The following is a 54,135-nucleotide window of genomic DNA, read 5'->3' on the forward strand; positions in this document are numbered from 1 at the left end:
ATCCAGCAACGATGTCGACTGACACTCCGTCTTCGCGAGCAGGCTCGCTCCCACAGTAAAAACACGCCACACAGTTCCTCTTAACCAGACAACAAAAACAATCGGACACCCCAAGGGAAGTCCGCCTGGAGAAACGCAATGAGCCTGAATGCATTGGAGGCCGGGGCGAGCCCGGCCGTTAGCCACGACGAAGAAAAAGCCCTGGTCAGCAAGGTCGCCTGGCGATTGATGCCGCTGATCATGGTCTGCTACCTGTTCGCGTTCTTCGACCGCATCAACATCAGCTTCGCCAAGTTCCAGTTGCAGGCCGACCTGAGCCTGAGCGACACGGCCTACGGCCTCGGTGCCGGGTTGTTCGTGGTCGGTTACGTGATTTTCGAAGTGCCCAGCAACATGATGCTTTACAAGGTCGGCGCCCGTCGCTGGATCGCCCGGATCATGATGTCCTGGGGCCTGGCCACCGCGCTGATGGTGTTCGTCAACAGCGAATGGCAGTTCTATGTGCTGCGATTCGTGATCGGCGCGATGGAGGCCGGTTTTGCACCGGGCGTGCTGTACTACCTGACGCTGTGGTTTCCGCAGCACTATCGCGGGCGCATCACCTCGATGCTGTTCCTGTCATCGGCCTTTGCCGGTCTGGTCGGTGCACCGTTTTCCGGGCTGGTACTGCAGCACCTTGACGGATTTCTGGACATGCGTGGCTGGCACTGGTTGTTCCTGCTCGGTGGCGTGCCCTGCATCGGCCTCGGTTTGCTGGTACTCACCCTGCTCAAGGACCGCATCGAAGATGCCCATTGGCTGACGCCTTCGGAGAAAACGCTGCTGGCCAGTCGCATCGCTCACCATGAACCGCACAAGAGTGGCGGTTCGTTACTGGCGGCGCTGAAAATCCCCGGTTTCCTGACCTTGGGCCTGATCTACTTCCTGATTCAAGTGGCGTCCTACGGTTTGAATTTCTGGGCACCGCAACTGATCCGCAGCGCCGGTACCGAAAGCCCGGTGATGATCGGTATGCTGACGGCCATCCCTTATATCTGCGGCGCCATCAGCATGGTGGTGATCGGGCGTTTGTCCGATGCCTCGGGCGAACGACGCAAGTTTGTCGCAGGGCTGGTTGCGGTGGGTGCCATCGGCTTCTTCAGTGCGGGGATCTTCGCCAATCACACGACCTTCCTGATCGTTGCCCTTGGCTTGCTCGGCGCCGGAATCATCGCCTCCATCCCTAGCTTCTGGACCCTGCCGCCAAAACTGCTGGCTGGCGCCGGTGCCGGGGCGGCGGGCGGGATTGCGGTGATCAACACGCTCGGCCAGTTCGGCGGCATCGTCAGCCCGGTCATGGTCGGACGGATCAAGGACCTGACCGGTAGCACCACCCCGGCGTTGTATGTCATCGGCGTCTGCGCACTGATCGCCGTGGCGCTGTTGATGTGGGGCCTGCCGCAGAAACTGCGCACGCTGGACAAGTTTTAAGGATTCGCAGGCTACGGCAGCTCCCACAAGGACCACGCACCCTTGTAGGAGCTGCCGAAGGCTGCGATCTTTTGCTCTTCAAGAGGCCGCAGTCACCGTTTTCCCCACTGCATCACCAAACTGAATCACCAACACTCCTGCAATCAGCAACACCGCGCCAAATACCTTGGGCAATGTCACCTGCCGATCCAGCAACCCAAACCAGCCAAAGTGATCCAGCACCAGCGACGCCACCACTTGCCCCGCCAGCGACAGGGCCAGGAACCCTGAAGCCCCCAGCTTCGGCAGCAGCACCACAGCCAGGGAAATAAAACACACCCCGAAAGCACCCCCGGCCCACATCCACAGTGGAGCCCTGGTGATGAACGTCACTGAAGGCAGCGGCAAACGCATCGCCAGGATGATCGGCAACAACACCAGAATGCTCACCAGCAACGAGGCCAACGTCGCCAACAATGGATGACCCAAGCCACGTCCAAGGTTGAAGTTGATCGCACTCTGGAAAGGCACCACCGCCCCGGCAATCACGGCGAGTAATAAAAGACCGACTCCATGCAACGTACTCATGTTCATGCTCCAAGAGGTTTTGCTGGACTCTAGGGTATTCATCACGCAGATTTAAATTCCGTTTTGTTATCCAGAACATGCACCAAATGAATGATCTGCGCCGCATCGACCTTAACCTGCTGGTGATCCTCGACGCCTTGCTCAGCGAACAGCACGTGACCCGTGCGGCTGAGCGTTTGCACCTAAGTCAGCCTGCGGTTAGCCATGCCCTGGCACGTTTGCGTGATCTGCTGGGTGATCCGCTGCTGGTGCGGGCCGGTGCTGGTCTGATGCCGACACCGAGAGCGCTGGAATTGACGGCGCCGCTGGCCGAAGCCCTGGCCCAGGTGCAAGCGCTACTGGCGCCAAGCGCCTTTGACCCGGCCACCGCCAAGCGCACGTTTCGCCTGGCGATGTCCGACTATGGCGCCGCCATCGTACTGCCAGGCTTGATCCGCACACTGCGCCGCGAAGCACCGGGCATCGATCTGCAAATCAGCCACGCCAGCCGCGAAGGCATGCTTGACGGTGTGCTCAATGGCGACATCGATATCGCCGCTGGCGTGTTTCCGGAAATGCCCAATGAGTTGCGCAGCACGCCGCTGTTCGAGGAGCACTACGCGTGTCTGCTGGACCGTAACACGCTACCCGCCGATGGTGCCCTGGATCTGTCCACTTACCTGAGCCGACCCCATGTCCTGCTGGAAATGCGCGGCAGCGGCACCCCGGAAATCGAGCGTGCATTGACCGCTGTGCGTGAGCGCCGTCGAGTGGCCGTCAGCCTGCCGCATTGGAATGTCGCCCCGGCACTCATCGGCGGTACCGATTTGATTCTCACCGTCGCGTCCCGGGCCTTGCGCGATATCGATCAATCGTCACTGATCGTTGTTCCACCACCGTTCCACATTCCGTCTTTTACCTTTGTTCTGGTGTGGCACAAGCGGCGAGGTGGGGATCAGGCGTTGAGTTGGTTGAATGCGCGGATTGAGGAGGGGGTAAGGTCCTGATGAAGTTCTTCGACGATCAGTCAGTCGATACCCAATAACCTGATATAGACTGGCCACCATTCACCAAACAGTTCAAAAGGACTTCCCATGACCCCATCGCTGCTAATGGCCGTGCTTGCCTCGGGCTTCATCTATGGCATTACGCCGGGGCCGGGTGTTTTGGCGGTGTTCGGGATTGGCGCGGCCCATGGGCGGCGGGCGGGGGCGGGGTTTCTCTGCGGGCATTTGCTGGGCGATGTGATCTGGTGCAGCACGGCACTGGTGGCAATTGTCGGTGCGCGGGAAATCGGCAGCACGGCGTTCGATGTTTTGGGCGTGCTCAGCGGTCTGTATCTGTTCTGGCTCGGCTGGCGTGCGGTACGGGCGCGTCGCAGTGGTGCCGAAGCTCCTCAGGGGCCGGCGCGTCAGCCGTTCTGGCATGGCATCCTGTTTGGCCTGACCAACCCGAAGGCCTATCCGGTGGCCGTGGCCACGTTCACCGCATTACTGTCGAGCCGTGCCGAGTTGCTGACGTGGTCGATGCTGCCGTGGCTGATCTTCCTGAGCTTCGTCGGTGGCCTTTTCGCCTACGCTATCCTCATCGGCATTGTCGGGGCGCGCCGGGTGCGCACCTTGTATCAACGCCATGAGCTGGCTATCACCCGGCTGTGCGGGGTGATGTTCATCGGTTTTGCCATCAATGCCCTGGCGCATGCCTTGCCGGGGCTGGTAACGAACAAAGCTTGACGCTGATCGCGGGACTGCATCAGTGGCACATGTTTCGGTCAGGGATGGTTTCTTATTGCTGCATCGTTCGGACACGCTCTCGGCACCATGACCATCAGTAATTCCGCTCCGTTGGCGAGCTACATTGACCTTTTGCTGGACGCCGTTTGCGCGGTCGATAAACAAGGCCGCTTCGTTTTTGTCAGTGCCGCCTGCGAACGCGTTTTTGGTTACACCCCTGACGAGATGATCGGCCGGCAAATGATCGATCTGGTACACCCGGCCGATCGGCAGCGTACCCTGGATGCCGCGCGGGAGATCATGGGAGGCGAGCCCAAGCTCAATTTCGAAAACCGCTATCTGCGCAAGGATGGCCGGGTAGTGAACATCCTCTGGTCGGCACGCTGGTCGGAGGTCGATCAATTGCGCATCGCCGTGGCTCGCGACATCACCGAGCGCAAGCAGGCCGAGTCCCGGCAGGCGGCGCTGTATGCGATCTCCGAAGCGGCGCATGCGGCGGAAGACTTGCTGGCGTTGTTCAAACGCATCCACATGATCATCGGCGAGTGGCTGCCGGCGCTGAATTTTTCCGTGGCGCTGTATGACGAACACTGTGCGCAGCTGAATTTCCCCTATCACGTCGACGACCACGAACCGCAGCCCGAACAGCCCGGCACCATCACCGGGCGCCTGTGTGCCGAGGTTATCCGCAGCGGCCAACCCATCCTGCTGACTCCGGACCAGGATCAGCCTCCCCCCGGGTTCGAGACGCTGGTGATCGAGCCGCATTCACCCTGCTGGCTGGGCGTGCCGTTGAACTCGCAGAACGGCACCATTGGCGCGTTGATCGTCAAAAGCATCCCCGGCGGCGAGCGCTACACCGAACAGGATAAAGAGCTGTTGCAGTACGTCTGCGCCCAAGTGGCGACGGCGATCGAGCGCAAGCAGTTGCACGCGCGATTGCAACGCATGGCCCAGTACGACCAATTGACGCAACTGCCTAACCGCGAACTGCTGCGCGACCGGCTCAAGGCTGCACTGGACGCGGCACGGCAGGACTGTGGGCGCATGGCGCTGCTGTATGTCGACCTCGACCGCTTCAAGCAAGTCAATGACACCCACGGCCATGCGGTGGGCGACATGCTGCTGCAAACCGTCGCCAATCGGCTCAAGGGGTGCGTGCGCGAAACCGACACGGTGGCGCGCATTGGCGGTGATGAGTTCGTGGTGCTATTGCACAGTATCCACGCCTCGGGCGATGCCGATTGCGTGGCCGGGAAAATCCACCAGGTCCTGGCCCAGCCACTACGCCTGGATGGGCACAGCCTGCACATCCATCCCAGTATTGGCGTGGCGCAATACCCTGAAAACGGCACGGAGGAAAAGCAGTTGTTCAGGCATGCCGACGAAGCGATGTACACCGCCAAGCGCGCGCAACATCTGCGTCTCGTCTGAATGGCGATTGCCGTTCGTCGCGGTATGAGCGTATTTCTCTAAACCTTTTGGCGCGCGCAAATTCTGAATCTATGCGGGCCCCAGCTCGCCGCGAACATCACCAAGAGGTAGAGAATCATGCCTAACTCAAGAAACTCGAACTCGGGAAACTTCGCCAACGATCGAACCAAGACGTCTGAAGCCGGTCGCAAAGGTGGGAAAACCACCACCACGACAGTCGACAAAGAGCCTTCGAAGCCCGACATGGGCCGAAAAGGCGGACAAGGCGGGCAAAAATCCCGCTAGTGGCTGAAGGTGGTTTTGATTGAGAAGCGGGGGCGAAAGCTCCCGTTTGAATGTTTAGAGGAGGGCGCGACCATGAGCCTGATGGCCACCCGTTTACGCAATTGCAGTATTGCCGTGTTACTGGGCTTGTTTGTCAGCAGTGCCTTCGCCCAGACACCTGCCGAATTCATCAACGATGCTTCGGCCAAAGGCATGGCCGACATCGAAGCCAGTCGCCTGGCACACCAGAAAACCGAATCCAAGGAGGTCAAGGATTACACCATTGTGGTGATCAACGACCGCACCACCGCCAACCAGCACTTGGCGAAAATCGCCAAGCAACTGGATCTGCCGGTCGCCCCGCGTGAAGAAGTGGTGGACAAGGCCAAGACCTTGATGCCCGAAGCCATGGACGGTACGAACTTTGATGAGGCCTATGCGGCCAGTCAGGTCAAAACTACGCAGGAAGCCATCGAGCAACTTGAGCAAACGGCGCAGACCACCGATGTGCCGGAAATCAAAGCGTTTGCCGAGGAAACCTTGCCCAAGCTGCAAAATCATCTGCAAATGGCCAAGGCCCTGCAGGCCAGCCGCTAACCGTTTGCATGAGCGGGTGACCTTGGGGCACCCGCTCAAGCCCCACAAAAAAATCAGAACGATCGCCCCCGGAAACGTCTTGGGACTACCGGCTCATAGGGCGTTTGTTGTGCGACTGTTGCGAACTTCATGGCCGCGGCCATGGGGTAAGATGCGTCAGCATCCACGACAGGAGAACGCAATGAGCTGGTCCGCCAAGCAATACGTCGCTTTTGAAGATGAACGCACCCGTCCCGCCCGTGACTTGCTGGCGGCGATCCCCGCCGGGGAAGTGCGCTCGGCCGTCGATATCGGATGTGGTCCGGGCAACTCGACCGAATTGCTGGTGGAGCGCTTTGCCGGTGCGACAGTTCGGGGGCTGGACAGTTCGGACAACATGATCGAGGCCGCTCGAAAGCGCTTGCCACAGGTACAGTTCGATATCGCGGACATCGACACCTGGAACGACAAGGGGCCGTTCGACGTGATTTTCGCCAACGCCGTGTTGCAGTGGGTGCCCGATCACGCCACCTTGCTGCCCTCACTAGTGAGCAAGCTTGCGCCCGGTGGCAGCCTGGCGATCCAGATGCCCGACAATCTCAATGAGCCTTCGCATCGGTTGATGCGGGAAGTGGCTGCCGATGGCCCGTGGGCAAGCAAACTGGCAGGTGCCGCCGGTCAGCGAACAGAGATGGAAAGTGCCAGCGGTTACTACTCGATCCTCAAGGCCTGTTGTACTCGCGTCGATGTGTGGCGCACCACTTACCATCATCCGTTGGCGGGCGGTGCGTCGGGTGTGGTCGAGTGGTTCAAGGGCAGCGGTTTGCGGCCGTTTCTCGATCCGCTGGATGAAGCGGAGCGGGTGCGGTACTTGAAACAGTATCTGGCAGCCATCGAACAGGCCTATCCGGCTTTGCCCGATGGTTCGGTGTTGCTACCGTTTCCGCGGCTGTTTCTGGTGGCGACTCGCTGATGCGCAAAAGGGGTGTCAACCGCCCCTTTTCCTTGCGCGCCTGGCGCTCAGGTACTCAAAGATAAATGAAGCAAAGCCGAACAACCCGATCATTGAAATGATCATGATCCCCAACTCCGAACTGTCCATGCTGACCTCGAAACGAAAGGTGAGCCGAGAGAGTAGGGCATCTGTCGTCAGGCTAAATGCAGCGCTACGACATCTTTACGGACGTGCTCCGATCCATACGCAATTCATACGAATGCAGGTTCAGCGCTGAACGCCGACCAGCAGCATCATGGGGCGCTCCCGCTCTTCGGCCAGCGCTGGTTGCGCCGCGACCTCGGTATCGTTCGGCCCCCATTCGTTGACTTGCTGGATGCTGAAACCGGTGGCAATCAGCAGGTTGAGCAAAGTACCGATAGTGCGGTGCTGCTTGATCACGCCGTCCGCCAGCCAGTTGGTCACGCGTTCGCCTTGCAGTTGATAGCTATCCACTGGCCAGCTCTTGCGGCCCTCGGCATCGGTGATCCAGCCGGGGTTGCGCGGAGCCATGAAGATCGGGTGTTCGATGGAAAACACAAAGCACGTGCCAGGCTTGAGGGCGGCGTGGAGGTTGCTAAACAGTCCTGGCAAATCCTTGATGTAGTGCAGGGCCAGGGAGCTGTAGGCCAGATCGAAACTGGCGACGGGCAGATCGAGGTGTTCCAGGTCGGCGCGTTCGTAGCGGATGTTGTTGGCTGACGTTGTGCTGCGCGCCTTCTCAAGCATTTTTTTCGACACGTCCAGTCCGAGCACATGATCAGCGCCTTGCTCACTGGCCCATCGACAAAACCAGCCGTAGCCGCAACCGAGATCCACTACCTTCAAGCCTTGCATGGGCGGCAGCATGGCCTTCAGCGCAGGCCATTCCGGTGCAGCGTCGAGGCCGTTAAGGGATCGGGCCATCTGGCTGTAGCGCTGGAAGAATTGGGGGGCGTCGTAGATGTTTTGGGTCATGCCCGAGATGCTCCGTAGAAATTGCTCGATGCACGTCTGAATACCGTAAACGTTGTGGGAGCGAGCTTGCTCGCGATAGCGGTTATACATGCACATCCAGGTTGCCTGCCAATCCGCCATCGTGAGCAAGCTCCACTACCAGAGGGGTGCCGTCAGGACGGTTCTGCATCCATTCGTCGCGCGATAACGTCCAGCACATCGCAGCCGTCGCGCAAAGGCACACAGCAGAGCAATGCAAAGTCGCTGAGAATTACCGAGTCGGTTGTGATGTCACCGCGCATTGCGAGGTTTTCAAGGATCTGCGTCACAGCCCGAATTCTGTAACTGGCCGTGCTGAGCAGTGAGTGTAGGGGTTGTGTGGTGTTGACGTAGAGAGAGGGAAGATCGTCGGCATTGCTGGTTAAAGCCATGTATTCGTTCATGAGTGATTCCTTGAATTGAGGTGATCTACCACTCATCGTCGCCAAACAAAGGGTGGTAGCTGTACGCGGGTTGGCGAACCGGGACAAGGCAAACCGGCAGACCCGAAGGTCTCCCACGCACAGCCACCAAAAAAGGCAGCCAAATGCGTTCAGAAACACTCCGAGATCACTCGGAGGTTTCTGTGCTTTGTCATCGAGTCGCCAAACCCGATACGCCATTTGGGCGCGCTCGGACTATAGGTCTCATGACAAAGGCACAGCAATGCGCGAGTTTACGGACAATTCCCAGACTATTGTAGGACGTTGCTTTATTTCGAAATCTCATCGCCGCGAATCAGTGATTCATTGAATGGCGTCCACAAAAAACCGGCCACCAAGACCGGTTTTTTTGTCGCATCAACTGATTCACAGGTAAGTCTGAAGCCTCAGGCAACCCCTGCAAGCAAACTCTCATAAGGAATTGGCAAGCCGTCGTGCAATCGCTTGATCATCGACAAGCTCAATTTGCGCTTGCGGTTCAGTACTTCTGATACGCGTCCACTCCTGCCAATGAAGGGCTCCAGATCACGATGGGGAGGAAAAATGATATCGCTTCAACAAAATCGTTAATAAAACGCTGTCTTTATGGAAAAACGCTAACAAATCAGCAATTTCATGCGAAAACGCTAACTTCACAGTCGAAATACAAATCCCAGACACAAAAAAACCGGCCATCAAGGCCGGTTTTTTCTTTACCTGCATCCCCCGTCAAAAACCGACGTGGGATTGAAATTCGATTGGAGCGGGTGAAGGGAATCGAACCCTCGTTATCAGCTTGGGAATCTATTCCGCCTGCTGTATCAGGTCATCGCAGGGGATATCAATTAAGGTCTATAGCCCAGTAGAATCGCGGCTTTCGGAAGGGTGAAGCAGATCCTCTTGTCTCACGCTGTCTCACCTTAGTTCAGGCCAACTGTCACCAGGAACTGTCACCAGTGCTCACGGAAAAGCAGATTCAGGCACTCAAGCCCAAGGAAAAGGACTACGTGATGTCGGACGGACGCACCGCTCGGGGCGAAGGTGTCCTGGTGCTCAAGGTCCGGCCCAACGGGGCAAAAGAGTTTTACTTCCAGCGGCATGTTGGCGGTAGAAAAGTGATGGCCAAGCTCGGCAGCTGGCCAGACATGAAGCTCGCGACGGCGCGAGAAAAATCTCGGGGCGAAAAAGAGATCAAGCTTTCCCCGGGGACACTCCAGGATCTGATTGACTCCTACGTCAACAAGCTCGAAACCGAGCAGGCCGCGTCAGCCGGCGATGTGAAGTGGTCGCTGAATCACTACGTCAGTAAATCTTTCCCGGACTTGGTGAAGCGTCCAGCCTCATTAGTTGGTCCTGCCGAAGTCCGCAACATCATTGCCAAGATGATCAACGATGGCATCACGACCTATTGCAACCGTGTCCGATCACAGCTGCACGCGGCCTTTCAGATGGGGTTAGAGCAGGAATTTAACCCGCGCAGTTATCTGGATGTGAAGGTGAAGTTCGGCTTGATCAGCAACCCGGTTGCCAGCGTGCCCGTCCAGGGCGACTGGGAGCAGCCGGGAGATCGAGCTCTTTCCCCCGACGAATTGGCAACACTCTGGCAGATGTTGCCTGAGCATTTGAGTCTGGTGACGTCCGAGCTCCTGAAGTTCCTAATCGCATCCGGTGGCCAGCGTCCAGAACAGGTGCTGGCGACAGAGCGTGGGCAATACTTCGATGATCACCTGATCATCCGCAACAAGAAGGGGCGGGGCATTGATGGTGAGAGGTCGCTCCACGTAGTGCCCTACAACAAGTTGATGCGCCAGTGCCTGAAAGCGATGAATGAGGTCAACGAAAACAGTGCATTCCCGTTCGAGGGCAAGGCCGAGGGCAAGGGGTTGCACACCCAGTCACTGTCGCGGGCGGTCACCAAGCTCTACAGCCGGCACACGAAAGAGTTCAATGGGCCATTTACGTTGCGGGACATTCGGCGTACCTGTAAGACCCTGATGGGCGTGGCCGGAATGAGCAAAGAGCTACGGGACAGGATTCAGGGGCACGCCTTCAACGACGTCTCGTCGAAGCACTACGACCGTTACGACTACTTCAAAGAGAAAAAAGCCGGCTTGCTGCGTTGGTCAACGTGGCTGCAGAAGAACGTGCTCGACACACCAATCAAGAGAAAGTGAGGCCGCTTACGCGGCCTCGGTAGATTTCCATTGGTTGGGGTTGGTTTGCCATTCGGTGATGGCTGACTCCCGCCAGCCGACCCGACCAGCAGAGATGTTTACTGGTTTGGGGAAGCGGCCTCGCTTGATTTCCCGCCACAACGTCGCATGGGAAAAGGACGTTGTTTCCAGAACGTCCCTTTCTCGTAGGAAGCGATCGAGCTTTTTGGTCATAGGATCGCTCCGAACAGCGAAAGACGATGTAGGTGTTCAGTGCATCGCGAATTGAGCCAGACACACTCGGTTCGGTTTGCACTGCCACGGCCAGCAGAGATCCGAGCAGATGTGCTGTAACACACCCAACCCGGCAGCCGCTCCGTGTACAGATCACTTGGGTACCCGGACAATACAACCATTCCGTCTAAATCGAGCAAAACATCGAGCAGTTCCCGATGTGCCGCGTCGTCCATCTCGTGTTTGTAGTACCGCCCACTGGATGCACCTTTGTACCTGGTGTCATGTACATAGGGCGGGTCAACATAGTGCAGCGTCTGCGGTCCGTCGTGGGCTTTGATGACCTCAGTAGCCGGCCTGTTCTCGATCAGCACCCCGCTCAAACGCTTGCCAACTTCGGCCAGTTGGTCTGGGTATGCCGCCCAAAGTGACTGGGCCGTTCCGTACTGACGTTTCGTATCAATGCGAAAACCGGTAACGCCCTTTGTGGCGCCTGCTGAACCGAAGCCCATTTGAGCCCTGATGATAGTCCGGCGAGCCCGTTCGATCGGTTCGGCGCTTGGTTCCCAAGAGAGTTCGAACTCCTCCCGGGAATAGGGCGTGAAGACCAAGCGCTCTGTAAGTCCCGATCGCGTAACCGGATCTTGCAGGACGCGAAACAAGTTAACGATGTCCCCATCAAGATCGTTGTACACCTCAGCATACGAACGGGGCTTCTGCATTAGCACCCCAGCGGCGCCACCGAACGATTCGACATAGCAGGTATGAGATGGAAAATGCTGTAGAACCCACGGAGCAAGCCGGAACTTTGCGCCGTGGTAGCGGATGACTGGTGCAGTGATACCCATATCCTTTCTTCCCTTGAGGGCGATGGGGAGTTGCAGCTCCCCGTTGATTCGCCCTGTGATTCAGTTCACCGCGCGTACCGTTGCGGTTTGTTTTTTCTTGCCTCAGCTCGCGCCGCCATCAGATCGGCCCACTCCGCAGACTTTCGCTGCTGCCGGATGCGGCTACAGGCCTGGTGTTTGCGAGTGGAGCGCGCTTTACCGCAGATGTCGCAGCAGCTCGGCAGGTCAAGTCGATGGCTCGCCATTGTTGGCCGTAGGCGTGGAGCATCAGCCATGGGTAACCCCCGATTTTGGTTCTAACTTTTCGATTCGCGCCGCTTCATATTCACGGGGAAAGATCTCAATGGCACCGTCGATCCAGCCATTGGTTCCTTGGCCGCTCGCCTCATGATTGCGGTGCCGTTCCTCGTTGATTTCGAACCCTAAGGCGAAGTAGCCAACACCATTCAGTTCGAAGGTGATCCCGCCACAAAGCCAGATGCTCCCGCCGTTGATGCCGATCGCGCTCCATAACTCATCCGCGTGGATTCGCGCGGGGCAATGTTCATCCCAGAGGGCACGCAAACGCTCATGCTCTGCGCGAATGGCCGCGCGCTCTTCCTTTGTGATGCCTTTGGGTGGCTTGGCTGCGGTCCGAAGGCTGCGATAACCAAACTCGTCTTGCCGGCACCAGTAGGGATCGTGCTTGCTGTCAGTGCTCAGTTTTACGCCGCCGACATAATGGGTGGTACCGGATTTCATTGGTGATCCAGGTGCACCGAACACGTCTGCGAGTCGTTCACGCGCAGCGTCGAAAGCTGCCTTCTTTGCATCCCATGCCTTCAGTTCACCGACCACTGCCGGCGAGCTGGACTTATAGAAGTAGTGAGTCATTACGCATCCCCCAGCAATGCACGAGTGAGGGCATTCCGTTGACCTGCCGGTGTCAGCTTATGCAGTGGCTGAACACTGGTCCGGCCGTTTTTACTGCGCACCGTTGCCGCATTGCCGGTAATTTCCTGGACGGTCGCTTCTTTCACAGAAAAGCGATATCCGCGGCCCGATGCTGTTATCTGGGTATAGGTGACCGGGTCACCAACAGAAATCGTGTTCGTGGTAGCCTCGATCGCGCCGCCGTTGTGGGTTTGAGCTTGCATGGTTCTCTCCTTTCAGTGGTGGTCGGCGTCGAGGGGTTGCAGCCCCTCGGCGCCATCTCGTTGTTTACTTAGCGAGCCAGATCAGTACGTCAGGTACTTGCATGGCCGTGAGCGCGATCAGTACGACGGTTGCTATCGTGCTGAGCAGATTGCTCAGCAATTCCCTGCCACCCTGTTGGGCTGTTTCGTTGGTGCGCTGCATGGTTCTCTCCTTTCAGTGGTTGCCGGTTGCAGCCGGCGTTACATGTCGCTGTCTGGTTTTCGCACCAGGTGCAGCTCCAAGCCTTCAAATTCGTTGTTGTCCTCGGTGCTCGATTGCCAATCCAGTACCGCCTGGATCTGTAGCCGGGAACAATTCAGCACCACGATCTCGCGCTGTCCGTCTGCGGCTCGAACCTCCAGGATGTCGACGAGGCCGTCAGCACCGTAGGCGTCGGCCTGCACGGTTTTCCGATGGTCATTGCCAAGTTGGTTCAGCAGCTCGGTGACGCGGTCCTGCAGGCTGACGGGGGTGTTGAGCGCGCCCTCGGCGAGTACTTGAATTTGCATTCCTATGTCCTGTCGGTGATTGGCGTTCAGGCCTGAAAAATCCAGCACTTCACGATGGGTTGCTTGGTGACGACGGCGTTGGAATGCTTCGCCTGATGTGCACGTACTGCGCTGTCGGTGGCCTTGTTCGTGTCGATCAGCTTCCGCGAGCGGGAGTCCTTCAGCCGGTCCCGCAGTTCACTGATGTCGGCGACCTTCTGGCGGTGCTCGGCCGCGCACTTAACGAAGTCGTTGAGGTTGATGGCGATGGTGTTTTCTTTCTTGCTGTGGTTGACCACGGGGCCGTCAGCGTCCAGGCCTTCGAGGTATTCGTAGACTTCCCAAAACTCAGCCACTACCGGGTGATCCGAACTGATCGAGGCCTGGCGCTCGATCGCCATGCGGATGATTTGAGTCCGGGTGTGGCTGATTTGCGGCTCACTGAGGGGGACGACCAGGCGCAGGCAATCGAGCAGGGCGAGCAGTTGGGCGTGGTTCTTGTTGATCCGCTCGACGCGGATGTAGCCGCGCAACTTGTTGCCGCAGTGGCCACAGTGGTCGTGCTCATTTTTGAATGGCGTCTCGCAGGCAAAGCAGTGGCTGTGAAGGGTGCGCAGCTTTGCTTCGTAGCCGGGCATGCGTTGAGCAAACAGCTCCATCACTTCTGATTCTTTGCGAACCGCCTGCAGCAAGAAGTTGCTGAGCTTTACGCCTTCCAGGGAATTGAGCAGGTCCGCCGCCGCGCGGCTTTCAGCCGTGACGTTTGGCCGCACAAAGTGCAGCTTTACGATCCGGGTCATGATCGCTTCGGACGCTACGACCGGCGCGTTTTGGCTAATGGCGATGGTGGCGCGGAAGGGCGGCTCGTAGGTTTCGTTGCCGGCTGTTTTGACACCTTTGGTCGCCAGCGTGCCGCCGCCGTAATAGTCCTTCAGCTCGTCCCATTCGAACGTTTTGGCGTGGGCCTTATCGTCGCCGCTGCGATCCGACTCCAGCAGCACGACCGGCATGCCGGAGATTTGCCCCATCAACCGGCTTCGGCCGGCCTTGGTGGATTTGGATGGGTCGAAGCCTTCGTACCCCTCGCGACCGAGCAGTTTCCACAGCAGGGTGAGCAGGGTGGTTTTGCCCGCACCGGCTTCGCCTGTGGCTTCCAGGAAGGGGAAGGACTGGTACCGTGCGCGGATCTGCTCGGCGAACAGCGAACCGAACCAGAAGGTCAGTGCCACGGTGCCTTGGGCGCCGAAGCATTGCCAGAGCAAGTCCAGCCAGCGAGTGTCGTAGTCTTTGGCGTCCTTCTGCAGCGCGATCTTCACGCCTTTTTGCAGGCTCTTGAGTTTCAGCTTGCCCATCTCGAAGAACTCTTCTTCGTTGATGGTGATGAGCTGGCCTTCCCGGATGGCGATGTCGTTGAACACGTAGCAGCCGTACTCGCGGCTGTAGCCCACATAGTCGATGGTTTGCACGGTTTTGATACCGAAAAGCTGGTCTTTCATGATCTTGTCCAACTGTTGTCCACTACCGGTGAACACGGCTCCGGCGCCCATGCCGAGAAGTCTTTTCTTGAATTCGCTGGCTGCTGCGACCTGGCCACCGGTGAAGGTGTTTTTCACCGAACCACCGTCATGCGGAAAGTCGACGCGGAAGAAGTACCAGGACTCGTCAGTAATCTCGTTGCGCTGGAAATACAGGGCCTTGGGGTAGCAGTTGGCGATCTCGACCACGCAGCCGGACATCCGCAGCGCCTTGGCGCGACGTGCTTTGTCGTTGAGCTGTTGGTCTTCATGGTTGTCGCTGGCGTCCAGTGCCTGCATCGCGCTGTTGAACTTCGAAATGTCCAACTTCCACCAGTACAGGCGGGAGTCGAAGCCGAAGTGAAACTCCTCGCGCTCGCGCCACTGATACATGAGCAGGGCTTTCTCCACAGCGCTCTCTGCGATCAGCAGGGCACCGTGGTGCTTGGCGTCCTCCAGCTCCTTGTCGATCCGCTGGGTGCGAGCATCGACGTCATCCATGAACGCCCAACGCTGGTGCAGATCGTTCCAATCGACCTTGCGCGAATCAGGCTGTGGGATCTGTGCCGCGTCGCAAGTGAAGCCAAGGTCACGCGCTTGGCGCACCCACATCCGGGTGTATTTGTGCGCACCTGGTTCGTTGTCCAGTGCCCAGATCAGTTTTGGCGTCTTGCCGCTGCGCGCGGTGATCAGGGCTTTCAGCGATTCTTCTGGATAGGCATTCGAGGAAAGCGCGGCAACGGCGGGGATACCGTTCTGCACCAGGGCGATGGCATCGAAAATGCCCTCGACGATCCACAGTTCGTCGACCTGCAGCAGGTCGACACAGGGGGGCACCCACCAATAACCCTTGTAGCTTTCGCCAGGCTTGAATCGCGCCTTCTTCTTGCCGAAACGGTTCGGCTTGTCGATGAGGCGTTCCCAGTAGCCGCCCTTGTCGAGTGGAAAGCGAACGGTGGCCGAGCCGATGTTCAGCTCCCGGTCAAAGTAATGCTCTTGGGTGTACCAGCCTTCAATCTGGCCAACGTCGAAGCCGCGGGCGAAGGTTAAGTAGGCCTTGGCACTGGCAGCAGGTTGGTCGTCGGTGGCGGGGGCACGTTTGCTCCAGTCATCGAACAGGTCGCTGTACAGCTCCTTGACCGGCTCCATGTAGCGGCATTTCTGCTCGCGACCGCAGCGGATGAACCAAGGCTCGTCATACCGGGAAAATAGCCGCCGCTGGTTGCACTGGGGGCAAGTACCCTTGCGCATGTATTGGGTGCCGGCCATGTGCTGCAGGCCAAAGTCGGCCTCGAGCCGCTGCAGTACATCAGCGCGAAGTTGGTGATCCATGGTCTTCACTGCGCACGCTCCACAGCATTGGTGTCGAGCTGCTTTTTCAACTCGCAGCGCGTGCGGCAGATGCCCACAAGGTAAGGCAGGTCCTGGAGAGCTTTGTGGCCGCGTTGGCCGGCTGGCACGTTCCGGTAGCGATCGGAGTACCAAAGATCAGCCATGGTGACTTCGTACTGACTGGTGAGCCATTGCAGGTATTTCTTTGCCTGCTGCTCGTCCAGTTCCAGTTGGATGGTGATTTTGCTCATGTCAGCCGCCAATAAGTTGCAGTTTCCCCTTACCCACGCGAAGCGGGCATACGGAGGGGAGGGTTGGGTTAGTTCGAGGTGTCGCGGGAGGACAGCAAGCGCGCGGGTAAGAAGCGCGCCGGCACGGGATAGCGCTTCTGTGTTTGGGTATCCAACAACCAGACCAGGTACCGATAAGCACTGCTTGCCGGATAGATGCCCAGCAAGGCCACACGTTTTGTGGTCATGCTTTCGAATTCGGCAACTGCCAGTTCAGCGATTCGCTGCACCAGGTGCTCGGGTACTTCGAGCGACTGGGCGAGATAGCGTTTGCAGTTTTCGAGCAGCAAGTGGTCGCCGGACAGGTGCTGCCCATGTTGGCGGTACAGATAGGCCACGGCCGCTTGTTGCATGGCGGCGCGGTAGTCAGTGGTGGGATTGATAGTCAAGGTGATGGCGTTCATGCGTATTCAACCTCCATATCGAGTGAGTCCAGCAAATCAGGCTGATCGTCCTGGGACTTCATCGCCAGGCGCCGCAATGCAACAGGGGCTACGGGTAACTTGACGGTTGGGTTGGGCATGCCGCTCGGGCTCATTTCATGAGTCATTTCGAACTCGGCACGCACGGACCAGCCGCAAGCTTCGTTTGCGCATTGCAGGTAGGCCACGCGCAGGAAAATGTGGGTGCCTTCGCTGGTACGGATACGCATGCGGCCCATGCAGTGGGGGCAAACCATTTTGTAGACGCTCACTGGTCGGCCTCCTTGCTGTGCAGTTGGATCGTGGCCAGCACCTCGCCATGGCGAGCGCTCAGGTATTTGCTGTGGGCAGCAAGGATTGCAGCCGCCTCACCTTTCTCGATGACACCATCAGCCAACGCTTTATCGATGATCTGATCGACCACGCCACGCTTGGCTGCCGTGCTGACCGAACGGCTATACAACTCGATGTTGTCCAAAGTTTCGGGATCGGCGATAGGCACGAACATGCCGCTGTAAAGCGAGGCCACGTACTCAGGCAAAAAGCTGGTGCCAGCCTCTCGCTCGAGCATATGAATCTGGTCATCGCTCAGTGGCCGGCTGCCGGCGTTTTCGTAGACGTGGTTGTCGAATTTCTTGAGTTCGTAGCCGAGGCGCGCTGCTGCACATTCGCGGCCACCTGGGTAAGCGCAAACAACTGCACTTACGACTTGGCGTCTGGTTTCTAGCACTAAGCGCTTCATGTTCTCGTTTCCCTCCTTGGCTAGCCGCACTACTGTGCAACCTCACCGTCTTTGATCCCGAGCAAAACTGCTGCCCGGTGTGCCTCGCCTCGACGACCTTTCTTGCGTCCATTGAGTAGATCACTGACCAAATTTTTGTTCAGACCATGTTCGCGGCTGAACTCCGCAATGCTTTTTCCCCGGCGGTCTAGATCTGCACGGGCTTGCTCGGGGGTTAGAAGGACATGCATAGTGTTCAACCGTGTTTAATCGTGTTCGACGGTGAGGATTCTTGGGCAGAATTCTGTTCAAGTCAACTGGTATTGATCAAAAAAGTGCTCATTTTATCTGGAGTAGGTGAACGCCTACGTGAAGAAAGGGATCGGCTGGGTTTGAATCAGACCGATTTTGGTATTGCTGCGGGCGTTAGCCGAGGAACTCAGAAGGCGTATGAACTTGAGTCAAGCTCGCCTGATGTACGCTACTTAGCGGCTTTGCAGGGGATGGCTGTGGATGTTCATTTCGTCCTTACTGGCAGTCGGCACTCGATTGATGCCGCGAGCCTCAGCGAGGAGGAATCATTGGTCCTCGAACAATTTCGCTCTCTTCCCGAGCATGACCGTGCTTCCGTCAAACGCCTCACTAGCGCACTCGCTGCCACTGTGCAGGTGAAGTTGTAATCTGAGGAATTGATATGGCGCAGAGCGCATTCAGGGAATGCAACGCCTGGCTTTGAATCGCCACGGACGTCCTCCGAACGTTCATAAGAAATAAATTTAAGCCCGGCCAAGTGCCGGGTTTTTGATTTGCTGCGCCAAGGAGCCGTGACTTTGTTGGCAAAGTTGCTATCCGCGTGTACTGTATGCGCATACAGTGCTTGCGTATGGAGTTTGCGCATGTTGTCGATACTGAGAGCGGAAAACAGCCGCGCCCAAGAACAGCCACAATCACGCCGATTCATTTCTCGGAGGGAGCGTGTGTTGCTGCAGTGGTACCGCCGTCTAGGGAAGGAGGATCGTGCTCATGTTCTGCGTTTTGTGTCGGCAATGGCCATAACAACGCTGCCACCTAAGTGATTTATCAAACAAGAAAGAAGGCGCTCGAGGGCGTCTTTTTCATGCCTGCGAGTTTTGCATTAACCCCCCAAAGGCTCTAGGTCAGGTCGGGGTAAGCTCTGGGCGGTCTCTGGTGAGGGTATAATCTTGGACCTCATCAACAAGGAACTCAGAAATGGATTTTTTGAAACGGAAGATTCACCAGGTACGCACTTCACTGATTTTTCCAAAGCCCCCTCTCGGTAGCTTACTTCTCGCAACGTTGATGTTTAGCAGTACCCAGTCCATCGCCCAGGATGGTCCTGCTCATCCATTGCAATTCAAATCTGTCGCCGAAATGATCGAGGATCGCGGTGACTACGCTGAGGAAAACGGCAGCTTTAAGTTGGTAAGTGCCAAGCCTTTGAAAATCCAGCTTGCGCCCACTGTTGTTCCAGGAGATCTCCCTGAAAACGTGCAGAGCGAGTTGCGCCGCGCAGCGCTTTACGGTGTGTATCGAACATTTACACACACCAACGCTGAAGCTGTTTCGGTGACCGCCGTGCCTCGGGAAGTGACTTTCAATCCTGTCACTTCCAAGGTTTTGAAAGCACCTAGTGTTCAGATCAGTGTTACTCGAGATCAAGCGATGATGGCAGCGGGGAAGATTGTGAAGGCGAGCTCTGCCTCTGACCTGGTCGTCCCCGAAGCAGCGGGTGATTCCCAGTTGGATGAATGGACTCCCGCATTTCAAAATCTCTACTTCAAAGATGCGGGGCAGCTCCAGTTACTCAATGCAATCAAATCCGCCGGCGGTGATGTCGTAAACAACGGTTGAGGTTTGATGGTCTGTAAAGGTCGGGGGGAGCTTAATTCACAGCCGAATCCGACTAAGTCGCAAAAATCCCGGCCAAGTGCCGGGTTTTTTATGCCAGTTTGTTAGCCTGCATCTTCTTCCACTCACGGTCCACCGCCCGTTTCGCGGTCTTCTCACTTGCGTACAGCCAGCGCAGCCGTTTGGGTTTTGACTGATCACCCGCAGTCACAGTCTTCTCCTTTACGGCCTTTTCGTCTCGGTAATTGGCAATGATCCCGGTGTACTCCCCTTTGTTTTCTTCGGCCAGGTCTTCCACCGTGTCCTCTGGCAGTTTGCTTTCCAGATCCAGACTCATGGTGTAGCCGTTGTCAGCGCTAAGGCTGTGCTGAACGTTGCCGCCATACCAGATGATTTCATCAATCTCGGCCTTCACGCCCTGGAGCGTGTAGGTCAGTTCCGGGATCAGATCCGGTCGGCCCCGGGCCAGGGTGTAGCTCAGAGTGGCGCTGCCGCGTTGCAGGCGATTGAACTCAGCCCGGGCAGCCCGTAGGGCGGATTGCTGGTCGCTGTAGGTATGGCGCAGGTCCTTGAGGTTTTCACCGCCGCCGGCAATGGCTTCCTGCTTCTTGGCACTGTTTACGTCGTAGTAATAGGCGCGGACACCGTCGTAGCTGTCGCGATCGGCTTGCAGGTACCGGTGCTGGTCGCCATCGACGCGGGTCAGGGTGATATGGGGCAGAGCCTTGCCGCTGGCCGTCTTGCCACCGCCGGCCGGCATGCACAGCAGGCAGCCAGCTTTGACCGTGGCCACGGCATCGAACTCTTCGCCCAGTCGACTGATCAGGTTGGCGTCCGACTCATTGGCCTGGTCGAGCTGCAGGATGGGCAGACTGCCCAGGGCTTCGGCAATCGTTGCCTTGAGGCCATTGCCACTGGCGATGGCTCTAAGTACTTCACCCAGAGTGGTGTTGCTCCAGCTGCGCTCGCGTTTGGACTTGAGTCCTTTGCGCAGGTCCGCCGATCGTGCGCGAATGCTGAGCACATCGGGGGCGCCGCTGTGCTCGGTTTCGTCAACGGTGTAGGTGCCTTTGTCGACCAGGCCGGTATCACTCCAGCCAAGCCACAGCCGCAAGATCGCGCCCTTGGGTGGAATGGCCAGCAGGCCATCGTGGTCGCTGAGCGTAATGCTGAGCTGGTCGGCCTCGATGCCGCGATTGTCGGTCAGCTCCAGGCTCATCAGCCGCGGACTGATCAATTGCGCGAGGTCGTTGCCGTCGACGGTCAGGCGGAACGCCGGCACCGGATAGGTGGCATCCCGGCGGCTCTGTTCCAGGGTGCTACTCACATAACCCGTCACCCGGGCAATCGCGGTATCGATCACAGCAGCCCCCTCAGAATGTTCAAGCCGGTGCCGGTGCTCGCACCGAGCAGATCCACACGACCATCATCGACGCGCTTCAGGCTCAGGTTGAATTCGATCCGTCGCGCGGCGCCGTTGGAAAAGAAGATGGTCCTGGTTTCCGTCAGGTTGTCGATCACCCAGAGTCCGCACAACCGGCCGGTACCTTCGACCATGGGCCAAGCCTTGCCGGTGTCAGCCATCTGGCGCAGCGCATCCAGGCTCAAGACGGTACCGGCCAACTCCGGAAGGATGATGCCAGGGAGGGTGACGGCATCCTCCCCCCGACCCAGAAACTGACGGGCTGGATTGGTGCCGATGCGGTTACTGCTGGGGTGGCGCCATTCCGTCTGGCGCTGCATCTCCTGGTAGGCAGCCGTGTGCAGGCTGAAAACGAACATGCCGAGGGCGAGCATCATGCGGGTTACTCCTGGTCGGTCAATTGGCTGCGCTTGCGGGCGGACTTTTCCCGATCGATGCGGGTCAGCTCAGCACGCACGGCACGGGCAATGGCCTGGTCATCCATGCCCGGGGTGGTGTGAATGTTGATTTCGTAATGGTCGTGACTGTCGTAGGTCACTGCAGCCTGTGGGGCGACGGGGGCTCGGCTGTCGATCTCAATCGCTGGAGTTGCAGCCGTGCCCATGGCCATGACGGGCGCCGCGATGCTGCCCAATGCCATGGCACCGGCGGCTGTGAGCTGTTTGCCGAAGGTGGCCAACGTCGCCAGAACGCCTGTATCAGCCCCGGAGGGGCCAGGCGTCGGAACGGTCGATTGCGCCACCTTGAGCGGTTGAGCCACACCGGCAGCCTCGGCCGGGGTGCGTGGCTCCCCCATCGAGGAAGGACCGGCGATCGCATTCATCACGAAAGCCCCCGCGTTGGTGAGCTGCTTGCTGATTTGCGCGACGGCATCGAGCGGCCCTTGTTCACCGGATTGCAGCCCCTGCGTCAGGCCCGCCATGGTGAAACCGCCCAGTTCGGCAAAAACTCGCGATGGGCTGTGGATGCCGAGCTTTTCTTTGAACCAGTCGATGGTCGAGCCGCCGAGCGATGTGATGGCCTCCTTGATCTGTCCGGCGCCGGCCATTAACCCGTTGACCAGACCGTTGACGATCATGCTGCCGAACTCGGTGAAGCGCGTCGGTAGATCCACGCCCAGGTAGCTCAGCACTCCAGCAAAGGCCTGGTAGATCAACCCAATCGGACTGAAGTTGGCCAGGGTGGTGAGAATGCCGCCGATACCGCCGCTAAAGCCGGCCTTAATCTCGTTCCAGGCATTGGTGAAGTACAGTTTCACCTGGTCCCAGTTCTGATAGATGAGGTAGCCGGCACCGGCAAGTACCGCCACGACGGCGGCGATGGCCAGCGCTACAGGGTTGGCTGCCAGCGCCCACAGGGCGATGCTGACGGCACGGATAGCTGTTACCAGTCCACCGCTGAAGGCTACAGCCAGCACTCTCAGCAAGCCCAGCAGCGTGGGGATTTTCAGCCCCATCATGGACAGTGCGAAACGCACGGCAAGGAAAGGGCCAAGCACGCCGGAAATGCCGAGTGCGACGACACCGAAGCCAGCAGACAGGGCTGCGATCCCTGCCGCGACTTTCAACAGGCTCGCGACGAGTGTGGGGTTTTGAGTTGCCCAGGTGTTCACCCGCTCAATGATGCGGTTAAAGCCGTCGACCAGCTCGATGAGGGTTGGTCGTAGCGTTTCGCCCAGGGCGCTGCTGAGGTTGAACATTCGGTTTTGTGTCATCTGCCAGCGGGCTGACAGGGCTTCACTGCGGATGTCGCCCTCGCGTTGCATTGATCCGCTGCTCTTGGTGCTGTTCACCAGCTCGAGCTGGCGGCGGTATTCGCCGATGTTGGCGGCAAGCTTTGCGGCGTCGTCGCCGTACTCCTTGCCGAACAGCTCAGTCATAACGCCAAGTTGGTTGGCCTTGGGCAACTTGCTCACCGCATCCAGCACTTTCTGGATGGTGCCGGTGGCGTCCTTGGCCATGCCCTCCTGCACGGCTTTCGCTTCCAGCCCAACCGCCGCCAGTCCTTTTTGAAACCGCTTCGGCTGCTGCGTCGCAATCGCCAGTTCACGGATCATGGCGTTGGTGGCCGTGCCCGCGACTTCCGCCGAAGCACCCAGGGTCAGGAAGGTGGAGCCCAACGCTGCCGCGTCCTTGAACGACATGCCCACCGAGGCAGTGATGCCGGCAGTGCGCTGCATCACTTCAATGATGTCGGAGCCTTTGGACATGGCGTTGTCGTCAAGGTAGTTGATGGCGTCACCGAGCTGGCTGACGTTCTTGATTGGCAGTTTGTAGAGCTGGGCGATACGAGCCAGGCTCTCACCGACCTGGTCGGCGGGTAATTCGAAAGCCGTGGCGGCTGTGGCCGCAACGCGAGCGAACTCGAGCAAGTTGTCCTTGCCCTGAATACCCATCCGTGCGCCGCCCTCGACGAGCGCAGCGATGTCTGTGGTGGCCATGGGGATGCTTTCTCCCATCATCTTGATGGCTGCCCCCATGTCGTAATAGGTCTGGGTGAGTTTGCCGTTGTCGTCTCGGGCACCCTCGACCTGTTTGGCGACACCGGCCATGGCGTCCTCGAAGCTCGAATAATTCTTCACCATTGCCAGAATCGGCAGCCCAGCAGCCGCACCGGTGGCGACAGAACTGGCGCCTGCAGTTGCCGCAACCCCCACCATTTCTCGACTCTTGCCGAAGTTGGCGCGCAGTTTTGCTGCCCGGGCCTGCTGCGCACTCATGGCCGCCATGCGTTTGCTTTGGGTGTCGATGCTGATGTTGGCGGCGTCGATTTGGCTCTTGAGTTTGAGCTCGTGCGCGCCCAGGGCGTTGGTGTTGATTCCCGCTTCTTTGAGCTGTGCGGCGAGGCTGGCCAGTTTGGCTTTCTGCTGTCCGTACTGTTCGCCCAACCGTTTGGATTCGCCGGTCTGCTGACGCAACAGGGCAAGTTGGGCCTTGTGCGGTTGCTCCAGCCGGCGCAGCTCTTCGCGCAGGCTGGCATGCCCTGCACGGGAGGAACGTAGCTGCGTATTGCCGGCGGTGTAGCGTTCGGAAAGGGTTTTTTCTTTGGCTGCCAGTTGGTCGAGCTCGACCTTGCGGGCACGTTGAGCCGTGGTCAGTTGTTCGTATTCGACGCGCTGCTTGTCGGTCAGGGTGTTGCCCTGACTGGTCACCGCATTGAAGGCTGCAATCTGGGAGCGTGCCTTGTTGTATTCGTCACGGACCAGCCCAAGGGCATCGCGTGAGCTGGTGAGCTCGCGCTTTAGATCGCCCTGGGTGTCCTTGAGCGCATCGAACTTTTGCCGTGACTGTTCAACCAGCGCCTGGGTGGGGGCCAACTGTTGGCGCACTTTGGCCGTGGCGCGGCTGAGTTCCCCCAACTTGGCGTTGCTGGCCTCCAGCGTCGCCGCTGTCTCGCGGTTGGTGGCTTGCAGCTCGCGCCAGGCGCTGACGTCCTTCTGTTGGGTGTTGAGTTCCTTGAGGCGGTCGCGGGCGTCCTTCAGCGCCCGGGCCGTTTCGAGGCTGCCCTGGCTGATTTGCCGTAGCGGCGCGGAGGCCTTGTCGATGGCATTGAGCAATACCTGAAGTCGTAGATCATTGGCCATCGGCGCTACTCCTAACCCGCGCCCTCTCGCGCCAGTCCATCAGTTCCTGCAGGCCCAGCCGATCCATGTCGGCTGGTGCCCAGTGAAAGACCACGGCCAGATCGGCCATGGCGTCCTCTACGCAACGAGGGATGCATCCGTCTTCGCCTGCTTCTGCAGCAAAAAACCGACGACCTTGCCGCCGATGGCCAGCAGGTCGGCAGGGTCCATGCCGGCAGCTTCAGGGGCGGTGATGCCAGGCGAGCTGATGCGCGGGATGACCTTGATCAGGCTGGCCACGTCGAGGTTCAGCAGCTCGGCCAGGTGAATGCCACGCAGCTCACCCGCGCAAGGTTTGCGCAGCGTGACGGTGCTGATGAGTTGATCGCCGCGCCGGATAGGGGTATCGAGCTCAACGGTGTTCTCGTCGCGCTTGCTCTCTTCAGAGGCGGTAACGGCGGGTTTTGCGGTTTCAGGTGTAGGCATGGGGTTCTCCAGGAGGTGAGGTGCGCCCTCGATCGAGGGCCATTCGAATTAGATGCCCAGGGCTTTGCGCTGGGCTTCGAGCATGTCGACGCCGTCGACCATCTCAATGAAGTTGAGCAGGTCGATTTCGATGATGACCTCACCGTCGACGATCAGTTTGTAGTAGCTGCAGGTGGTGGTCATGCCGTGCTCGGTGTCTTCACCGGGCTGGGCATCGCCCATTTCGATGGTCTCGTGACGGCCACGCACAACGATTTCCACGCTGCTCATTTCTTCGGTGTCGTCCTGCTGGAAAGCACCGGTAAAGCGCAGGAGCACGCCGGACGCCTTGACCATGCCGAACTGGCGCAGCGAGATCAGATCAAGGCCGCCGGTTTTCCATTCCAGCTGAATGCCGTCGTCGGAGAAGCCCAGGTCTGCCTTGACCGGGCCGTTCATACCGCCACCGCGATAGGCCTCCATCTTGCGACCGAGGGAGGGCAAGGTGACGGACTTGGCGACGGCCAGGTAGCTGCTACCGTCGTTGAAAAGGTTCATGTTCTTGAGTTTGCGGGGCAGGGCCATGGCGGTGTTCTCCGGTCGGCTGGCGCAGGGTTACCTCCCCGTGAGGGGAGGCCCGGGTTAGCTGTTGAGGCGGCTGGCAAAGTCGACCAGGTAACGGTCGGTGATGCGCTGACGCAGGGTGAGGTCTTCCAGCGGCGGCACGGGGGTGTAGTCGTAGTCGATGTACAACTTGCCGGCCTTGAGCGTGGTTTCGTTGTTGATGTCGTCGGGGAACCAGGCGCTGCCGCCGATCAGGTAACCGCCGGCAATCAACTCGCGGAACTTGTCGTTGATGCTTTCGAGCATGTCGCGCACCAGCGAGGGGTGCATGGGTTTGTCCATGGCCCACATTTGCGCGTTGGCCATGGTATCGGCCAGCACCTGGGCGGTGCGGGTGTAGTTCTCGAAGGCAAACAACGGATCGTCGCTGCAGGTGCGACTGCCCCAGAAGCGATAGCCGCCCTCGTTAATCAGGGTGGTGACCTCGTTGCCGTTGAGGTAGTTGGCATCGGTGGCCGGGTTCTGCAGATCCCAGAACACGTCGGCGCTGATGCCTGTGACGCCATTGACGGCGACGTTGGACAGGGTTTTGTGCCAGCCCACTTCCTGGTCGATCTTGGCGCGCAATCCCAGCGCACGGGCCACGGCCGGAGCGGTGACGGTGGTGCTGGTGACGGTGCTCCAGTTCTGGAAGTCCGGCCAGATGACCATGACTTCGCGGGCGCCGAAGTTCTCGCGATAGGCCGTCGCTTCTTCCTTGGTCTGGCAATCCGACGCGCTGACATAAGCGAAGGCGCGCAGCTGCTGGGCGATCGCCACCAGGGCGGTGGCCACGGGAAGGGCGTCGAGACCTGGCACACCGAGAATGCGTGGGGTGACCTGCAGGCGCGATTTGGCCGCGAGCAGGGCTTTCATGCCGGTGTACTTGCCGGCGGCGGTGGTGGTGCCGATCAGGTTGCTGGTGGTCGCGGCGTCATCGACACCAGTGGCGACGCGCACCACGACGATGACCGGTTTGGTCTGGTCGGCAATCGCCTGCAGGCTGGCAGCCAGCGTGCCTTGGGTACCAGCTTTACCAATGGCGGCTTGTACGTTGGTGATCAGGACAGGGGTGTCCAGGGGGAACATCGCGACATCGGCGTCTTCGGCAGTACAGACCAGGCCGATGACAGCGGTGGAAACGGTGCGAATGGGGCGCGTGCCCTCGTTGATTTCGAGGACTCGCACGCCGTGATGGTATTCGTCGGCCATGGGGTTTGCCTGCGCAGTGGTGGAAAGACACTGCACAGGCTGCCGCGCGCGCGCCGGATGAGCGAGCGCGGGGAGTTGTAGCAACTGGCGCTACAGGTTGTGACGTGGTCCTTACTCAAACAACCAGGAGGGTGCTACCGGGCGGTGATCGATAAGAGGGAACTCGCCATTTTCCGGCCAGTCGCGCAACTGTCGGCGATACACCTGCAACGCGCTGTATTGCTCGACCGTGAGTGTCATAGCTGCACCTTCCTCCAACTCGTCACGGTGCCGGGTTACATCTCCGTCCGTGGCGGCAAGTTTGGCGTCACGCCAGGTGCGCTCGATCGCGGCGGCTTCCTCCGGAGTCAGCGGCGGCGGATCAATCAGCACCGGTGCGCCATTCGCATCCACCCCAATACGCTTGCCAGCAGTTTGCCCATCTAGCAGTGCCGCATGTTCTTCGACGGTAATTTCTATGCCGCCGTTGTCACGCCCCATGAACAGGAATCGCTGGTCCTGATCTACCCATTTAGCCCAGATCGTCATGCGGCGACTCCTTTTGCAATGTAGTGGCAGAGAGTAGATGCGAGGTTGCAGCGGGCATTGAATCCCGAAACAGAGGCCGAGTCATGCCATGCCGAAACTACAGCGGTTGAGGTGCTAGCCGGGGTTATCACCACCTGATGTATCGCGCCAAACCCTTGAGGAAAAGTGATGCTCACTGGCGCTCCAGGAGTAGGGCTGGACGTAAATGTCCCGCGGCATTCTTGATGACCACCCGGCAGCTTCTGATAGCCATTTGTGCTTTGCAATGAGGCGAAAACCCCGGAGCTCCCCTGATAGGCGAACATTGCGGAGCCTCCCGTGCAAACCCATCCGAACGAAGTGGCCAGCAACGTCAACGTGTCGCCCAAATTAACGTAGATGGAGGTCATTGCAGAGTTTGGACTGGTCGCCCAAATCGTATCGGTGCCTTGCCGTGACAAGGTAATGGGCGACGACATGGCGGAGAACGTAAGGGTTGATCCAAAGGGAACGCTCGACAAAAGTGGCAATGTTGCGCTGGTCGTCCCTGCGCCTGCATAAAGCAAAGAATTAACCATGGCCGGAGTAATAACTTGTCCGGGGGTCAGACTGTAGACCGTGCGACGTAGCGCACCCGCTGCCTCGTTCACAAACTTGCAGGTGGCGAACGAATCGTTGTCAGTGAATTTCGGCTGAGTGAGCCAGTTTGCACCGGCCATTACCGCCGCATACTTGAGGGCCATGGACCCGCCCCGCAAGCGCCAGGCGCCCGCGACCTTAACGAACTCGACGTTATCCCCCATACCCAATACGACAGGAATCACTGCCCCCATCGGAGACGCCAACACATCTAATCCAGCTGCCAGAACAGTGACGGCGCCGGACCCAGCGTTCACCACCTCAACCGTCGCCCCATCAGGCACCCCGGCGGTAGGTGGCAACGTGATGTTGATCGGTGTAGCGGATGCACCAGCGACAACGCCGCCAATGCTTGATGCGCCCAACACGGTGCTGGCCGTCAGTGGTGCGAAACCCGAATACTCGACGCCCATCCGCTTTGCAAAGGCGGTGTTCACCAGCCTGAGCGAGTTGTCGAACTGGGGCGGGGTCAGTGCCGTTGGGGCGCCCAAAAAGGCCGGGGAGCTGATCGGCGCATAGCCCTGAGTGACGTCCTGAAACGTCAGGGCCGTTGCGCCCAGGACAATCACCCCATCCGTGACCAGTTGCCAACGAGAGTCGGCCAGCGTAGTGCCCTGCTCAACCGATACCACCAGCGCCGAGGTGACCTCGGCATTGGTGTCGGCATCCGGTGCCCGCGTCCAGACTGCCGCTGCCGCGAGGTAAATGCCATTGTCCTTGGCCACGGCCTGGTTTTTTACCAGCACGCGGTCACCGGCAGCGAGGGCCACACCGTCCACCGTCTGAAGTCCGGCCAACGCGATGTTGGCCGTGGTCGCGACCCTTACCGATTGCTTGTTGTCGAGCTTGTTCAGCTCTTCCAGAACTTTCGTGTCGACGTAGGCGCGGGTGGCGAGCACCACACTGGGATCGATCTTCAGTTCAACGTTGCTGGAGTTGCTGACGATCAAGTTCATCCGCACGACCTGCGTGCGGCCAGAGCCTTGTGCCAGCAGTGGCTTGAATGACGGCGCGCAGTTGGCGATGGCGACCAGGTCGCCGTCAGCGTCATACAGGCCGATTTCACGAATCCACCAGCCGCCCACGTCTTCAGGGATGACCTGTTCGGCAACGATGATTGCGCTGTTGGTGGGGTCAACCTTGAGCTGATTGAGCGGGGCACGACGACGCTCATTGATCAGTGCGGTCTGCGCGGCTGACGGAATAGGGTCCGTTTCATTGGCATCGCCGACGCCCATCTGGGTGATCTTCCAGGCGATGCCCAGGGCATTGGCGTTGGCCTGCTTGGCGGTTCCGATGGTGGTCAGGATGGCTAAAAACTGAGAGTTCTGGTCGATCATGGGTATACATCCAGAGTGTCGATGGTGTGGTCGCGGCCGCCCCGGCCAATGACACCGGTGACTTCGATGTCGCGCTGAGTGGGCGGGTACACGGTGATTTCGTCGCCCTCGTAGATCGCGGCACCCACGTAGAGTCGACCGGTGGTTTCGAGGCTGATGGCCAGGCCTGTCAGGTGTCGGCTGCGGGGTTTGGCGTCATCAATGAGGAACGTCAGTTCCTGGTACATCTCATCGGTGATGCCGGTTTCCAGCACCCCGACCTTCAGGGCGAAGGTCCCGGGTACCCCTTCGGGGACGGCCTGCCACCACTCCATCACCTCGATCAGGTAACCCAATGGCTCGACGACTCGGCGCAGGGCGCCGATGGTGCCCTTGTGCGAGTGGATGTAAAACGACGCACGAATGGCGGCCCGCTTGGTGGCTTCCGTCCACTTGCTGTCCCAGCGATCCACGGAAAAGGCCCAGGCCAGATATGGCAGAAACTCCACCGGACACAGCATGGGGTTCCACAGCAGGCGCAGCGGAATGGGCGTGCGCTGAATTTGCGCCAATGCTTCGGCAGCCAGGCGTTCCAGCTGGCTGGCATTGCGCGGCAACAGCGATACGGCGCCCATTAATCAATCCCCTGCGTTAGGGTGATCCCGGTGCAGTACGGTGCCTGGTAGGGCGTGGCGGTGATATCGATCCAGCCGTCCAGCTCGACCTTGCGCACGCCTTCGACGTGCAGCGCGGCGTGAATGGCTGACTCGGAAACTTCCATGGCCAGTCGGCGGCGCTGATTCACATAGGCCAGCAAGCGCTGGTTGGCCGTGGCCAGGATGGGCTCGGACTCGGGACCGTTGGTTTTCAGGTACAGGCGGGCATTGACCTGGTACTGCAGGACGACCGCGCTCTGCACGGTCAGGCGATCCGCCACGGGGCGGCGATCGTCGTCGCTGAGGTAGGCTTCGACGATGTTGAGCAAGGTCGCATCCGCGCTGCCATTGCCCAACAGGGATTGCACGGTGACCACTACCACGGCAGGGCTTGGGCTTTCCGCCGTGGCATCGGCCACCCGCCCGTCAGCTGCGCGGGCGTGGAAGATGTAGCTGTTGCGTGGGCCGGCGGTGCTGAGGCCTTCGAACGCCATCTGCGCACGTTCGCGCAAGCTGTCGTAGCTCTCCAGAATTTCGGGGATCGGCGGCACGGCCAAAGGATTGCCGGCCTGGACCAGCAGGCGCTCGACGTTGTAGTTGGCGGCCAGGTTCTCCAGATCGGCGCCCTGGGCGAGCGCGAGCATGTTGGCCACAGAGCCTTCGTTGACACGCTGACGCCAGATGGTTTCGCGGTAGGCATTTTCCTCGAGCAGCTTGGTCAGCGGCTCCGACTCCAGCTCGAGGCGGGCGGCGATTTCCGCTTGTTGCTCCACGGGCCAAAGGCTGATGGCATAGGCCTTGCGCTCGGCCAGGATCAACTCAAAGTCAATTTGCTCAACGATCTGTGGTGGCGGGAGCTGACTGAGATCGATTGGGACAAAAGTGTTCATACGCTAGCCCCCAGTTGCAGCGGAATACTCAGGTTGTGTTGCTGGTTGCTGTCGACTTCGGTGCCTTCCAGTTCCAGTACGACCCGTCCTTGCAGGCTGACGCCGCTGAACTGCACACGGCTGAGGCTGATCCGCGGTTCCCAGCGCAGCAAGGCCATGGCGGTGGCGGCATAAACGCGCAGTCGCGTGGCATCGTTGAAGGGGTGGTCCACCAGCTCGGGCAACAAACTGCCGTACTCACGGCGCATCACGCGGGTGCCGATGCGCGTGGTCAGGATGTCGCCAATGGACTGGATGATGCTGTCCTGGTCATTGATGGCGCCGCCGGTGTCTCTGTTCATTCCGGTTTCCCCGTTTTGCCGCCGCCAGTCATTACTCCGCCATGCGGGTGATTGACCAGGCTGATGCCGGCCGCGACGACATCTACCGAGACGGTGACCTTTCCGGTGACGTGCTGATTGCCGGTCTGGGTGTAGTCGCCCTCATGGGTGATCGGGCCGACAATGTGAATGCCACCCTGACTGATCAGCTCAGTGGTACCGGCTTCGGGCAGGACTGCACGCAGGTGATGGGCGATGCTGTCGTATTCGATGACGGCGCCGTCGCGGTAGGTGCGGCGGTGCAGGCCTTCACGGTCGCCGTTGGCGGCGTGCTCTTCACTGAAAAGTCCACCGAGGGCCACGCCATTGGCAAGCTGCCCGGACGGACTGAACAGAATGACCTGCTCGTTTACGGTGGGTGGGTCCCAGTCCTTGTCCAGACCGGCACGCAGGGCGATCCATGGCAGCCAGGCGGTGAGCAGATCGCCGGTTTTTACGCGCACGCGCGGCGGCGCCATCTGAACTTCGGCTACGGTGCCGAAGCGGATGAGGTTTTCCAGCAGGCGGGAGAGGGCGGCGATATTGGTCATGCCGCCGATGGTGGCGCCACGCGCACGCGAGCGCAGCCGGGGGAACTTGTAGCGCGGGTGGTTACAGGGTCAGGTGGGCCAGCAGGGTGTCGCGGATCAATTCGAGATCGGCATCGGTGAAGCCCAGCACTTCCCGCTGGTCGTAGCGCACATCCGGGGCACCCCGTTCGGCGCGGTCCTTCAGACCGTACTGGTGCACGCGGGCGATGCGGGCAATCCGCCCGGTGAAACCGACGCTGACCAGGTTGCTGTCGCCCCGGGCTTTGAGGTAACTCGCGGTGCGCAGCTTGCGGAACATCTTCAGTTTGCGCTGGATGCGGCCTTGTTTGCCGCGCAGGTCGCGCTGCTTTCGCGGGGCGTACTGGCTGCCGTCCGGGTTGCGTTGGGCGGTGACCCGCTGTTGCTGGCTGCGGCGCAGCTGCTGCGCAATGGTTCGGGCCAGGGACGTGCGGGCTGCCGGCTCGATACGGTGCAGCAGCAGGCCGGCCCAGTCCTCCAAGGCTTGCAGGTCACTCATTGGCGGGGCGCTGCGGATGCGGGCTGGCCAACGCCACGGCATCGGTCGGTTGTGGCGCCGGCCATTCGGCGAGCAGAACGCCGTCGGCAAATACCTGGATCGGGCCTTCGATCTGCTCGTAGGGCGTGTACTGCGGCTCGGCCGCATGTTTGACGGTGAAGGTGCCATCGTCCTGTTTCTTTACGATGACGCGCTCGGTCAACGGCAGGCTGAGGCTCATGTCGACCTTGCTGTGGTCGATGACATCGGCTTCGAACTTGATGCCCTCGGCGGACTTGTCCAGGTTGACCAGCAGCTCCGACTGATTCACGCGCAGCCAGCCCAGCAGCGGCAGCATCACGCTGTCGGGATGGCCGGCGAAGTCGGTCAGGATGATCTGCAGGTCGTAGGCATATTCGAAGGACAGGCCGGCAGCCCCGGTGCAGCGGATCTTGCCGTTGTCGATGAAGATCAACAGGCGGTCGGGGTTGTGCTTGAGTTCGGGTATGGCAGCCAGCAGATGGGCTCGGAGACTATCGGGTTTGTTCATGGGGTCACCGGCGGTGGTTTCAGCTGTGGTTCTTGATTCTGCGCACACTGCAGCAGTTCAAGCAGATCAAACAAGGTGGCATCACGCCAGCGTGTGGCGTATTCCACTGGGCCGCCAGGCGGTGGCGGTATGCGCGGGTAGCATCTGCGGGGGGCGCGGACCTCGACGGTGATGATAAGTCTGCCGAACAATCCCTTACGCCACCCGGTTCGCCCTGTGAGGCGTAGCGATTCAAGATTATTGAATTTCATTGGAGGCCTTCTGCTGGTGTTGGTAAACCATATCGACCTGGGCGGCGCAGTCCGCCCAAGCGGCCTCAGCGCGGTCCTGATCGGTGAGCAGTGCGCCGTTACTGTCCGGTCCCGTCGCCGGCAGGCGGCACGGCACCACGGCCGGACAGCCACTGACGATAAGCGTCGGCGCCGGTGAGGGCGGGGCGCTCGCGCAGCCGGCGAGCAGCATCAGGCAGAGGCTGGTCAGCCCAAATCCGAAGTTCTGAGTTTTCACGTTTCAATGCCTCGATCGTTCGTTCACGGTTGGCCAGACCCTGGCGCAGTTGATCCTGCTGAGCACGCAGACTGGCCTGCGTCTCGCGCTCCCGTTGTAGCGTGTCGCGCAGAGTGTTCGCGGTAGCCAGATTGCGATCAGCCTCGCCCCGGGCAGCCTTGAGGTCTTTTTCTGCCAGCTCGGTGTTCTTATCGGCGATCGCTATGCGCTGTTCCTGGCCCCAAATCAGCAAAGCCAGGGCGCCGAGCAAGGCGAGGCCATACAGCGCCTGACGCAGCGTGCTCATGCGCGGTACCAGCCGAGCTTGTTCATGTCGCCGACATCCAGCTGCTGCACCGGGCCGCGAATGATGATGACTTTGCGGCCCGGCATTAGGACGAATAGCGCGTTGATCAGCAGTTCCATGTCGTGCTGATCGCTGTCCTCTGGCACCACCAGCAGATCGCCGTCCTGTACGTTCAAGCGTTTCACTGCGTCGATGTCGATCATGGTGACTCCTTGACGGACCAAAGGTCAGAAAACGTCCAGCAGGCTGATAACCCAAGTGAGCATCCCGATCCGAATCACCAGTCCGATCAAGTCTTCGGAGCGATGAACCGGTTGGGTGCGCGGGTAGGCGCCGGCAAGGTAACGACTGTTTACGACAATGCCGATGACATGCATCACGAGCATCACGATCAGAAAGGTTTTCATGCGGCCTCCTTATCGCATCCACAGGCGGTATGCCGCTGGTAGGCGCGCTCCAACTTGATGTCGTACAGATTGCGTTGGTAATCGGGGCCGTTGTAACCCTTGGCAAACACAGCCCATTTCTTGGCCTTGAGCGCCTTCAGCAGTGCCGGATCGGCCTCAAGGAAGCGCACGAAGGCTTCGAACTGCTCGTTTTCGTCCTTGGCCATGCGGGCGGCAAAGTCCTGCACGCTGGAGTAGCCCAGGCGTACAGCGTGATAGCCCATGATCTGGAAGGCACCCCAGCTGGCCGACTCCAGCGCGCAGGTATCATCGATGAGCCGGGCTTGGGCCAGTCGTTGGTGTTCGGCAGTACCGCCGGCATATCCCCCTTCACGCGGGTTGACCAGGTTGGGTTGAGTGGTGGCCAAGTCATCGGCGTGGGCCTGCAGCGCAACCACGTCGTCTTCCGGGGTGCGCGGGTGGGCGAGCTGGCGGTACATGATGTGCCGCTCGTAGAGAATCTTGGGCTTGCCGTTGTCCAGGAAGCCTTTGCCGAGGCTTTCCACCTCGTTGACGGCCATCACGGCAGCCAGTTCGACGCCCAAGCGCTTGGCAGCGGCGACTAGGGAGGTCCTGCACAGCAACTGGCTGCAGTCGGCGCCGGCTAGAGCCGCTTGGGTCTTGGCGCCGGCAACGCCATCGTCGACCAAGCCGACCTTGCGCTGGTAGGCGCGGACGGCCTTCTCGGTTTCGTCGCCGTAGGCGCCGTCCAGGAACAAGCCGGCACCGTGCTGGTTGAGTTGCTGCTGCAGACGGCGAACATCCTGGTTGCGATCGCCATGGCGAAGGGTCGTCATACTTGGTCCACCTTGCGCTTGAAGAATTGATTGGCCAGCGCCCGGGTGCCTTCAACACCGAGCAGCCCAATGACACCGCCGAAGAACGGACCGGTCGATGCGGGAATCCCCAGCAGGGACAGGCCGTGGCTGCCGGCCAGAGCGAGGGCGCCGCACAACGGGGCCTCCAGCGCGACGCGGCGCAGGGTGCCGCCGCCGTAAATAATCCGCAGCGCCGCAATGACAGCGGCGAGGCCGCCGGCATAGAGGGCGGGCCAGTTTTGTTCGAGCCAGCTAGCGAGCCAGGCCCAGGTGTCCGGTTTGTCAGGCATGCGCTTCATTCCGCTGTCCAGGGTTGAGGGTGGGAAGCTGGCGAATATCCAGAGAGGGGACGCGTTGAGTCAGTCCCATAGATTCACCATCTGTCGTTGTTCTGCTTGGGGGGCCACCTCCGGCAACTGCACTGGGGTGCCGTGCGGCAGGGTCGTGCCGAGGTCAGCCAGCCCGGGATTGGCATCCAGCACGGCCTCGGTGACGCCTGCGGTGCGGCCGTAGTGGCGCCAGCAAATGGCGTCGACGGTGTCGCCTTGGTTGGCGATCACGGCGGGCATCACAGCAGCTCCACTGTGGTGTGGCTGATCCCAAGGAGGCTGCGCAGTGCTTTGCGCGAGTCGCGGCGCAGTTGGTCGGCGCTGCATTCTTCCTCGGTGACCTTCTTCTCGCCGCTATTGGTGGCATCAAAACTGCTGTAGCGCTCCACCAGCTCAGCCAGCGCACTGCAATAAATGACGCGGCGGTAGAGGTGCAGCAGCTGGCTTTCGCCTTTGATTTGCTCGGCTGGCACGTCGGCCAAAGTGGCAAAGCCCAGGGCCTGCTGGGCAGCCCGGTAGCCTGCAAGCTCCCGGTTTGCCTCGATCATGGCGTTGACAGTCGCGACCTCTAGACGATCGTCAGTGACGGCATCAGTGATACGCATGGCGGCGCGCAAATGCTGGCCGTCAATCTCTGGCCAGAAGGTGCCGTTGCCGATCGGGAAGGCGGTCGTTGGAATGCCGCCGGCAATGAATCCGCTCATGCTTGTCGCTCGAATAGGTCGGCGGTGGTCGGGACTTCACAGCTGGGCCGAGGAGAAAAACCCGCTGATCCGCCCCGAGCCGCCGGGTGCGTGGGACGCTCGTTTAACTGGCTGGGCCAGTGTGTTTCTTGAGGAGGCGCTCAGCGCGCTCCAGGTCTTTCTTGCCACCGCAGCTGCTGTGCAACTCGATGGCTCGTTTGAGTAGATCGATGCCTGCTTGCAGCTGACCTGGTTGCCCAGGCTTCACGTCGTCGATGCCTTCCAAGGTGGCGCGGCCGAGGGCAAGGACCAGCTTGGCGCGGGCTTCGTCCGGCATGTCCTGCTCTTCGGTCAGCACAGCGGTACTGGTGAGGATCTCCAGTGGGAAGGTGCCGCCGGCCTTTTGAGCTTTAAGTGCGGCCGTGGCCACTTCTTCGGCCACCAGGCAGCCGGTGGTGCGATTGAATCGGTCCGGCATCATCAGGCCGTGCTTCAGTACGTACTCAGCGACCTGCAATCCACCAGCAAAGTCGCTGGCATCGAAACGCCAGACCATGATGGTGGTGATCACGTCGTCCTGGGCGCCCTGACCAGCCGAGAGCACGCCATCAACGTAGGGCACGTAATCGGGCAGCATCTCGGTCTTGAGCTTTGCCTTGCCCTCCTGGGATTGCACCTGTTTCAAGCGGAATTGGTCCTGCTGCAGTTTGGCCAGCATCACCTCGTAACCGGTGGCACCATCCATCATGGCGGCAGGGGCGGCGGCTGCCGCCTCCCGGGCTGCGCGCTTTTGCAACTGGTTGCGTTGGGCAAGGGTCAGGGCCATGGTTTACACCCGCTCGATGTTTTCGACCAAGGCGACGAGGCCGAGGTCTTCAACGACATAGGCGTCGTTGGAGGACTGATAGTCGGCGATGCGGTCGTACTCCGGCTCGTCCTTCAGGTGGCGACGGCGGGCGCTTTCCTGCCAGTAGATGGACAGGTTGGCCAGGGTGGTGACCAGCACGCCGCCCTCGATGAAGAACGGTGCATCTTCGATCTTCAGGCCGCCCAAGCGACCTTTGGTGATGACCTCGTCGGCGGCGTTCTCTTCCTGGTTGGAGGCTGCGCCTTTCTCGACAGCTGCCAACTGTTTGTCATGCAGCAGAGCGCGGTCGACGATTACCACCAGGTCAGTGCGCTTGCGGTGCCATGGATCCAGCATCTGGACGGCATCGAAGACCAGACCGTCGAGAGTCTTGTAGTCGCCGGTGGCGCCCACAGTGACTTTGCCCGGGGTGGCGCCCTCATCGAGCACACGCTCCGGAGCCCCAGTGCGGATTTTCTGCAACCACCCGATGTTGACGTCCTGAAGCAGTTGATTGGTTGCGCGGTCGGTTGCAGCTGCGGCGCTGGTACCGTTGAAGCCAATCATGATGCGGTCGAGGCCCTGTCGCTGAGCGATGGAGTTGGCCAGGCGCACCTGGAAGTCGGGGAACTTGGCCCAGGCATCCAGCAGTTGATAGGGGAAGGAAGTGTCGAAGTCCGTTTTTTTGCAGCTGTAGCTGTCTTTTTTCAGGTCAGCCACGTTCGCTGGGTTGCGGCGGTTACCGCCAGCGGTGTTGGTGCGGCTGGCGGTCGGACCGTTCACGCCCAGGGCAATGGCATCGCCTTCCTGGTCGTTGACGCCGATGATGTTGATGCGCTTGAGGAAGTCGCTGGACTCCTGAACTGCAGTCTCAAGCTTTTGCTGGACGGAAGGGGTGACGCTGAAGCTCTCGGCAGCGTTGGGCACGCCGTTGAGTTTGGCGATGTGAGCCAGCATTCCGTTGTATACGAGGCGAGTTTCGTTACGCATTGGTGATTCTCCGGTGATCGGTCGGGCGGTTTAGAAGGCGGACAGCACGGCACCATCGCCACCAGTCGCGGCCGGTCGTTGCTTGTGGCTGTGGTCTTCGGTTTCACCCAGGCGCTTGACCAAGTCGGCGAACTCTTTTTCGAGTTTCTCGAACTTGGTTTGCAATTCCTGGCGGACTTTCTGTTCAGCAGCAAAGGCGTCGGCCTGTTCGCTGCCATGCGTGGCCAGGCTTTCGATCAACTCGCCCAAGGCGGCGAAGTTGGCGGCATCCTTGCCTTCTTTGTCCTTGCTCATGCCGAGGAGCTCGCCAACCTTCTCTTTCAGAGAGGCGAACATGCCGGGGGTGTCGGCGAACTCTTCGAATTCCAGTGCGGTTTCTTCCGCCGCAGTGAACAGGTTGTCCTTGTCCTTTTTGCGGTTGGTCAAGGTGCCGTGTTGAGCGCTGAAAGACAGCGCTTCGGTGCCCAGGCTCGCGGGGGTGTCGGTGATGGCGAGGCCGACCAGGTAGGCCTTGCCGCTGTCGGCGAACTTCGGTTGAACCTCGATCGAGGTGTAAACCTTCTGACCTGCCTTGTTCAGGGCGAGCAGCGCGGCGTTGGGTTCGAGTTGACCGAACAGGGCCAGCTTCTTGATGCCGGCAATCTCGACCTCTTCAGCCTTGAGCGCCAGAACGTCACCGTAGGCGCCGAACTCACCACCTGGCCAGTAACCCTTGATGTGTTCGCAGTTGATCCGCGCACCGTAGGTGTTTGGGCTGTAGGTGCTGGCCATGTCCTCGATCCAGCTGCGCTCAATGTTGCGTCCGTCAGTGGTGGCGCCTTCAACGGCGATACGGGTCCATTTGGAACGGTACTTCTTGGCTGGGGTTTCGGTCTTGCCGGCCATGCTGGGAGTCCTCATTGCGGTGGCGTTGTGCCTGGCGATGAGGGCATGGTCGGCATCGCGCGATGGCGCGGCAACGTGGGGGAGTTGTAGCGGGACGGCTTACAGGCCGCGGTGTTAGGGCCGCACGCGCGCGAACGGCAGCATCTGCGCCATGAACGCTATCGTCGAACTACCCACTGATCACCGCCGGCATGCCAAGCACCTGTATTGGCAGGGATACCGTGTGTGCGAGATTGCCGAGCTGATCGGCGAGAAGGAAAAGACCCTTCACAGTTGGAAAGCTCGCGACGAATGGGACCGGGCTACACCGCTCGAACGTATCCAGGCGGCCACTGAGGCCCGTCTGGTGCAGCTGATTCTCAAGGACCCCAAGTCCGGCGCGGACTACAAGGAAATCGACCTGCTCCACCGGCAATTGGAGCGGCAGTCCAGAATTCAGCGCTACCAGGACGGCGGTACCGAGACAGACCTCAACCCTGAACTGGCCAAGCGAAACGCCGGGGAGAAGCGTAAGCCCAAGCGCAACGATATCCCAGAGGAAGCCGTCGAGAAGTTGATCGAGGCGTTTCTTGATGGTTGCTTCGATTACCAGAAGGACTGGTACCGCGCGGGCAATCAGCGCACCCGAGCCATTCTGAAAAGCCGTCAGATCGGCGCGACCTACTACTTCGCCCGGGAGGCGTTGATCGATGCGCTGACCACCGGTCGCAACCAGATATTCCTGTCCGCCAGCAAGGCGCAGGCCCACATTTTCAAGGCCTACATCCAAGCCTTCGCCCGAGAGGTGGTGGAGGTTGATCTCACCGGTGACCCGATCATTCTGCCGAACGGCGCCGAGCTGCATTTCCTCGGTACCAACGCTAGGACCGCCCAGGGCTATCACGGTAACTTCTACTTCGACGAATTCTTCTGGACCTTCAAGTTCAATGAGTTGAACAAGGTCGCCTCCGGCATGGCGATGCAGAAACAATACCGCCGGACGTACTTCTCGACGCCCAGTTCGATGGCGCATGAGGCATACACCTTCTGGACCGGGGAACGTTTCAACAAGGGCAAGCCGACCGCCCAGCAATTGAAACTGGATGTCAGCCACGACGCTCTGCAGCAGGGCAAGCTCTGCGACGACCGGATCTGGCGTCAGATCGTCACCATCCTGGACGCGGAGGAAAGGGGCTGCGACCTGTTCGATATCGACGAGCTGCGACTCGAGTACGACGCGGCGGCGTTCCAGAATCTGCTGATGTGCCAGTTTGTCGACGACGGCGCGAGCATCTTCCCCCTGAACATGCTGCAGCCGTGCATGGTGGACAGTTGGTCGATCTGGACGGACTACCAGCCCTTTGCTGCCAGACCCTTCGCTGACCGGCAGGTCTGGGTGGGGTATGACCCGGCAGAGTCGGGCGACACCGCCGGCCTGATCGTGGTTGCGCCGCCATTGGTGCCGGGTGGCAAGTTCCGCGTGCTGGAGCGACACCAGTTCCGTGGGATGGACTTCGCCGCTCAGGCCGAGACGATTCGCCAAGTCACACGCCGCTATTGGGTCACCTACATCGGTATTGACACTACCGGCCTCGGCAGCGCCGTGGCGCAGCTGGTGCGTCAATTCTTCCCCGCGTTGCGGACGTTCTCCTACAGCCCCGAGGTCAAGACCCGTCTGGTGATGAAGGCTTGGGACGTGATCAGCAAGGGGCGGCTGGAGTTTGATGCCGGCTGGACAGACTTGGCCCAGTCGCTGATGGCCATCCGCAAGACCGTCACCGCAGGTGGGCGCCAGTTCACCTACACCGCCGGACGAACTGACAACACCGGCCACGCCGATCTGGCGTGGGCACTCTTTCATGCATTGCACAACGAGCCGCTGGAGGGTCAGACCGTGGCCAACAGCGGCCTAATGGAGTTTTTCTGATGAGCAGCCCCCAGGAACAGCCGACCACGTCGCAACCAACCGAAGGTGAACTCCTGGTCAAAACCGGGGGCGGCCCGTCGATGGCATTCACCTTCGGCGATCCGGTACCGGTGCTCGATGGCAGGGAGATACTCGACTATCTGGAGTGCTGGTCCAACGGCCGCTGGTACGAACCACCGGTCCCGCTGGATGGCTTGGCGAAATCCTCGAAAGCGAGTGTTTACCTGCAGTCGGGCCTGATCTTCAAGCGCAACGCATTGGCCCGCACGTTCATTCCGCACCGACTGCTGAGCCGGCAGGCCTTCGAGCAAATCGTCATGGATTGGGGATGGTCGGGAAATCTCTATCTGGAGAAGCGCGACAACATGCTCCGGCAGGCCATGGGCCTGAAACCCTGCCTGGCGAAGTACATGCGCCGAGGCGTCGACCTGGACACCTACTACCAGGTGAAGGGCTGGCAGGACGAGCACGAATTCAAGTCCGGGAGTGTGTGCCACCTTCGGGTGGCGGACATCAACCAGGAAATCTACGGGCTGCCTGAGTGGCTGCCGGCTCTGCAGAGCGCGTTGCTCAATGAAAGCGCCACGCTGTTCCGCCGCAAGTATTACCAGAACGGCAGTCACGCCGGTTTCATCCTCTATATGACCGACGCCGCGCAGAACGAGGATTTCGTCACCGACCTTCGCGATGCAATGAAGAGCAGCAAAGGCCCGGGCAACTTTCGCAACCTGTTCATGTACGCCCCGAATGGGAAGAAGGACGGCATTCAGTTGATCCCGATCAGCGAGGTCGCCGCGAAGGACGACTTCGGTGCGATCAAGAACATCAGCCGTGATGATCAGCTCGCCATGCTGAGGATTCCGCCTCAACTGATGGGCGTGGTTCCACAAAACGCTGGGGGGTTTGGATCGATCCGCGATGCGGCTCAGGTCTGGGCTGTCAACGAGCTGGAGCCGGAGCAAGCCAGGTTGCTGCAAATCAATGACTGGCTGGGAGAGGAGGTGGTGAGCTTCCGGCCGTATGAGGTACCGGCGCAAGGGTGAAACCCCCTGCGCAGTGAACGAGGCGTCGGGCTGGTGCGTCAACACCAGCCCGACGTCGAAACGCTCGAGCTAGCCGAGTGATCCAACCGAGGCCTCGCCCCTCTGCGCAGGGGGTGCGAAGCCTAAGCGAATCCGTAGACAGAGACAAGGATCACTTATGTCGCAACCTATTTTCCCCTGGATGGGCGGCAAACGCCGCATGGCAAAACACATTCTCCCTGAGTTCCCTGAGCACGAATGCTATGTCGAGCCGTTCTGCGGTGGCGCAGCATTGTTCTTCATGAAAGAGCAGAGTCATGTGGAAGTAATCAACGACTACGATGGTGAAGTGGTCAACCTGTACCGTGTGGTGGCGCATCACCTGGAGGAGTTGGTCCGGCAATTTCGCTGGTCGCTGGTCAGCCGTAAGATGTTCGAGTGGACCAACATGCAGATCCCGGAAACGCTGACTGACATCCAGCGGGCGGCGCGGTTTTTCTACCTGCAGCAGCAATGCTTTGGCGCCAAGCCCACTGGTCGCACCTTCGGTACCGCGACCACTTCGCCGCCCAGGCTGAATCTGTTGCGAATCGAGGAGAAGCTCAGCGAGGCGCACCTGCGGTTGGCTCGGACCACCATCGAGCACCTCGACTGGAAAGAATGCATCCGCCGGTACGATCGCCCGCACACCCTGTTCTATCTCGATCCGCCTTACTGGGAAACGGCAGGGTACGCACCTGGTGGCTTCAACTTCGAACAGTTCCAGGTAATGGCTGAGCTGGCTGCATCGATCAAGGGCCACATGGTCATCTCAATCAACGACCACCCGAAGATCCGTGAGGTGTTCTCGGGGCTTCGCCTGAAGGAAGTGCCATTTCGGCATATGGTTGGGGGGCAGGGCGGCAAGCAGGTCAACGAGCTGATCTACTTCAACTGGTAACAATCGCACCAACGAAAAAGCCGCCCTTGAGGCGGCTTTTTTTGGCTCCGTGCACACGAAAGTTTTGTCCCTTTCAGATATGCAAGGCCCCAGCAAACACTAGCATTTCGACGGGTCAATAGCCAGTTTCAAGGCCGGTTCGATCAGGTATTTCAGGGGGATCGATCGGTGCGGTGCTCGGCTGATGCGCGATTGGCGGCGAGGGTGGCATGTCCAGGGTGGTGTCCGTTCTGCGGACACTCCGGCTGCTGGCACCTCGGTCTGCACCTGGCGCGCGCAGTCGTCCCCCCGCCACGCCTGCGGGCTAAATGTGTCGTTTTTTCTGCACTCCCTGCAGGTGCTGCGACGCGGGCCTGGCTGGGCTTGTTCTGGCATTGATGGGGGCGAAAAAGCCTGCGAATCCCTGCACGGGTGGGCTGTTTTGAGAGGCTGGCTGGAGCGCGATCTGGGGCGATTCTGAGAGGTGGCTCGGGAAAAGGGTTAGTTTTTGAAAAGGCGTGTCCGGAGGGCATGGAAGGCCCGTATTTATTGGGCTTGAGGACTAACTTTGGAGGGTTAGTTATGGTTAGGTTTGAGGTTAGTAAATCGTAAAGTATTGATTTATAAGGGATTTACTTATTGGTTTTTTAACATCTATAAAGGTTAGTAAATAACCCAGTGCTAACCAAAACCTAACCTACGGCAGTTGTCGCAAAGCCGCGCAGCACAAGGCTTTCAGGGCAGTCAGTCAAAAACTAACCGTCCTAACCGTTTTCCGATGGGTCAACATGAAAAGCCAAAAGCGTCTAGGGTGAGGGCGCTGGCACAGGTTCGTCAGATGTTGCGCACTCACGCTGGTGCGCAAACGCTTCCAGATTTCAGTAACTGTCACCAAAACTGTCACCAGTTCTACGCAACGTCGCCTCGATACCGCTGGAAGCCTTGAAAATAGTGGAGCGGGTGAAGGGAATCGAACCCTCGTTATCAGCTTGGGAAGCTGGAGTAATGCCATTATACGACACCCGCTTGGAGCGGCTGACTTTGTACCAGATGTGGCCGTGGAAATGAAGTTTTTCTTTGTGGCCGATGGCTCTAGCGTCGAATGTATCACTCGCGATGGTCGTTCGCGGGCAAGCCTCGCTCCTACAGGAATGCGCTTAACACTGTAGAGCGGGGCTTGCTCGCGATGACGCTGTTTCAGATGGCCAATGCATGGTGGTCCTGGACGTAGTTAAAACGCGGTCGGCTTTCATGCTGTGCCGGCTTCAGGAACCCCATCAGTGCGTTGCGGCTGTCTCGGCAGGCGGCTTTGTGCTCCAGGTCGAGGAAGTGGCCGGTGGCCTGCAGGGTGCTGAACGTGCCGTGTTGTACATGGTTGGCGAACAGCCGGGCGTCTTCGGCGGCGGTGTATTCGTCCCATTCGCCGTTCATGAACAGCACCGGTACATTGATTTTCTTTGCCGCGTTCAGGTAGCACTGCCGATCACTGTGCAGCACATCGTTGATGTGGAAGTGCATCTGCCCGTACTCATGCTCGGCCAGGGAGCTGACATGCCGGTAGTTGAAACGCTTGAACAACGACGGCAAGTGTTTGCCGATGGTGTCGTTCACCAGATGCCCGACCCGGTCGCCGTCGCGGCTGCCGAGGTAATCCACACCGCGCTCGAGGTAATCGAGCATGTGGGCGTTGATGATCGGAGAGAACGAACTGATCACCGCTTTTTCGATGCGTCGTGGCCGTTGCGACAGCGCGACCATGGTCGCGGCGCCACCCCAGGAAAAAGACAGCACGTGTTCGGCGGCGAAGTGGTCGATCAGCTCCAGGAGGATCTGCCCTTCGATTTCCTTGGTCAGCATTTTCTCATGCAGGTTGTGGGCTTTTGACTTGCCCGCGTAGGGCTGGTCGTAGCAGACCACATTGAAATGCGGGTAGAGGTTTTTCACGGTTTGGGCAAACGACGCAGTCGTGGCCATCGAGCCGTTGACCAGAATAATGGTCTTCTCTGCGGCGTCTGCGCGATAGAACTCCGTGTAAACCCGGTACTGACCCTGTATATCCAGCACAGCGATTTCTGGCCTCATGTCATAAGACTCCTGGCAAGCGGGTATGCGCGCAAAAGAGATTGCACGAGCTTTGTGACAGGTAGGCATATGCCTTGGAATTTGCAGGCCCATGTCGATCCAATGCAGTCCGGTCGACGGGTATTGTTATTGGCGGGCAGTCTGCCGGGTGAGGCCGGAACCCATGGGTTCCTACCGGCAAAAAGTTTCTTAGAAGTTTGTCGTGACTCGTCGGTCACATTTCGGCCGACGTCCTGATTCAAGCAGGGGTCACATCATTGCGCAAGTGCCGTTGGTAAATTGTTCTACAACTTTCTGCTGAGCGGTCGTTGGCTTAGATCAGAGCGATCTCTTCATCGCTGAGTGGGCGGTATTCGCCCGGCTTCAGCGAGTCGTCGAGTACCAGCGGGCCCATGCGTTCGCGGTGCAGGCGCAGCACCTTGTTGTCGAAGTGACCGAACATGCGCTTCACCTGATGGTAACGGCCTTCGACGATGCTCAAGCGTGCCGATTTCGGCCCCAGCAGCTCTAGCCCGGCCGGTTGGGTGGTCAGGTCTTCGAACGCGAAGTACAGGCCTTCGGTGAACTTGATCGCGTATTCCGGGCCGATGTCTTGTTCGGTTTCGACGTAATAGACCTTTGGCAATTTGGTCTGCGGCTGGGTCAGGCGTCTTGACCAACTGCCGTCGTTGGTGATCAGCATCAGGCCGGTGGTGTTGAAATCCAGGCGACCGGCGATGTGCAATTCGTCCTTGTCCGGTTCATGGATCAGGTCGAGCACGGTGGGGTGCTGTGGGTCGCGGGTGGCGCTGACGCATCCGGCGGGTTTTTACAGCATGAAGTGGCGCAGCGGCTTGCCGGCTTGCAAGACCTCGTCATCGACTTCGACGCGGCTGAACTCGCGGACGTCGGCATGGGGATCGCTGACAATCGTTCCGTCGATCCTGACGCGCTTTTCCACCAGCAACAGGCGCACCTGCTTGCGGTTGAAGCGGGGCAGGTTGCTGAGGAAACGGTCGACGCGCATGACTCAAAAATCGGTGAGGAAAGGGGCGCGCATCTTACTTGATCGGCTGGGTCGCTGCTTGCAGCTGTGCATCGACTTCGGCACAGCGCGGGCACAGGCAGGAGGCATTGCGCAGCTCGGCGGGGAGCGCTTCGAGCACGGCGGGGTCGATGCTGACGCTGTAGCACCAGCACGCCCGGTCGGCGGTTCGAGGATCGGCCAGGGCGCAATCGTTTGATGCGCCGCAGGCCGGGCAGAGGTCAGGCCGGTTCTGAGGGATAGGCATAGCTGGAGTGAGGCATTTCCACGCAGGTTCGGTTGCGGCCACTTTGTTTGGCCCGATACATCGCATGATCGGCCCGCGACAGCAAAGTGTGCAAGGTGTCGTCGGTTTGAAGGGTGGTCAGGCCGATGCTGACCGTCAGATGCAAGCTATTGCCGTTGTAGGCATAAAGCTGCTCTTGCACATGCTGGCGAATTTTCTCGGCAATCATCAGACCTGTCTCACCGTCAGTGTCCTTGAGCAACACGATGAACTCTTCACCGCCCCAGCGGCAGACAATGTCGGAATGACGCAGGCAGCTCTCCAGGTCGCGGGCGAAGCCGATCAGCACCTGATCGCCGGCCAGGTGACCGTAGGTGTCGTTCAGGGCCTTGAAGTGGTCCAGGTCCAGCAGCAGCGCGGTCAGTGGCTTGGGCTCGCGCTGGGCCTCATGCATGGCTTGCGCGGCCAGCAGGTCGAAGCCGCGTCGGTTGGGCAACTCGGTCAGGCTGTCGAGGGTGGCCTGGGCCTGGATCCGGCTTTGATACCGCTTGATCACCCGGTTGAGCAGGGTCAGCACGATCAGGGTGACCACCAGGCAGATCAGCAGGTTGAGGTAGAGCGAGCGGCGGATGTCGCTGAGGTCGCCGTCTTCGCGTTTGTCGACGAACAAATACCAGTTCAGTTCCGGAATGAAGCGCACGTTGAGGAAATGCCCCTGGCCCTCGCCTGAATATTCGTAGCTGCCGCTGTGGGGCTTGGGCAACTGGCTGACCAGGTTTTTCATGGTGGTCAGTTCACCCAGGGTTTGCCCGGCCACTGCACCGTCCGGCCCGCCTTCGGCGCCGGTCAGCACCAGGCGTCCGAAGGTGTCGACGAAGTACACGCTGCGCTGGTAGCGCTGCTGGTATTTGTCGATCAGCTTGATCACGGCGTCGACCGTCAGCCCAACCCCTGCGACGCCAATGAACCGGTCGTTGTAGTCGTAAACCTTGTAGTTGATGAAAACCGTCAGGTTGTCTTGGTTGGCCAGGTCCGGATCGACGTTGATCTCGTAGGGGGCTTTCATATCGCGCACGCGAAAGTACCAGGTATCGCGTGGTTCCGTGGCCTTGACCTGTTTGAGGACGCCTTTGGCGTGGTAGTAGGTCAGGCTTTGGTTGGAGACGAAGAAGGCGGTGTAGGCGCCGTAGTGGGTCATGACCTCGTTGAGGTAGCGGGTCATCTGCTCAGTGTCGCGTTCGCCGTTGACCACCCAGTCGCGCATGAACGTATCGCGGGCCATCATCGAAGAAATCAGGATCGGTCTGACAAGGTCTTTCTGGATTTCCGAGTAGACAGTGTCCGATGTCAGCGGCAGTTCGGTGTTGACGATGTTGTCGCGGATCGACGCCCGCGAGGCGTAGTAGCTGAGAAAGGAAGTGGCCAGGAAACCTGCGCCCAGCAATGCGACCAGCGTGAGTACCAACGAACGTTGAGAGTACAGCGGCGAGCGAAGCGGCATGGCAATTCCATTGGCAATGATCCGATGGCAAGCATTCTAGTGGTAACGGCCGGGAAATAGCTGCTCCATGTGCACCGCGAATGATCCTGGATTGTGCCTGGACCTTGTGGGAGCGAGCCTGCTCGCGAAAACGGTGTATCAGGCGCCATCATTGGTGAATGTGCTGACGCCTTCGCGAGCAGGCTCGCTCCCACAGGTTCTGGGTTAACCCAGGGTTTTCAGGTACGCGCGCCATCCACCCAAATGGCTGATGTTAACTGCCCCCTCCAACCCATACGCCTCGCAAATGAACCCGCTCTCCCAGCGCCCATCCGCCAGTTGCACCTTGCCCAGTCCGAGCGGCGCGGGGATGCCGGCCAGGAACGAACCCAACTCGCTGCTCGGCAGATCCCACACTTCCACGGCAATCGCCACGCCGCCTTCTTTCACCCGCACCATGCCTGGACGAAAGGGCGGGCCGCCCGCCAGGGCGTAGAGTTGATAGTCGGGTGAGCTGAAGGTCGTTTCAACCAGTCGCGCGCCACGCTGTTTGAGTTGCCAGTTCAACGTCAGACCATCCAGATGCGCGCCGCAGACCACCAGTCGCGCACGATCGTTGCGAGCGACAGCAGCAGGAGCAGGCATCGAGAGTCCTTGCAGAGCATCGGCCACGCTTAGCAGGTATTGATCGGTAAACGCCCGGCCAAACAACGTCACGCCCCAGGGTAAGTCGTTGTCCATGAAGCCGCTGGGTACCGCAACGGCGGCATAGTCGAGCAGGTTCATGAAGTTGGTGTAATAACCCAGTTCCGAATTGCGCTGCACCGGTTCAGCTTCCAGTTCAGCCAACGTGACAGGGCGGCCGATGGTCGGTGTAATCACGCAATCCAGACTCTCTAGCGCTTTGTCGCACAGGGCTTTCAACGCTTGAAGCCGGTATTGGGCGCGGAATGTTTGCACACCGCTTACTGTCGGTGCCTTGGCCAGCACCGCGCGAATCACCGGCAGCACGGCCTCGGGATTTTGCTCCATCAATTCACCGGCCACGCTGTAGCGCTCAGCCACCCACGACCCTTCGTAAAGCAATCGCGCTGCCTCCAGAAACGGCGACAGATCGAGTTCCACCGCTTCGCCGCCCAACGCTTTGAGGCGCTCGATGGCATCCTCGAACAGCGCCGGACCTTGGGTACAGCCGAAGAATTCCAGGTCTTGCGTCCTTGGCACGCCAAAGCGGAACGGGCGCACTGCACCGAACGCCGAGCCATCATTCCACAGCGGATTACTGCGGCTGTACTCATCCAGTGGATCCAGGCGTGCCGTGAGCGCGAGCAACTGGCTGGCTTCCCGGGCAGTGGCGGTGAACGTGGTCACGCAATCGAGCGTGCGACAGGCCGGCACCACGCCCGCCGTTGAGATCAAGCCTTTGGTGGCTTTCATCCCGACCAGATTGTTCAACGCCGCCGGCACCCGGCCTGAGCCTGCGGTGTCGGTGCCCAGGGCAAAACTCGCCACACCCAACGCGACCGCTAACGATGATCCTGCGCTGGAACCTCCCGACGGATACTCCGGCAGCACGCTGTTCGGGCAGGCGCCGTAGGGCGAGCGACTGCCATTGAGACCGGTGGCGAACTGGTCGAGGTTGGTCTTGCCCAATGGAATCGCACCGAGGGCCAGCAGTTGCTCGACGATGGTGGCCGAGCGCTGCGGCACGTAGGCAAACGCCGGACAGGCCGCCGTGGTGGGGATGCCCGCCAGGTCGATGTTGTCCTTGATCGCGAAGGGCACGCCGTACAGTGGCAGGCTTTCGATGTCGCGCAACTCGAGTGCGGCGAGGTACGGCTCCAGTTCCACGGCACTGAGCAAATGGATGAACAGGTGATAGTCCGGGTTCAGCGCAGCGGCTTTTTCCTGCAGGGTCGACAGCAGTTGGCGTGGCGTGGTCTGGCCGGTGCGATAGGCTGTACGCAGGGCATCAAGTTGCAGATTCATGGTGTTCGTCCTTTTCAAATGGGGTCAGTCGAGTTCCAGCACCACGACGCGCTGTCCGGCGCGCACCGCCGAACCGGGCTGCACGCGAATCTCGCGCACGACGCCGGCCATGGGGGCGAGCAGGGGGATTTCCATCTTCATCGACTCTAGAATCACCAGCACATCGCCAGCCTCGACCCGGCTGCCGGTGTCCACCTGGACCTGCCAGAGGTTGCCGGCGATATGGCTGTCGACGCTCATTTGATCGCTGCCCAGCGGTGTGTCTTCGGTCGTTTCTAGAGCCGCTTCTTCGCTGTCGAAATGCGCCTGCCCGCTGGCAATCCAGCGTTCGCGTTCGGCGTTGAAAGCACCTTGTTGCTGATCCCGAAAAGCGCTGATGGTCTCGGCCTCTTTCGCCAGAAACGCCTGGTAATCCGCGAGATTCAGTTGGCTGTGCTCGATCTCCAGCTCGAAGCGCCCGAGGGGGAAGTCCCGGCGAATGCGCAGCAGTTCGTCAGCGCTCACCGGGTAGAAACGGATCTGGTCGAAGAAGCGCAGCAGCCACGGTTTGCCATCGAACGCCGCGACCTCGCGGTAGCGATTCCACATCTGCAACGTACGACCGACGAACTGATAACCACCGGGGCCCTCCATGCCGTAGACGCACATGTAGGCGCCACCGATGCCCACTGAGTTTTCCGCGGTCCAGGTGCGTGCCGGGTTGTATTTGGTGGTGACCAGACGATGACGAGGATCGAGCGGGGTGGCGACCGGTGCACCGAGGTAGACGTCACCCAGGCCCATCACCAGATAGCTGGCATCAAACACCGTGCGCTGTACTTCATCCAGGTTCGGTAGGTCGTTGATGCGACGGATGAATTCAAGGTTGCTCGGGCACCAAGGCGCGTCCTTGCGCACGGTGGTCATGTATTTCTCAATGGCCAACTGGCACGCCGGGTCGTCCCAGGACAGCGGCAGATGGACAATGCGCGACGGTACTTGCAGGTCCTTGGCGGCGCACACGGCGTCCCATTCACCGGCGACGATGCCGAGCAGGTCCGCCAGCGGCAGTTGCTCGGGTTGGTAGTGCACTTGCAGCGAGCGGATGCCGGGGGTCAGGTCGATCACGCCATGCAGGTGTTTGCTTTCCAGGGCCTGCATGAGGGCGTGGGCGCGGAAGCGCAGGACAAGATCCAGCTCTGGTGCGCCAATCTCCAGGAGCAGGTGCGTGTCGCCGGAAAGCCTCGCAACCAACCTCGTATCATTCTGACCAATATCCAACACCACAGGCGACACAATCCCTTGTGGGAGCGAGCCTGCTCGCGAAGAGGGCGTGTCAGTCAATATTTGTGTGTCAGACACACCGCTTTCGCGAGCAGGCTCGCTCCCACAGGGGGTGTTCCATTTCAGTGCGAGATTTCGGGCGGTCTTGAGGTCGACAGGTTGGAACTGCACCTTGTCCCCGGCCTTGAGCTGCCCCAACTGCCACAGATCCGCCTCGATCACCGTCACCGGGCATACGAATCCGCCCAGGCTCGGACCATCCGGGCCGAGGATCACCGGCATGTCGCCAGTGAAATCCACCGCACCAATCGCGTAGGGATTGTCGTGAATGTTCGACGGATGCAGCCCGGCCTCGCCGCCGTCGGCGCGGACCCATTCCGGTTTCGGCCCGATCAGGCGAACGCCGGTGCGGCTGGAATTGAAATGCACCTCCCATTGCGTGGCGAAGAAGGTGTCGATGTAGTGTTCCGTGAAGTATTCGGGGGCGCCGTGGGGGCCGTAGATCACGCGGATTTTCCGCACGGCGGGCAGTTCCGTGACCTGGGTTTCAGGCAGTTGCGCGCCCGTGCTGTGATCGCCCAAGGCCGGCACATGCAGCACGTCGCCGGCCCGCAATGCGCGACCGCCGTGGCCACCGAACTGGCCGAGGGTAAAAGTACTTTTGCTGCCCAGATAATCCGGCACTTGCAGGCCGCCGCGCAGGCACAGGTAACTGCGTGCGCCGGCACCGGTGATGGTGCCGAGGCTCAACGTAGCGCCTGCCGGCACCCGCAATGAAGTGTTCATTGGCAGGGTTTCGCCATTCAGCGTCAAGGGAATCACCGCCCCGGTCACGGCCACAACCGCATCGCAATTGAAGCGAAGCAACGGGCCACTCATGGTGATTTCCAGTGCCGCTGCGCCTTCGTCGTTACCGAGCAAAAGATTGCCCAGTCGCAAGGCGCGACTGTCCATCGGTCCGGACGGCGGTACGCCCACGGCCCAATAGCCGAGGCGGCCGGGGTAGTCCTGAACGCTGGTCTGAGTGCCTGCACTGAGCACTTCAAAGGTGTTGGCGCGATAGACCAGGTCTTCGAGGCAACGGGTCCACGGCTGGCCGCTGGCGAACGGCGCATCCAGCAGAATCTGCCGCAGGTAGTCGCGGTTGGTTTCCACGCCATAGAGCAGGCTGTCGCCCAGTGCCGAATGCAAGTCGGCGCGGGCTTCTTCGCGGGTCGGCGCCCAAGCGATGACCTTGGCGATCATCGGGTCGAAATACGGCGGGATCTCGCAACCGGCCTCGACCCAGGTGTCGATGCGCAGTCGTTGGCCATCGGCGACGGGGAAGCTCACGGCAGTGAGCAAACCGGGGCTCGGCTGGAAATCCCGACCCGGATCCTCGGCGTAGAGTCGTGCCTGAATCGCATGACCTTCGGCTTTCAAACCCTGGCTCAACTCGCCAAGCGGCGGCAGATCACCGGCCGCCAGCTCTACCATCCAGCGCACCAGGTCCACGCCCCAGACCTGTTCGGTGACGCCATGCTCAACCTGCAGGCGGGTGTTCACTTCAAGAAAGTAGAATCGCCGGGCGTCGCTGTCGAACACAAACTCCACGGTGCCGGCGCTGCGATAATTCACCGCTTTGGCTAGTTTGATCGCCGCTGCGCACAGCTCATCGGCCATGCCTTCAGGCAGGTTCGGCGCCGGGGTTTCTTCAAGAACTTTCTGGTTGCGCCGTTGCACCGAGCAATCGCGCACGCCGAGGGCGATCACGTCACCCTGGCCGTCGCCGAACACCTGCACTTCCAGGTGCCGGGCGCGCTGTATGTACTTTTCGATGAACACGCCGGCATCGCTGAAGTTGTTCTGGCCCAGGCGTTTGACCGCTTCGAAGGATTCGCTCAGCTCCGCCGCGCTACGGCACACGCGCATGCCGATACCGCCCCCACCAGCAGTGCTTTTGAGCATCACCGGATAACCGACCTGTTCGCCGGCCATCAGGGCCGCCTCGAGGCTGTCCAGCAGTTCGGTGCCTTCGAGCATCGGCACACCGTGTTGCTTGGCCAGCGCGCGGGCGGTGTGCTTGAGGCCGAATACGCGCAACTGCTCTGGCGTTGGGCCGATGAACGCAATACCGGCGGCTTCACAGGCTTCGGCGAATGCTGCGTTTTCCGAAAGGAAACCGTAGCCGGGATGGATTGCCGTGGCGCCGCTGGATTGGGCGATGGTGAGGATTTTTTCCACCGCCAGATACGTTCCGGCAGCTGCGCCTTCACCGAGGCTATGGGCTTCATCGGCTTGCAAGATGTGCAGGCTGGCGGCATCGGCTTCGGAATAAACGGCGACGCCCTGGACATGCAGGTCGCGCAGGGTACGCAGGATGCGGCAGGCAATGGCGCCTCGGTTGGCGATCAGGACTTTTTCGAACATGACATTACCCCTGGTGGGGATGCGGGCCGTCCCGCAGTTTTTCGATGAGCGCCGGGGTCGTCCCCGACGGCAGAATCAGCTCATTACAAACACCACGAAACCTGTGGGAGCGGGCTTGCCCGCGATGAGGCCTTCACATTCAACATTGATGTCGACTGACACTCCGCAATCGCGGGCAAGCCCGCTCCCACAGGGGTTAGTGGTGATTTCGAGGTTTGAAGCACTGCCCCGAACGGGCCTGGCACAGGGCAAACAACAATCGACGCAATCGACTCAGTTCCATACCAAAAGCTCCGCAGGTGTCGGGTTGTAGGCGTTGCACGGGTTGTTCAGTTGCGGGCAGTTGGAGATCAGGACAATCACATCCATCTCGGCGCGCAGGTCGACGTATTTGCCCGGTGCGGAAATCCCGTCTTCGAAGGTCAGCCCGCCGTCGGCGGTGACCGGTACGTTCATGAAGAAGTTGATGTTCGGCCCGATGTCACCCTTGCCCAGGCGCCCATCGTGGACGCAGGCGCGCAGGTAGTTATCGCGGCAGCTATGCATGTAGCGTTTTTCCAGGGCGTAGCGCACGGTGTTGCTCTCTTGCGCACAGGCGCCACCCAGGGTGTCGTGACGGCCGCAGGTGTCGGCGACGATGGTCAGCATTGGTTTGCCGAGGTTGGAATACAGCACGCTGCCGGTACTCAGGTAGACGCTGTTCTGGCGGCGCAATGTGCGCTGCACGTCGTAGCGTTCCTTCGGGTTGGCCACGCTGTAGAACAATGTGTCCACCGCCTGATTACCTTCCAGGTCGAGGATGCGCAGGGTCTGGCCGGCCTTGACCTCCATCAGCCAGGGTTCGCCGGCGGGGATGGTGGCGCGGTAGATCGCGGCTTCGGGTTGCTTGGCAACGTTAGCGAGTGCAAGTGACATGACAGCGATCCTCAAGCGAACAGACGGTCGGTGTTGATGAAGCCGCGCTCGTTTTCCGGGCGCGAGGTGCGGCAGTGTTCGGCGACGCTGGGGTCGGCGTTCATCCAGCTCAGCTTCAAGGGTTTCGGTGCGTATTCCGGCGAGGGATCCATCGGGTGTTGCAGGGCGGTGAGCACCACCAGGGTGTCCATCGGTGCGTACAACTCGATGTAGTCGCCGGCCTTGGAGTTGCCCTCGACGAAGTGGAAACGTCCGCCTTCATCGACATTCACACGGCTAAACAGATTGAGCGTCATCAACAGGTCCGACAGGCCCAATCCCCATTTGCCGAGCTCGACCAGCAGGTTGTCGGTACCGTTGCGGAAGAAGCCGTTGCGCAGTTCCTGATAGCGCCCGGTGCCGTATTTTGCCGCCAC

The 54,135-nt window shown here is 59.9% G+C and carries 60 protein-coding genes, 1 tRNA gene and 3 pseudogenes (1 of these 64 only partly in view); 13 read left to right on the forward strand and 51 right to left on the reverse strand.

Annotated features, from left to right (window positions below; genetic code table 11):
- Positions 1-138 precede the first annotated feature (138 nt).
- On the forward strand, positions 139-1,470 hold the full coding sequence (locus ACSFE6_RS05570; RefSeq protein WP_435426664.1) for an MFS transporter: 1,332 nt from the start codon (positions 139-141) through the stop codon (positions 1,468-1,470).
- A gap of 78 nt (positions 1,471-1,548) precedes the next feature.
- Here ACSFE6_RS05570 and ACSFE6_RS05575 read toward each other — a convergent pair whose 3' ends face one another.
- Entirely contained in the window at positions 1,549-2,037 is a 489-nt protein-coding gene (locus ACSFE6_RS05575) for a DMT family transporter (RefSeq protein ID WP_435426665.1), read from the reverse strand.
- 77 nt (positions 2,038-2,114) lie between these two features.
- Between ACSFE6_RS05575 and ACSFE6_RS05580 the strand changes: the two genes are divergently transcribed.
- The 6 genes from ACSFE6_RS05580 (at position 2,115) to tam (ending at position 6,996) form a co-directional block, all read left to right on the forward strand.
- Positions 2,115-3,023, forward strand: coding sequence for a LysR family transcriptional regulator (locus ACSFE6_RS05580; RefSeq protein WP_435426666.1), 909 nt, complete (start codon positions 2,115-2,117; stop codon positions 3,021-3,023).
- 87 nt (positions 3,024-3,110) lie between these two features.
- Entirely contained in the window at positions 3,111-3,749 is a 639-nt protein-coding gene (locus tag ACSFE6_RS05585) for a LysE family translocator (RefSeq protein ID WP_435426667.1), read from the forward strand.
- An 87-nt stretch (positions 3,750-3,836) separates the two neighbouring features.
- Positions 3,837-5,183 (forward strand): diguanylate cyclase domain-containing protein, encoded by a 1,347-nt coding sequence (locus tag ACSFE6_RS05590; protein WP_435426668.1) that lies wholly within the window; start codon positions 3,837-3,839, stop codon positions 5,181-5,183.
- A 117-nt stretch (positions 5,184-5,300) separates the two neighbouring features.
- Positions 5,301-5,468, forward strand: a complete 168-nt coding sequence (locus ACSFE6_RS05595; RefSeq protein WP_435426669.1) for a KGG domain-containing protein — start codon at positions 5,301-5,303, stop codon at positions 5,466-5,468.
- 72 nt (positions 5,469-5,540) lie between these two features.
- Positions 5,541-6,044: a DUF4142 domain-containing protein gene (locus ACSFE6_RS05600; RefSeq protein ID WP_435426670.1), complete on the forward strand. Its 504-nt coding sequence runs from the start codon at positions 5,541-5,543 to the stop codon at positions 6,042-6,044.
- A gap of 181 nt (positions 6,045-6,225) precedes the next feature.
- Entirely contained in the window at positions 6,226-6,996 is a 771-nt protein-coding gene (tam, locus tag ACSFE6_RS05605; protein WP_435426671.1) for a trans-aconitate 2-methyltransferase, read from the forward strand.
- A 249-nt stretch (positions 6,997-7,245) separates the two neighbouring features.
- Here tam and ACSFE6_RS05610 read toward each other — a convergent pair whose 3' ends face one another.
- The 3 genes and pseudogenes from ACSFE6_RS05610 to ACSFE6_RS05620 all read right to left on the reverse strand — a co-directional run.
- Positions 7,246-7,974, reverse strand: a complete 729-nt coding sequence (locus tag ACSFE6_RS05610) for a class I SAM-dependent methyltransferase (RefSeq protein WP_435426672.1) — start codon at positions 7,972-7,974, stop codon at positions 7,246-7,248.
- Positions 7,975-8,126: 152 nt separating this feature from the next.
- Complete coding sequence (locus ACSFE6_RS05615) at positions 8,127-8,396, reverse strand: short-chain dehydrogenase (protein ID WP_207263940.1); 270 nt, start codon at positions 8,394-8,396, stop codon at positions 8,127-8,129.
- Positions 8,397-8,821: 425 nt separating this feature from the next.
- A pseudogene (locus ACSFE6_RS05620) lies at positions 8,822-8,965 on the reverse strand (transcriptional regulator); the annotation flags it as partial.
- Positions 8,966-9,370: 405 nt separating this feature from the next.
- Here ACSFE6_RS05620 and ACSFE6_RS05625 point away from each other — a divergent pair.
- Positions 9,371-10,588, forward strand: coding sequence for a tyrosine-type recombinase/integrase (locus tag ACSFE6_RS05625; protein WP_435426673.1), 1,218 nt, complete (start codon positions 9,371-9,373; stop codon positions 10,586-10,588).
- Positions 10,589-10,594: 6 nt separating this feature from the next.
- Here ACSFE6_RS05625 and ACSFE6_RS05630 read toward each other — a convergent pair whose 3' ends face one another.
- The 12 genes from ACSFE6_RS05630 to ACSFE6_RS05685 form a co-directional block, all read right to left on the reverse strand.
- The gene (locus ACSFE6_RS05630) at positions 10,595-10,801 is read right to left on the reverse strand and encodes a helix-turn-helix transcriptional regulator (RefSeq protein ID WP_435426674.1); all 207 of its coding nucleotides are present in this window, start codon (positions 10,799-10,801) and stop codon (positions 10,595-10,597) included.
- Positions 10,798-11,649: a DNA adenine methylase gene (locus ACSFE6_RS05635; RefSeq protein WP_435426675.1), complete on the reverse strand. Its 852-nt coding sequence runs from the start codon at positions 11,647-11,649 to the stop codon at positions 10,798-10,800. The genes ACSFE6_RS05630 and ACSFE6_RS05635 overlap by 4 nt, the downstream gene beginning before the upstream one ends.
- A gap of 267 nt (positions 11,650-11,916) precedes the next feature.
- Positions 11,917-12,522: a hypothetical protein gene (locus ACSFE6_RS05640; protein WP_435426676.1), complete on the reverse strand. Its 606-nt coding sequence runs from the start codon at positions 12,520-12,522 to the stop codon at positions 11,917-11,919.
- On the reverse strand, positions 12,522-12,785 hold the full coding sequence (locus ACSFE6_RS05645) for a hypothetical protein (RefSeq protein ID WP_435426677.1): 264 nt from the start codon (positions 12,783-12,785) through the stop codon (positions 12,522-12,524). The genes ACSFE6_RS05640 and ACSFE6_RS05645 overlap by 1 nt, the downstream gene beginning before the upstream one ends.
- Positions 12,786-12,849: 64 nt before the next feature.
- Positions 12,850-12,987, reverse strand: coding sequence for a hypothetical protein (locus tag ACSFE6_RS05650; protein WP_435426678.1), 138 nt, complete (start codon positions 12,985-12,987; stop codon positions 12,850-12,852).
- A gap of 38 nt (positions 12,988-13,025) precedes the next feature.
- Positions 13,026-13,334 (reverse strand): hypothetical protein, encoded by a 309-nt coding sequence (locus tag ACSFE6_RS05655; RefSeq protein ID WP_435426679.1) that lies wholly within the window; start codon positions 13,332-13,334, stop codon positions 13,026-13,028.
- A 26-nt stretch (positions 13,335-13,360) separates the two neighbouring features.
- Positions 13,361-16,159: a toprim domain-containing protein gene (locus tag ACSFE6_RS05660; protein WP_435426680.1), complete on the reverse strand. Its 2,799-nt coding sequence runs from the start codon at positions 16,157-16,159 to the stop codon at positions 13,361-13,363.
- A gap of 5 nt (positions 16,160-16,164) precedes the next feature.
- Positions 16,165-16,410, reverse strand: coding sequence for a hypothetical protein (locus ACSFE6_RS05665; protein ID WP_435426681.1), 246 nt, complete (start codon positions 16,408-16,410; stop codon positions 16,165-16,167).
- A gap of 68 nt (positions 16,411-16,478) precedes the next feature.
- Positions 16,479-16,853 carry a hypothetical protein gene (locus tag ACSFE6_RS05670; protein ID WP_435426682.1) on the reverse strand — a complete coding sequence of 125 codons (375 nt, stop codon included), beginning with the start codon at positions 16,851-16,853 and terminating at the stop codon, positions 16,479-16,481.
- On the reverse strand, positions 16,850-17,143 hold the full coding sequence (locus tag ACSFE6_RS05675; RefSeq protein WP_151140770.1) for an ogr/Delta-like zinc finger family protein: 294 nt from the start codon (positions 17,141-17,143) through the stop codon (positions 16,850-16,852). Before ACSFE6_RS05675 ends, ACSFE6_RS05670 begins: the two co-directional genes overlap by 4 nt.
- The gene (locus tag ACSFE6_RS05680; protein ID WP_435426683.1) at positions 17,140-17,613 is read right to left on the reverse strand and encodes a YmfL family putative regulatory protein; all 474 of its coding nucleotides are present in this window, start codon (positions 17,611-17,613) and stop codon (positions 17,140-17,142) included. Before ACSFE6_RS05680 ends, ACSFE6_RS05675 begins: the two co-directional genes overlap by 4 nt.
- Before the next feature lie 29 nt (positions 17,614-17,642).
- Complete coding sequence (locus ACSFE6_RS05685; RefSeq protein ID WP_435426684.1) at positions 17,643-17,843, reverse strand: DNA-binding protein; 201 nt, start codon at positions 17,841-17,843, stop codon at positions 17,643-17,645.
- 21 nt (positions 17,844-17,864) lie between these two features.
- On the opposite strand from ACSFE6_RS05685, the gene ACSFE6_RS05690 reads away from it, so the two are divergent.
- Both ACSFE6_RS05690 and ACSFE6_RS05695 read left to right on the forward strand, forming a co-directional pair.
- Positions 17,865-18,272, forward strand: a complete 408-nt coding sequence (locus tag ACSFE6_RS05690) for a helix-turn-helix domain-containing protein (RefSeq protein ID WP_435426685.1) — start codon at positions 17,865-17,867, stop codon at positions 18,270-18,272.
- A gap of 550 nt (positions 18,273-18,822) precedes the next feature.
- Positions 18,823-19,464, forward strand: coding sequence for a hypothetical protein (locus ACSFE6_RS05695; RefSeq protein WP_435426686.1), 642 nt, complete (start codon positions 18,823-18,825; stop codon positions 19,462-19,464).
- A gap of 88 nt (positions 19,465-19,552) precedes the next feature.
- On the opposite strand, the gene ACSFE6_RS05700 is transcribed toward ACSFE6_RS05695, so the two are convergent.
- The 26 genes and pseudogenes from ACSFE6_RS05700 to ACSFE6_RS05825 form a co-directional block, all read right to left on the reverse strand.
- Positions 19,553-20,824, reverse strand: a complete 1,272-nt coding sequence (locus ACSFE6_RS05700) for a phage late control D family protein (protein WP_435426687.1) — start codon at positions 20,822-20,824, stop codon at positions 19,553-19,555.
- Positions 20,821-21,261, reverse strand: a complete 441-nt coding sequence (locus ACSFE6_RS05705; protein ID WP_435426688.1) for a phage tail protein — start codon at positions 21,259-21,261, stop codon at positions 20,821-20,823. The genes ACSFE6_RS05700 and ACSFE6_RS05705 overlap by 4 nt, the downstream gene beginning before the upstream one ends.
- A 5-nt stretch (positions 21,262-21,266) precedes the next feature.
- Positions 21,267-24,467: a phage tail tape measure protein gene (locus tag ACSFE6_RS05710; RefSeq protein ID WP_435426689.1), complete on the reverse strand. Its 3,201-nt coding sequence runs from the start codon at positions 24,465-24,467 to the stop codon at positions 21,267-21,269.
- A complete protein-coding gene (locus ACSFE6_RS05715) occupies positions 24,457-24,576 on the reverse strand; it encodes a GpE family phage tail protein (RefSeq protein ID WP_150812457.1) in 120 nt (39 codons plus the stop codon). The genes ACSFE6_RS05710 and ACSFE6_RS05715 overlap by 11 nt, the downstream gene beginning before the upstream one ends.
- A gap of 8 nt (positions 24,577-24,584) precedes the next feature.
- The gene (locus tag ACSFE6_RS05720; RefSeq protein WP_435426690.1) at positions 24,585-24,932 is read right to left on the reverse strand and encodes a phage tail assembly protein; all 348 of its coding nucleotides are present in this window, start codon (positions 24,930-24,932) and stop codon (positions 24,585-24,587) included.
- Positions 24,933-24,980: 48 nt separating this feature from the next.
- A complete protein-coding gene (locus ACSFE6_RS05725; RefSeq protein WP_435426691.1) occupies positions 24,981-25,496 on the reverse strand; it encodes a phage major tail tube protein in 516 nt (171 codons plus the stop codon).
- A 57-nt stretch (positions 25,497-25,553) separates the two neighbouring features.
- A complete protein-coding gene (locus tag ACSFE6_RS05730) occupies positions 25,554-26,726 on the reverse strand; it encodes a phage tail sheath protein (RefSeq protein ID WP_435426692.1) in 1,173 nt (390 codons plus the stop codon).
- 111 nt (positions 26,727-26,837) lie between these two features.
- Positions 26,838-27,254, reverse strand: a complete 417-nt coding sequence (locus ACSFE6_RS05735) for a phage tail assembly chaperone (RefSeq protein ID WP_435426693.1) — start codon at positions 27,252-27,254, stop codon at positions 26,838-26,840.
- On the reverse strand, positions 27,251-29,212 hold the full coding sequence (locus ACSFE6_RS05740) for a phage tail protein (RefSeq protein ID WP_435426694.1): 1,962 nt from the start codon (positions 29,210-29,212) through the stop codon (positions 27,251-27,253). Before ACSFE6_RS05740 ends, ACSFE6_RS05735 begins: the two co-directional genes overlap by 4 nt.
- On the reverse strand, positions 29,209-29,826 hold the full coding sequence (locus ACSFE6_RS05745) for a phage tail protein I (RefSeq protein ID WP_435426695.1): 618 nt from the start codon (positions 29,824-29,826) through the stop codon (positions 29,209-29,211). Before ACSFE6_RS05745 ends, ACSFE6_RS05740 begins: the two co-directional genes overlap by 4 nt.
- The gene (locus ACSFE6_RS05750) at positions 29,826-30,737 is read right to left on the reverse strand and encodes a baseplate assembly protein (protein ID WP_435426696.1); all 912 of its coding nucleotides are present in this window, start codon (positions 30,735-30,737) and stop codon (positions 29,826-29,828) included. Before ACSFE6_RS05750 ends, ACSFE6_RS05745 begins: the two co-directional genes overlap by 1 nt.
- Entirely contained in the window at positions 30,734-31,078 is a 345-nt protein-coding gene (locus ACSFE6_RS05755; RefSeq protein WP_435426697.1) for a GPW/gp25 family protein, read from the reverse strand. The genes ACSFE6_RS05750 and ACSFE6_RS05755 overlap by 4 nt, the downstream gene beginning before the upstream one ends.
- A complete protein-coding gene (locus ACSFE6_RS05760) occupies positions 31,075-31,647 on the reverse strand; it encodes a phage baseplate assembly protein V (RefSeq protein ID WP_435426698.1) in 573 nt (190 codons plus the stop codon). Before ACSFE6_RS05760 ends, ACSFE6_RS05755 begins: the two co-directional genes overlap by 4 nt.
- A gap of 61 nt (positions 31,648-31,708) precedes the next feature.
- Positions 31,709-32,164 carry a phage virion morphogenesis protein gene (locus ACSFE6_RS05765; RefSeq protein WP_435426699.1) on the reverse strand — a complete coding sequence of 152 codons (456 nt, stop codon included), beginning with the start codon at positions 32,162-32,164 and terminating at the stop codon, positions 31,709-31,711.
- Positions 32,157-32,693: a phage tail protein gene (locus tag ACSFE6_RS05770; protein WP_435426700.1), complete on the reverse strand. Its 537-nt coding sequence runs from the start codon at positions 32,691-32,693 to the stop codon at positions 32,157-32,159. The genes ACSFE6_RS05765 and ACSFE6_RS05770 overlap by 8 nt, the downstream gene beginning before the upstream one ends.
- A gap of 237 nt (positions 32,694-32,930) precedes the next feature.
- A pseudogene (lysC, locus tag ACSFE6_RS05775) lies at positions 32,931-33,125 on the reverse strand (Rz1-like lysis system protein LysC); the annotation flags it as partial.
- Positions 33,043-33,486, reverse strand: a complete 444-nt coding sequence (gene lysB, locus ACSFE6_RS05780; RefSeq protein ID WP_435426701.1) for an Rz-like lysis system protein LysB — start codon at positions 33,484-33,486, stop codon at positions 33,043-33,045. The gene lysB and the pseudogene lysC, both read right to left, overlap by 83 nt.
- Positions 33,483-33,689 (reverse strand): hypothetical protein, encoded by a 207-nt coding sequence (locus ACSFE6_RS05785; RefSeq protein WP_435426702.1) that lies wholly within the window; start codon positions 33,687-33,689, stop codon positions 33,483-33,485. Before ACSFE6_RS05785 ends, lysB begins: the two co-directional genes overlap by 4 nt.
- 24 nt (positions 33,690-33,713) lie before the next feature.
- Positions 33,714-33,893 carry a hypothetical protein gene (locus tag ACSFE6_RS05790; protein WP_435426703.1) on the reverse strand — a complete coding sequence of 60 codons (180 nt, stop codon included), beginning with the start codon at positions 33,891-33,893 and terminating at the stop codon, positions 33,714-33,716.
- On the reverse strand, positions 33,890-34,729 hold the full coding sequence (locus ACSFE6_RS05795; RefSeq protein WP_435426704.1) for an N-acetylmuramidase domain-containing protein: 840 nt from the start codon (positions 34,727-34,729) through the stop codon (positions 33,890-33,892). Before ACSFE6_RS05795 ends, ACSFE6_RS05790 begins: the two co-directional genes overlap by 4 nt.
- On the reverse strand, positions 34,726-35,049 hold the full coding sequence (locus ACSFE6_RS05800; protein WP_435426705.1) for a phage holin, lambda family: 324 nt from the start codon (positions 35,047-35,049) through the stop codon (positions 34,726-34,728). The genes ACSFE6_RS05795 and ACSFE6_RS05800 overlap by 4 nt, the downstream gene beginning before the upstream one ends.
- Positions 35,050-35,109: 60 nt before the next feature.
- The gene (locus ACSFE6_RS05805) at positions 35,110-35,319 is read right to left on the reverse strand and encodes a tail protein X (protein ID WP_435426706.1); all 210 of its coding nucleotides are present in this window, start codon (positions 35,317-35,319) and stop codon (positions 35,110-35,112) included.
- Positions 35,319-35,783 carry a head completion/stabilization protein gene (locus ACSFE6_RS05810; protein ID WP_435426707.1) on the reverse strand — a complete coding sequence of 155 codons (465 nt, stop codon included), beginning with the start codon at positions 35,781-35,783 and terminating at the stop codon, positions 35,319-35,321. The genes ACSFE6_RS05805 and ACSFE6_RS05810 overlap by 1 nt, the downstream gene beginning before the upstream one ends.
- Before the next feature lie 103 nt (positions 35,784-35,886).
- The gene (gpM, locus tag ACSFE6_RS05815; RefSeq protein ID WP_435426708.1) at positions 35,887-36,588 is read right to left on the reverse strand and encodes a phage terminase small subunit; all 702 of its coding nucleotides are present in this window, start codon (positions 36,586-36,588) and stop codon (positions 35,887-35,889) included.
- 3 nt (positions 36,589-36,591) lie between these two features.
- Positions 36,592-37,599 carry a phage major capsid protein, P2 family gene (locus ACSFE6_RS05820; RefSeq protein ID WP_435426709.1) on the reverse strand — a complete coding sequence of 336 codons (1,008 nt, stop codon included), beginning with the start codon at positions 37,597-37,599 and terminating at the stop codon, positions 36,592-36,594.
- A 30-nt stretch (positions 37,600-37,629) separates the two neighbouring features.
- Positions 37,630-38,484 carry a GPO family capsid scaffolding protein gene (locus tag ACSFE6_RS05825; RefSeq protein WP_435426710.1) on the reverse strand — a complete coding sequence of 285 codons (855 nt, stop codon included), beginning with the start codon at positions 38,482-38,484 and terminating at the stop codon, positions 37,630-37,632.
- Positions 38,485-38,635: 151 nt separating this feature from the next.
- Here ACSFE6_RS05825 and ACSFE6_RS05830 point away from each other — a divergent pair, with 151 nt between their 5' ends.
- The 3 genes from ACSFE6_RS05830 (at position 38,636) to ACSFE6_RS05840 (ending at position 42,352) form a co-directional block, all read left to right on the forward strand.
- On the forward strand, positions 38,636-40,390 hold the full coding sequence (locus ACSFE6_RS05830; RefSeq protein WP_435426711.1) for a terminase ATPase subunit family protein: 1,755 nt from the start codon (positions 38,636-38,638) through the stop codon (positions 40,388-40,390).
- Positions 40,390-41,433: a phage portal protein gene (locus ACSFE6_RS05835; protein WP_435426712.1), complete on the forward strand. Its 1,044-nt coding sequence runs from the start codon at positions 40,390-40,392 to the stop codon at positions 41,431-41,433. Before ACSFE6_RS05830 ends, ACSFE6_RS05835 begins: the two co-directional genes overlap by 1 nt.
- A gap of 157 nt (positions 41,434-41,590) precedes the next feature.
- The gene (locus ACSFE6_RS05840; protein WP_435426713.1) at positions 41,591-42,352 is read left to right on the forward strand and encodes a DNA adenine methylase; all 762 of its coding nucleotides are present in this window, start codon (positions 41,591-41,593) and stop codon (positions 42,350-42,352) included.
- Between the two features lie 931 nt (positions 42,353-43,283).
- Here ACSFE6_RS05840 and ACSFE6_RS05845 read toward each other — a convergent pair.
- The 9 genes and pseudogenes from ACSFE6_RS05845 to ACSFE6_RS05885 form a co-directional block, all read right to left on the reverse strand.
- Positions 43,284-43,357, reverse strand: a tRNA-Gly gene (locus tag ACSFE6_RS05845).
- Between the two features lie 171 nt (positions 43,358-43,528).
- Positions 43,529-44,413, reverse strand: coding sequence for an alpha/beta fold hydrolase (locus ACSFE6_RS05850; protein WP_435426714.1), 885 nt, complete (start codon positions 44,411-44,413; stop codon positions 43,529-43,531).
- Between the two features lie 313 nt (positions 44,414-44,726).
- Positions 44,727-45,419: pseudogene (locus tag ACSFE6_RS05855) on the reverse strand (pseudouridine synthase).
- Between the two features lie 34 nt (positions 45,420-45,453).
- The gene (locus ACSFE6_RS05860) at positions 45,454-45,684 is read right to left on the reverse strand and encodes a cysteine-rich CWC family protein (protein WP_435426715.1); all 231 of its coding nucleotides are present in this window, start codon (positions 45,682-45,684) and stop codon (positions 45,454-45,456) included.
- Entirely contained in the window at positions 45,659-47,164 is a 1,506-nt protein-coding gene (locus ACSFE6_RS05865; protein ID WP_435426716.1) for a sensor domain-containing diguanylate cyclase, read from the reverse strand. Before ACSFE6_RS05865 ends, ACSFE6_RS05860 begins: the two co-directional genes overlap by 26 nt.
- A 204-nt stretch (positions 47,165-47,368) precedes the next feature.
- Entirely contained in the window at positions 47,369-49,132 is a 1,764-nt protein-coding gene (gene atzF / locus ACSFE6_RS05870; RefSeq protein WP_435426717.1) for an allophanate hydrolase, read from the reverse strand.
- A gap of 24 nt (positions 49,133-49,156) precedes the next feature.
- Positions 49,157-52,804 (reverse strand): urea carboxylase, encoded by a 3,648-nt coding sequence (gene uca, locus ACSFE6_RS05875; protein WP_435426718.1) that lies wholly within the window; start codon positions 52,802-52,804, stop codon positions 49,157-49,159.
- Positions 52,805-53,077: 273 nt separating this feature from the next.
- Positions 53,078-53,719, reverse strand: coding sequence for an urea amidolyase associated protein UAAP2 (locus ACSFE6_RS05880; protein ID WP_435426719.1), 642 nt, complete (start codon positions 53,717-53,719; stop codon positions 53,078-53,080).
- Between the two features lie 11 nt (positions 53,720-53,730).
- A protein-coding gene (locus tag ACSFE6_RS05885; protein WP_435426720.1) for an urea amidolyase associated protein UAAP1 crosses the window boundary here: on the reverse strand, positions 53,731-54,135 show its 3' portion. Its footprint extends 321 nt past the window's final position; only the last 405 of its 726 coding nucleotides appear in the window; its start codon lies beyond the right edge, outside the window; it ends in the stop codon at positions 53,731-53,733.

This window comes from Pseudomonas baetica, assembly GCF_051216495.1.
Classification (GTDB): domain Bacteria; phylum Pseudomonadota; class Gammaproteobacteria; order Pseudomonadales; family Pseudomonadaceae; genus Aquipseudomonas; species Aquipseudomonas baetica_B.

Coding starts and splice junctions, on each gene's coding strand:
- ACSFE6_RS05575 (WP_435426665.1), bottom strand. CDS start 2,037: ATGAGTACGTTGCATGGAGTCGGTCTTTTATTACTCGCCGTGATTGCC.
- ACSFE6_RS05880 (WP_435426719.1), bottom strand. CDS start 53,719: ATGTCACTTGCACTCGCTAACGTTGCCAAGCAACCCGAAGCCGCGATC.
- ACSFE6_RS05715 (WP_150812457.1), bottom strand. CDS start 24,576: ATGGCCGATCTGGCCGTGGTCTTTCACTGGGCACCAGCCGACATGGAT.
- ACSFE6_RS05765 (WP_435426699.1), bottom strand. CDS start 32,164: ATGAGTGACCTGCAAGCCTTGGAGGACTGGGCCGGCCTGCTGCTGCAC.
- ACSFE6_RS05650 (WP_435426678.1), bottom strand. CDS start 12,987: ATGCAGCGCACCAACGAAACAGCCCAACAGGGTGGCAGGGAATTGCTG.
- ACSFE6_RS05670 (WP_435426682.1), bottom strand. CDS start 16,853: ATGAACGCCATCACCTTGACTATCAATCCCACCACTGACTACCGCGCC.
- atzF (WP_435426717.1), bottom strand. CDS start 49,132: ATGAATCTGCAACTTGATGCCCTGCGTACAGCCTATCGCACCGGCCAG.
- ACSFE6_RS05630 (WP_435426674.1), bottom strand. CDS start 10,801: ATGACCAAAAAGCTCGATCGCTTCCTACGAGAAAGGGACGTTCTGGAA.
- ACSFE6_RS05695 (WP_435426686.1), top strand. CDS start 18,823: ATGGATTTTTTGAAACGGAAGATTCACCAGGTACGCACTTCACTGATT.
- ACSFE6_RS05840 (WP_435426713.1), top strand. CDS start 41,591: ATGTCGCAACCTATTTTCCCCTGGATGGGCGGCAAACGCCGCATGGCA.
- lysB (WP_435426701.1), bottom strand. CDS start 33,486: ATGAGCACGCTGCGTCAGGCGCTGTATGGCCTCGCCTTGCTCGGCGCC.
- ACSFE6_RS05705 (WP_435426688.1), bottom strand. CDS start 21,261: ATGATGCTCGCCCTCGGCATGTTCGTTTTCAGCCTGCACACGGCTGCC.
- ACSFE6_RS05680 (WP_435426683.1), bottom strand. CDS start 17,613: ATGAAGCGCTTAGTGCTAGAAACCAGACGCCAAGTCGTAAGTGCAGTT.
- ACSFE6_RS05805 (WP_435426706.1), bottom strand. CDS start 35,319: ATGCCCGCCGTGATCGCCAACCAAGGCGACACCGTCGACGCCATTTGC.
- ACSFE6_RS05710 (WP_435426689.1), bottom strand. CDS start 24,467: ATGGCCAATGATCTACGACTTCAGGTATTGCTCAATGCCATCGACAAG.
- ACSFE6_RS05800 (WP_435426705.1), bottom strand. CDS start 35,049: ATGAAGCGCATGCCTGACAAACCGGACACCTGGGCCTGGCTCGCTAGC.
- ACSFE6_RS05590 (WP_435426668.1), top strand. CDS start 3,837: ATGACCATCAGTAATTCCGCTCCGTTGGCGAGCTACATTGACCTTTTG.
- ACSFE6_RS05665 (WP_435426681.1), bottom strand. CDS start 16,410: ATGAGCAAAATCACCATCCAACTGGAACTGGACGAGCAGCAGGCAAAG.
- ACSFE6_RS05610 (WP_435426672.1), bottom strand. CDS start 7,974: ATGACCCAAAACATCTACGACGCCCCCCAATTCTTCCAGCGCTACAGC.
- ACSFE6_RS05785 (WP_435426702.1), bottom strand. CDS start 33,689: ATGATCGACATCGACGCAGTGAAACGCTTGAACGTACAGGACGGCGAT.
- ACSFE6_RS05865 (WP_435426716.1), bottom strand. CDS start 47,164: ATGCCGCTTCGCTCGCCGCTGTACTCTCAACGTTCGTTGGTACTCACG.
- tam (WP_435426671.1), top strand. CDS start 6,226: ATGAGCTGGTCCGCCAAGCAATACGTCGCTTTTGAAGATGAACGCACC.
- ACSFE6_RS05580 (WP_435426666.1), top strand. CDS start 2,115: ATGCACCAAATGAATGATCTGCGCCGCATCGACCTTAACCTGCTGGTG.
- ACSFE6_RS05755 (WP_435426697.1), bottom strand. CDS start 31,078: ATGAACAGAGACACCGGCGGCGCCATCAATGACCAGGACAGCATCATC.
- ACSFE6_RS05615 (WP_207263940.1), bottom strand. CDS start 8,396: ATGAACGAATACATGGCTTTAACCAGCAATGCCGACGATCTTCCCTCT.
- uca (WP_435426718.1), bottom strand. CDS start 52,804: ATGTTCGAAAAAGTCCTGATCGCCAACCGAGGCGCCATTGCCTGCCGC.
- ACSFE6_RS05790 (WP_435426703.1), bottom strand. CDS start 33,893: ATGAAAACCTTTCTGATCGTGATGCTCGTGATGCATGTCATCGGCATT.
- ACSFE6_RS05635 (WP_435426675.1), bottom strand. CDS start 11,649: ATGGGTATCACTGCACCAGTCATCCGCTACCACGGCGCAAAGTTCCGG.
- ACSFE6_RS05830 (WP_435426711.1), top strand. CDS start 38,636: ATGAACGCTATCGTCGAACTACCCACTGATCACCGCCGGCATGCCAAG.
- ACSFE6_RS05660 (WP_435426680.1), bottom strand. CDS start 16,159: ATGGATCACCAACTTCGCGCTGATGTACTGCAGCGGCTCGAGGCCGAC.
- ACSFE6_RS05825 (WP_435426710.1), bottom strand. CDS start 38,484: ATGGCCGGCAAGACCGAAACCCCAGCCAAGAAGTACCGTTCCAAATGG.
- ACSFE6_RS05640 (WP_435426676.1), bottom strand. CDS start 12,522: ATGACTCACTACTTCTATAAGTCCAGCTCGCCGGCAGTGGTCGGTGAA.
- ACSFE6_RS05860 (WP_435426715.1), bottom strand. CDS start 45,684: ATGCCTATCCCTCAGAACCGGCCTGACCTCTGCCCGGCCTGCGGCGCA.
- gpM (WP_435426708.1), bottom strand. CDS start 36,588: ATGGCCCTGACCCTTGCCCAACGCAACCAGTTGCAAAAGCGCGCAGCC.
- ACSFE6_RS05745 (WP_435426695.1), bottom strand. CDS start 29,826: ATGGGCGCCGTATCGCTGTTGCCGCGCAATGCCAGCCAGCTGGAACGC.
- ACSFE6_RS05570 (WP_435426664.1), top strand. CDS start 139: ATGAGCCTGAATGCATTGGAGGCCGGGGCGAGCCCGGCCGTTAGCCAC.
- ACSFE6_RS05725 (WP_435426691.1), bottom strand. CDS start 25,496: ATGGCCCTGCCCCGCAAACTCAAGAACATGAACCTTTTCAACGACGGT.
- ACSFE6_RS05720 (WP_435426690.1), bottom strand. CDS start 24,932: ATGCCTACACCTGAAACCGCAAAACCCGCCGTTACCGCCTCTGAAGAG.
- ACSFE6_RS05730 (WP_435426692.1), bottom strand. CDS start 26,726: ATGGCCGACGAATACCATCACGGCGTGCGAGTCCTCGAAATCAACGAG.
- ACSFE6_RS05735 (WP_435426693.1), bottom strand. CDS start 27,254: ATGACGATCTGGGCTAAATGGGTAGATCAGGACCAGCGATTCCTGTTC.
- ACSFE6_RS05585 (WP_435426667.1), top strand. CDS start 3,111: ATGACCCCATCGCTGCTAATGGCCGTGCTTGCCTCGGGCTTCATCTAT.
- ACSFE6_RS05595 (WP_435426669.1), top strand. CDS start 5,301: ATGCCTAACTCAAGAAACTCGAACTCGGGAAACTTCGCCAACGATCGA.
- ACSFE6_RS05600 (WP_435426670.1), top strand. CDS start 5,541: ATGAGCCTGATGGCCACCCGTTTACGCAATTGCAGTATTGCCGTGTTA.
- ACSFE6_RS05850 (WP_435426714.1), bottom strand. CDS start 44,413: ATGAGGCCAGAAATCGCTGTGCTGGATATACAGGGTCAGTACCGGGTT.
- ACSFE6_RS05655 (WP_435426679.1), bottom strand. CDS start 13,334: ATGCAAATTCAAGTACTCGCCGAGGGCGCGCTCAACACCCCCGTCAGC.
- ACSFE6_RS05750 (WP_435426696.1), bottom strand. CDS start 30,737: ATGAACACTTTTGTCCCAATCGATCTCAGTCAGCTCCCGCCACCACAG.
- ACSFE6_RS05760 (WP_435426698.1), bottom strand. CDS start 31,647: ATGACCAATATCGCCGCCCTCTCCCGCCTGCTGGAAAACCTCATCCGC.
- ACSFE6_RS05645 (WP_435426677.1), bottom strand. CDS start 12,785: ATGCAAGCTCAAACCCACAACGGCGGCGCGATCGAGGCTACCACGAAC.
- ACSFE6_RS05835 (WP_435426712.1), top strand. CDS start 40,390: ATGAGCAGCCCCCAGGAACAGCCGACCACGTCGCAACCAACCGAAGGT.
- ACSFE6_RS05810 (WP_435426707.1), bottom strand. CDS start 35,783: ATGAGCGGATTCATTGCCGGCGGCATTCCAACGACCGCCTTCCCGATC.
- ACSFE6_RS05820 (WP_435426709.1), bottom strand. CDS start 37,599: ATGCGTAACGAAACTCGCCTCGTATACAACGGAATGCTGGCTCACATC.
- ACSFE6_RS05770 (WP_435426700.1), bottom strand. CDS start 32,693: ATGAACAAACCCGATAGTCTCCGAGCCCATCTGCTGGCTGCCATACCC.
- ACSFE6_RS05740 (WP_435426694.1), bottom strand. CDS start 29,212: ATGATCGACCAGAACTCTCAGTTTTTAGCCATCCTGACCACCATCGGA.
- ACSFE6_RS05685 (WP_435426684.1), bottom strand. CDS start 17,843: ATGCATGTCCTTCTAACCCCCGAGCAAGCCCGTGCAGATCTAGACCGC.
- ACSFE6_RS05795 (WP_435426704.1), bottom strand. CDS start 34,729: ATGACGACCCTTCGCCATGGCGATCGCAACCAGGATGTTCGCCGTCTG.